56 protein-coding genes (2 of these 56 running past the window's edge) are annotated in these 55,426 nt (G+C 67.2%); 21 read left to right on the forward strand and 35 right to left on the reverse strand.

What is annotated here, in order from left to right:
• The 6 genes from H6717_40670 to H6717_40695 form a co-directional block, all read right to left on the reverse strand.
• Window positions 1-256, reverse strand: the 5' end (the start) of a protein-coding gene (locus H6717_40670) for a hypothetical protein (GenBank protein ID MCB9583417.1). The gene continues 440 nt to the left of window position 1, outside the view; the window shows 256 of its 696 coding nt (coding positions 1-256); its start codon is at window positions 254-256; its stop codon lies off the left edge, out of view.
• 12 nt (window positions 257-268) lie between these two features.
• The gene (locus H6717_40675; GenBank protein MCB9583418.1) at window positions 269-913 is read right to left on the reverse strand and encodes a hypothetical protein; all 645 of its coding nucleotides are present in this window, start codon (window positions 911-913) and stop codon (window positions 269-271) included.
• 99 nt (window positions 914-1,012) lie between these two features.
• The gene (locus tag H6717_40680; protein ID MCB9583419.1) at window positions 1,013-1,543 is read right to left on the reverse strand and encodes a hypothetical protein; all 531 of its coding nucleotides are present in this window, start codon (window positions 1,541-1,543) and stop codon (window positions 1,013-1,015) included.
• Window positions 1,544-1,797: 254 nt separating this feature from the next.
• Window positions 1,798-2,298, reverse strand: coding sequence for a hypothetical protein (locus H6717_40685; protein MCB9583420.1), 501 nt, complete (start codon window positions 2,296-2,298; stop codon window positions 1,798-1,800).
• Window positions 2,276-2,605, reverse strand: a complete 330-nt coding sequence (locus tag H6717_40690) for a hypothetical protein (GenBank protein MCB9583421.1) — start codon at window positions 2,603-2,605, stop codon at window positions 2,276-2,278. The genes H6717_40685 and H6717_40690 overlap by 23 nt, the downstream gene beginning before the upstream one ends.
• On the reverse strand, window positions 2,602-3,159 hold the full coding sequence (locus H6717_40695) for a hypothetical protein (GenBank protein MCB9583422.1): 558 nt from the start codon (window positions 3,157-3,159) through the stop codon (window positions 2,602-2,604). Before H6717_40695 ends, H6717_40690 begins: the two co-directional genes overlap by 4 nt.
• Before the next feature lie 209 nt (window positions 3,160-3,368).
• On the opposite strand from H6717_40695, the gene H6717_40700 reads away from it, so the two are divergent.
• Both H6717_40700 and H6717_40705 read left to right on the forward strand, forming a co-directional pair.
• Window positions 3,369-4,124, forward strand: a complete 756-nt coding sequence (locus H6717_40700; GenBank protein MCB9583423.1) for a sigma-70 family RNA polymerase sigma factor — start codon at window positions 3,369-3,371, stop codon at window positions 4,122-4,124.
• A complete protein-coding gene (locus tag H6717_40705) occupies window positions 4,121-4,552 on the forward strand; it encodes a hypothetical protein (GenBank protein MCB9583424.1) in 432 nt (143 codons plus the stop codon). The genes H6717_40700 and H6717_40705 overlap by 4 nt, the downstream gene beginning before the upstream one ends.
• 47 nt (window positions 4,553-4,599) lie before the next feature.
• Here H6717_40705 and H6717_40710 read toward each other — a convergent pair whose 3' ends face one another.
• The 7 genes from H6717_40710 to H6717_40740 all read right to left on the reverse strand — a co-directional run bounded on the left by H6717_40710 (window position 4,600) and on the right by H6717_40740 (window position 12,107).
• Window positions 4,600-5,373, reverse strand: a complete 774-nt coding sequence (locus H6717_40710; GenBank protein MCB9583425.1) for a Stp1/IreP family PP2C-type Ser/Thr phosphatase — start codon at window positions 5,371-5,373, stop codon at window positions 4,600-4,602.
• Window positions 5,374-5,557: 184 nt separating this feature from the next.
• On the reverse strand, window positions 5,558-6,670 hold the full coding sequence (locus H6717_40715; protein ID MCB9583426.1) for a serine protease: 1,113 nt from the start codon (window positions 6,668-6,670) through the stop codon (window positions 5,558-5,560).
• Window positions 6,671-6,794: 124 nt separating this feature from the next.
• On the reverse strand, window positions 6,795-7,475 hold the full coding sequence (gene rpiA, locus H6717_40720; protein MCB9583427.1) for a ribose-5-phosphate isomerase RpiA: 681 nt from the start codon (window positions 7,473-7,475) through the stop codon (window positions 6,795-6,797).
• Between the two features lie 248 nt (window positions 7,476-7,723).
• The gene (gene mutM / locus H6717_40725) at window positions 7,724-8,599 is read right to left on the reverse strand and encodes a bifunctional DNA-formamidopyrimidine glycosylase/DNA-(apurinic or apyrimidinic site) lyase (protein MCB9583428.1); all 876 of its coding nucleotides are present in this window, start codon (window positions 8,597-8,599) and stop codon (window positions 7,724-7,726) included.
• Between the two features lies 1 nt (window position 8,600).
• Window positions 8,601-9,740: a hypothetical protein gene (locus tag H6717_40730; GenBank protein ID MCB9583429.1), complete on the reverse strand. Its 1,140-nt coding sequence runs from the start codon at window positions 9,738-9,740 to the stop codon at window positions 8,601-8,603.
• Window positions 9,740-10,699, reverse strand: coding sequence for a hypothetical protein (locus tag H6717_40735; GenBank protein MCB9583430.1), 960 nt, complete (start codon window positions 10,697-10,699; stop codon window positions 9,740-9,742). The genes H6717_40730 and H6717_40735 overlap by 1 nt, the downstream gene beginning before the upstream one ends.
• 19 nt (window positions 10,700-10,718) lie before the next feature.
• The gene (locus tag H6717_40740) at window positions 10,719-12,107 is read right to left on the reverse strand and encodes a protein kinase (GenBank protein MCB9583431.1); all 1,389 of its coding nucleotides are present in this window, start codon (window positions 12,105-12,107) and stop codon (window positions 10,719-10,721) included.
• A gap of 151 nt (window positions 12,108-12,258) precedes the next feature.
• Here H6717_40740 and H6717_40745 point away from each other — a divergent pair, with 151 nt between their 5' ends.
• The gene (locus H6717_40745; GenBank protein ID MCB9583432.1) at window positions 12,259-14,874 is read left to right on the forward strand and encodes a PAS domain S-box protein; all 2,616 of its coding nucleotides are present in this window, start codon (window positions 12,259-12,261) and stop codon (window positions 14,872-14,874) included.
• On the opposite strand, the gene H6717_40750 is transcribed toward H6717_40745, so the two are convergent.
• Window positions 14,875-16,008 (reverse strand): hypothetical protein, encoded by a 1,134-nt coding sequence (locus tag H6717_40750; protein MCB9583433.1) that lies wholly within the window; start codon window positions 16,006-16,008, stop codon window positions 14,875-14,877. It lies immediately after the preceding gene.
• A 164-nt stretch (window positions 16,009-16,172) separates the two neighbouring features.
• On the opposite strand from H6717_40750, the gene H6717_40755 reads away from it, so the two are divergent.
• Window positions 16,173-19,439 carry a BamA/TamA family outer membrane protein gene (locus H6717_40755; GenBank protein ID MCB9583434.1) on the forward strand — a complete coding sequence of 1,089 codons (3,267 nt, stop codon included), beginning with the start codon at window positions 16,173-16,175 and terminating at the stop codon, window positions 19,437-19,439.
• A gap of 163 nt (window positions 19,440-19,602) precedes the next feature.
• Here the strand turns inward: H6717_40755 and H6717_40760 are convergent, their stop codons facing one another.
• Window positions 19,603-21,762, reverse strand: a complete 2,160-nt coding sequence (locus tag H6717_40760; GenBank protein ID MCB9583435.1) for a hypothetical protein — start codon at window positions 21,760-21,762, stop codon at window positions 19,603-19,605.
• A 198-nt stretch (window positions 21,763-21,960) separates the two neighbouring features.
• Here H6717_40760 and H6717_40765 point away from each other — a divergent pair, with 198 nt between their 5' ends.
• Window positions 21,961-22,746, forward strand: a complete 786-nt coding sequence (locus H6717_40765; protein ID MCB9583436.1) for a methyltransferase domain-containing protein — start codon at window positions 21,961-21,963, stop codon at window positions 22,744-22,746.
• Here the strand turns inward: H6717_40765 and H6717_40770 are convergent.
• The 3 genes from H6717_40770 to H6717_40780 form a co-directional block, all read right to left on the reverse strand.
• Window positions 22,731-23,513 carry a 2OG-Fe(II) oxygenase gene (locus H6717_40770; GenBank protein ID MCB9583437.1) on the reverse strand — a complete coding sequence of 261 codons (783 nt, stop codon included), beginning with the start codon at window positions 23,511-23,513 and terminating at the stop codon, window positions 22,731-22,733. The two genes, H6717_40765 and H6717_40770, sit on opposite strands and share 16 nt — an antisense overlap.
• Window positions 23,473-24,870: a radical SAM protein gene (locus H6717_40775; protein MCB9583438.1), complete on the reverse strand. Its 1,398-nt coding sequence runs from the start codon at window positions 24,868-24,870 to the stop codon at window positions 23,473-23,475. The genes H6717_40770 and H6717_40775 overlap by 41 nt, the downstream gene beginning before the upstream one ends.
• Before the next feature lie 117 nt (window positions 24,871-24,987).
• Window positions 24,988-26,109, reverse strand: coding sequence for an endonuclease/exonuclease/phosphatase family protein (locus H6717_40780; protein MCB9583439.1), 1,122 nt, complete (start codon window positions 26,107-26,109; stop codon window positions 24,988-24,990).
• A 509-nt stretch (window positions 26,110-26,618) separates the two neighbouring features.
• Here H6717_40780 and H6717_40785 point away from each other — a divergent pair.
• From H6717_40785 to H6717_40795, 3 genes are read left to right on the forward strand one after another with little or no spacing between them, the layout of a single operon-like run.
• Window positions 26,619-26,993 (forward strand): cupin domain-containing protein, encoded by a 375-nt coding sequence (locus H6717_40785; GenBank protein ID MCB9583440.1) that lies wholly within the window; start codon window positions 26,619-26,621, stop codon window positions 26,991-26,993.
• A gap of 22 nt (window positions 26,994-27,015) precedes the next feature.
• Window positions 27,016-27,444, forward strand: a complete 429-nt coding sequence (locus H6717_40790) for a MarR family transcriptional regulator (protein MCB9583441.1) — start codon at window positions 27,016-27,018, stop codon at window positions 27,442-27,444.
• 40 nt (window positions 27,445-27,484) lie between these two features.
• Window positions 27,485-27,961 (forward strand): DUF4339 domain-containing protein, encoded by a 477-nt coding sequence (locus tag H6717_40795; protein MCB9583442.1) that lies wholly within the window; start codon window positions 27,485-27,487, stop codon window positions 27,959-27,961.
• 116 nt (window positions 27,962-28,077) lie between these two features.
• Here the strand turns inward: H6717_40795 and H6717_40800 are convergent, their stop codons facing one another.
• Complete coding sequence (locus tag H6717_40800; GenBank protein MCB9583443.1) at window positions 28,078-28,539, reverse strand: hypothetical protein; 462 nt, start codon at window positions 28,537-28,539, stop codon at window positions 28,078-28,080.
• 86 nt (window positions 28,540-28,625) lie between these two features.
• On the opposite strand from H6717_40800, the gene H6717_40805 reads away from it, so the two are divergent.
• Entirely contained in the window at window positions 28,626-29,021 is a 396-nt protein-coding gene (locus H6717_40805; GenBank protein MCB9583444.1) for a nucleotidyltransferase domain-containing protein, read from the forward strand.
• Entirely contained in the window at window positions 29,021-29,440 is a 420-nt protein-coding gene (locus tag H6717_40810) for a DUF86 domain-containing protein (GenBank protein MCB9583445.1), read from the forward strand. The genes H6717_40805 and H6717_40810 overlap by 1 nt, the downstream gene beginning before the upstream one ends.
• Here H6717_40810 and H6717_40815 read toward each other — a convergent pair whose 3' ends face one another.
• Both H6717_40815 and H6717_40820 read right to left on the reverse strand, forming a co-directional pair.
• Window positions 29,441-29,803 (reverse strand): hypothetical protein, encoded by a 363-nt coding sequence (locus H6717_40815; protein MCB9583446.1) that lies wholly within the window; start codon window positions 29,801-29,803, stop codon window positions 29,441-29,443. It abuts the gene before it with no gap.
• Between the two features lie 17 nt (window positions 29,804-29,820).
• Window positions 29,821-31,311: a CoA-acylating methylmalonate-semialdehyde dehydrogenase gene (locus tag H6717_40820; protein MCB9583447.1), complete on the reverse strand. Its 1,491-nt coding sequence runs from the start codon at window positions 31,309-31,311 to the stop codon at window positions 29,821-29,823.
• Window positions 31,312-31,391: 80 nt separating this feature from the next.
• Here H6717_40820 and H6717_40825 point away from each other — a divergent pair, with 80 nt between their 5' ends.
• Window positions 31,392-32,294: an SUMF1/EgtB/PvdO family nonheme iron enzyme gene (locus H6717_40825; GenBank protein MCB9583448.1), complete on the forward strand. Its 903-nt coding sequence runs from the start codon at window positions 31,392-31,394 to the stop codon at window positions 32,292-32,294.
• Window positions 32,295-32,442: 148 nt separating this feature from the next.
• Here the strand turns inward: H6717_40825 and H6717_40830 are convergent, their stop codons facing one another.
• Genes H6717_40830 through H6717_40850 form a run of 5 tightly spaced genes read right to left on the reverse strand, consistent with a single transcriptional unit; the run spans window position 32,443 to window position 37,506 of the window.
• Entirely contained in the window at window positions 32,443-32,637 is a 195-nt protein-coding gene (locus H6717_40830) for a hypothetical protein (GenBank protein MCB9583449.1), read from the reverse strand.
• Between the two features lie 40 nt (window positions 32,638-32,677).
• Complete coding sequence (locus H6717_40835; GenBank protein MCB9583450.1) at window positions 32,678-33,157, reverse strand: hypothetical protein; 480 nt, start codon at window positions 33,155-33,157, stop codon at window positions 32,678-32,680.
• Between the two features lie 3 nt (window positions 33,158-33,160).
• Window positions 33,161-33,802, reverse strand: coding sequence for a hypothetical protein (locus tag H6717_40840; GenBank protein MCB9583451.1), 642 nt, complete (start codon window positions 33,800-33,802; stop codon window positions 33,161-33,163).
• A 33-nt stretch (window positions 33,803-33,835) separates the two neighbouring features.
• Window positions 33,836-35,659: an ABC transporter ATP-binding protein gene (locus H6717_40845; GenBank protein ID MCB9583452.1), complete on the reverse strand. Its 1,824-nt coding sequence runs from the start codon at window positions 35,657-35,659 to the stop codon at window positions 33,836-33,838.
• A 38-nt stretch (window positions 35,660-35,697) separates the two neighbouring features.
• Entirely contained in the window at window positions 35,698-37,506 is a 1,809-nt protein-coding gene (locus H6717_40850; protein MCB9583453.1) for an ABC transporter ATP-binding protein, read from the reverse strand.
• A gap of 179 nt (window positions 37,507-37,685) precedes the next feature.
• Between H6717_40850 and H6717_40855 the strand changes: the two genes are divergently transcribed.
• Window positions 37,686-38,168: a hypothetical protein gene (locus H6717_40855; GenBank protein MCB9583454.1), complete on the forward strand. Its 483-nt coding sequence runs from the start codon at window positions 37,686-37,688 to the stop codon at window positions 38,166-38,168.
• Between the two features lie 84 nt (window positions 38,169-38,252).
• Here the strand turns inward: H6717_40855 and H6717_40860 are convergent, their stop codons facing one another.
• Together H6717_40860 and H6717_40865 are read right to left on the reverse strand one after the other, a co-directional pair.
• Window positions 38,253-38,813: a hypothetical protein gene (locus H6717_40860; protein MCB9583455.1), complete on the reverse strand. Its 561-nt coding sequence runs from the start codon at window positions 38,811-38,813 to the stop codon at window positions 38,253-38,255.
• Window positions 38,814-38,901: 88 nt separating this feature from the next.
• Complete coding sequence (locus H6717_40865; GenBank protein ID MCB9583456.1) at window positions 38,902-39,381, reverse strand: hypothetical protein; 480 nt, start codon at window positions 39,379-39,381, stop codon at window positions 38,902-38,904.
• Window positions 39,382-39,478: 97 nt separating this feature from the next.
• Between H6717_40865 and H6717_40870 the strand changes: the two genes are divergently transcribed.
• On the forward strand, window positions 39,479-39,976 hold the full coding sequence (locus H6717_40870) for an AgmX/PglI C-terminal domain-containing protein (protein MCB9583457.1): 498 nt from the start codon (window positions 39,479-39,481) through the stop codon (window positions 39,974-39,976).
• Here H6717_40870 and H6717_40875 read toward each other — a convergent pair whose 3' ends face one another.
• Complete coding sequence (locus tag H6717_40875) at window positions 39,977-41,239, reverse strand: dispase autolysis-inducing protein (protein ID MCB9583458.1); 1,263 nt, start codon at window positions 41,237-41,239, stop codon at window positions 39,977-39,979. It lies immediately after the preceding gene.
• 16 nt (window positions 41,240-41,255) lie between these two features.
• Window positions 41,256-42,800 (reverse strand): VWA domain-containing protein, encoded by a 1,545-nt coding sequence (locus H6717_40880; GenBank protein ID MCB9583459.1) that lies wholly within the window; start codon window positions 42,798-42,800, stop codon window positions 41,256-41,258.
• 232 nt (window positions 42,801-43,032) lie between these two features.
• Here H6717_40880 and H6717_40885 point away from each other — a divergent pair, with 232 nt between their 5' ends.
• Both H6717_40885 and H6717_40890 read left to right on the forward strand, forming a co-directional pair.
• Entirely contained in the window at window positions 43,033-44,466 is a 1,434-nt protein-coding gene (locus H6717_40885; GenBank protein MCB9583460.1) for a hypothetical protein, read from the forward strand.
• A 20-nt stretch (window positions 44,467-44,486) separates the two neighbouring features.
• Window positions 44,487-45,866 (forward strand): right-handed parallel beta-helix repeat-containing protein, encoded by a 1,380-nt coding sequence (locus H6717_40890; GenBank protein ID MCB9583461.1) that lies wholly within the window; start codon window positions 44,487-44,489, stop codon window positions 45,864-45,866.
• A 3-nt stretch (window positions 45,867-45,869) separates the two neighbouring features.
• Here the strand turns inward: H6717_40890 and H6717_40895 are convergent, their stop codons facing one another.
• On the reverse strand, window positions 45,870-46,715 hold the full coding sequence (locus H6717_40895; GenBank protein MCB9583462.1) for a hypothetical protein: 846 nt from the start codon (window positions 46,713-46,715) through the stop codon (window positions 45,870-45,872).
• 132 nt (window positions 46,716-46,847) lie between these two features.
• On the opposite strand from H6717_40895, the gene H6717_40900 reads away from it, so the two are divergent.
• Together H6717_40900 and H6717_40905 are read left to right on the forward strand one after the other, a co-directional pair.
• Window positions 46,848-48,020, forward strand: coding sequence for a dienelactone hydrolase family protein (locus H6717_40900; protein MCB9583463.1), 1,173 nt, complete (start codon window positions 46,848-46,850; stop codon window positions 48,018-48,020).
• Window positions 48,021-48,022: 2 nt separating this feature from the next.
• Complete coding sequence (locus H6717_40905) at window positions 48,023-48,454, forward strand: hypothetical protein (GenBank protein ID MCB9583464.1); 432 nt, start codon at window positions 48,023-48,025, stop codon at window positions 48,452-48,454.
• Window positions 48,455-48,458: 4 nt separating this feature from the next.
• Here H6717_40905 and H6717_40910 read toward each other — a convergent pair whose 3' ends face one another.
• Together H6717_40910 and H6717_40915 are read right to left on the reverse strand one after the other, a co-directional pair.
• Complete coding sequence (locus H6717_40910) at window positions 48,459-49,592, reverse strand: hypothetical protein (protein MCB9583465.1); 1,134 nt, start codon at window positions 49,590-49,592, stop codon at window positions 48,459-48,461.
• Between the two features lie 2 nt (window positions 49,593-49,594).
• The gene (locus H6717_40915) at window positions 49,595-49,996 is read right to left on the reverse strand and encodes a hypothetical protein (GenBank protein MCB9583466.1); all 402 of its coding nucleotides are present in this window, start codon (window positions 49,994-49,996) and stop codon (window positions 49,595-49,597) included.
• Window positions 49,997-50,150: 154 nt separating this feature from the next.
• On the opposite strand from H6717_40915, the gene H6717_40920 reads away from it, so the two are divergent.
• Together H6717_40920 and H6717_40925 are read left to right on the forward strand one after the other, a co-directional pair.
• Window positions 50,151-50,750: a macro domain-containing protein gene (locus H6717_40920; GenBank protein ID MCB9583467.1), complete on the forward strand. Its 600-nt coding sequence runs from the start codon at window positions 50,151-50,153 to the stop codon at window positions 50,748-50,750.
• Window positions 50,751-50,786: 36 nt separating this feature from the next.
• Window positions 50,787-51,203: an SMI1/KNR4 family protein gene (locus tag H6717_40925; protein MCB9583468.1), complete on the forward strand. Its 417-nt coding sequence runs from the start codon at window positions 50,787-50,789 to the stop codon at window positions 51,201-51,203.
• A gap of 418 nt (window positions 51,204-51,621) precedes the next feature.
• Here H6717_40925 and H6717_40930 read toward each other — a convergent pair whose 3' ends face one another.
• A complete protein-coding gene (locus H6717_40930; GenBank protein MCB9583469.1) occupies window positions 51,622-53,118 on the reverse strand; it encodes a hypothetical protein in 1,497 nt (498 codons plus the stop codon).
• A 203-nt stretch (window positions 53,119-53,321) separates the two neighbouring features.
• Between H6717_40930 and H6717_40935 the strand changes: the two genes are divergently transcribed.
• The gene (locus H6717_40935; protein MCB9583470.1) at window positions 53,322-53,780 is read left to right on the forward strand and encodes a VOC family protein; all 459 of its coding nucleotides are present in this window, start codon (window positions 53,322-53,324) and stop codon (window positions 53,778-53,780) included.
• Between the two features lie 6 nt (window positions 53,781-53,786).
• On the opposite strand, the gene H6717_40940 is transcribed toward H6717_40935, so the two are convergent.
• Window positions 53,787-54,350, reverse strand: coding sequence for a hypothetical protein (locus H6717_40940; GenBank protein ID MCB9583471.1), 564 nt, complete (start codon window positions 54,348-54,350; stop codon window positions 53,787-53,789).
• A gap of 112 nt (window positions 54,351-54,462) precedes the next feature.
• On the opposite strand from H6717_40940, the gene H6717_40945 reads away from it, so the two are divergent.
• Window positions 54,463-55,426, forward strand: the 5' portion of a protein-coding gene (locus H6717_40945; GenBank protein ID MCB9583472.1) for an alanine racemase. The gene runs 239 nt beyond the window's last position; the window shows 964 of its 1,203 coding nt (coding positions 1-964); the start codon lies at window positions 54,463-54,465; the stop codon falls past the right edge of the window.

A 55,426-nucleotide genomic window follows, 5' to 3' on the forward strand; every position in this document is an offset into this window, starting at 1 on the left:
AGAGCGTGCGCACCGCCGGCAGCTTGGCGATCTCGAGCACGTCTACGAAAACGAGACCCCCTTGGTCCCCCAGCGCCGCGCGATAGCGATCGCGTAGCGCCTCGAGGTCCGTCATCGACGGAATGTCCGGCATCACGTGGAACACGTTGAGCATCAGGCTCTCGCCGCGCTCGTTGTGCCAGGTGACGGCATCGTCCTCGCGAGCTGCTTCGCTCCACCCGTCCAGCGGCAGCTCGATCGAATCGAGATCAATCACGACGAACAGGTATCACGAGCTACGCCCCGGCGGGCCCAGCACTCGAACCGCCTTTGCAACCACGAAGATCGAAGGTCCGTCAGCGCCTTGGCCATGACTCGTCACGATGCAGAAAGCCTTGGACTCGGGCGAAACGGACAGCCCGTGGAGCTCGACTTCCTCCAGAGACGCGAGTCGGAACAGCGGTGAGCTCAGGTCCAGGTCGTCTTCGAGCCCTACCATGGTGGACACACCCTCGAACCGAACGTGGAAGGGGTTTGGCGTGCAGTACTCGCAGCAATCCCCAATCCAGAGCTGAAGCATAGCGGGCGAGTGCTCCTCGACCATGGCGTCACCGAACCCGCCGTTCACCACGTCGAAGTCCGGCCAATGAGTCCCCGCCGGCTGCCGTGAGCGAAACGGGCGGATGACCCGAACCTGGAAGTCCGGTGCATGCCCGTCGAGCTCGACGAACACCGGCTCGCCTTCGACGAAATCCTGCACGCCGTCCACGTTCTCATTCGCGCCGAACACGAACGGACCAAAGTGCGGGGACCGAACCTCGCCCTCGCCCCGCTCCGCCGACCAACTGTGAATCACCCACGCCACGGGTCCACCCTGAGCCAGGATACCCGCAAGGCTCGATGGTTCCAGCACCGCCGTGCACTTCCACTTCATTGTGCGCTGGCTGTTGGTCCGCCGCGGAACCTCGCTGCGGAACCCCACCCCTCCGGGTATCGCGAAGCGCGTTCGAAGGAGGACGACCTCGCGACCCGTTCAGTGCGACGCGGAGCCCTGGGCGTGGAGCTCTTTGCAGCGCTTCGCCTCGGCGACGTATCGCGGGGAGGGCGTACAAGCCCGATTCCCCGCGCTGGTGCAGTCCGCGGCAATCTTTCGGTCGAGGCAGCTCTCCATGGCTCGCGCGAACTTGATGAAGCAGTCGAGCTCGGGGGCCGGCGCCACACCTTGTGCGCCCAGACCGTCCCACACGCAGTCGAACTGCACGCGTCGCGCCCGGCGCTCTGACTCGGGCGCCTGCTGCCCCCACGCTTTGAGGTAGAACTCGTCGCTCCAAGCGACTGCGCGCTTCCACGTTGCCTCCCGGTCGGCGTCGACCGGCGCGGGCTCGACGTTGGCGGTGTCTTTCGCGGTGTGGTTCGGAGTCGTTTCCGCGTCGCTAGCGGCTGCGAGCCCACCCTCGCCCTCGCCTTCCTCCGCGCGTGGGGCCGGAGCATGCTGCGCGACACCGTGGGCCGCCGGAACCTCCGGTTCGCGCGGCCCGCCGCAAGCGCCCGAGACCACGAGCATGCCAAGAATCGTGGGAGCCCACCAAGTGTGTCGGCCCGGAACCGGCGGCTGCCAGTCCGTCTCGAAGTCATCCAACATCGGGGTTCGCAAAGTTTCGTGAGAATTGGCTTCCGCGGCAAGAGGCAGAGTCCGGCTTCATCCGCAGCGCTCCGGAACGTGGAGCTCGAGCTGAACGCGTCTGCCATCGGCCGCTTCGATCTCCGTCGTACGAGCCGCGTGATCCGTCACCTCTGCAACGCAGCGATGCCATGTCCTCAATCTTCGCGTGCCAGGCTTTCCGCATGAGTCGGAGGCAAAACGGCAACCGTGGACGCGAACAGCTCGTCCGCAAACTTCCGCAACGGGCGGGGCGGCAGCGGCTCGTCCGGGTAGAAGAGTGTTGCCACCGAGATCTCGACCAGCGCGCCGGTCGGATGGTTCACGAAATAGCTGACGATGCGTCGGACGCCGTCGGTCCACTCGAATCCGCGTGCGACCATTCCGGCAATCGATCCGACAAACCGGTCTGGATGTCCTTGGCGAACGCGACGAGCCATCAACCTCTCAGCGGCATCTGCGTCGCTTTCGGTCTCGGTCGCCACCACCCACATGTCGACGGATACCGGTACGGAGCAGGAGTCGTCTCCATAGCGTTCAATGTCCCCAGACAACGCGAAGCTGCGTCCAACCGGAACCGTCACCGGGCGCCAGTCCGGTGGCAGGTGAAGGTCAAACAGCGCTTCCGGGTCGATGTCAGCGGTCACGTGACGCTTCATCAGGGTACGCACACGCGTACCAACGATCCAGCAGTTGGCCGTAGCGGCAAGCGAGAGCCGTTGCTTCCCCGGAGGGTGCTACGGCCCCGGCCTCCAAAGCCCCGAAGGCTTCCGCGATTCCTTGGAGCTCTGTTGGGTCGAGGCGGACGATGAAGTAGTCGTGTAGGGCGTCTACGGCGTGGCGGGGAGGCTTCGGAACCGGCGTTCCTTCGAGGACGCGGGCCACTGCCGCAGCGAGCGATTCGTCGACCTGTGCCAGGGCGCGGCGAGCCTCTTCGAGCTCCGCGCGAGAAAATATCGCGCTCATCCCTTGCAGTGTGGCGCGCCGAGATCGACCGTGAGGTCCGAGCAGCTCGTGATCTCGAAGGTCGTGCCGGCTTTGGGCCCGGTCGTGCAGGTGCACACGACGGTGGGCGAGGTCTTGGCGGCGCAGTCCACGCCCCACGCGGCGCAGTCGACGCTACAGCGTTGGTAGTACGGCGGTGCCCCGGGCGGCGCACCGCCAAAGCCCTGGCCGCATTCCTCGGTGCCCTTCGGAATCTCGCACGCGTCCAGGGCGGCAAACTCCTGAGCGCAGACCTGTTGTCGGTTCTGCGCGCAGTCCGTGATCTTGTCGGCGAAGCACACCATGATGCCGTCGAAGGCGGCGCCGCAGCCCTTGGAAGCGGCCTCCGCGCGTGCCTGGTTCATGTCACTGGGACATTTGTCCGCGGGCGCGCTGCTGCACGAGAGCCCGACGAGGTTGTCGCAGGCGGCTTGGATGAGCTTCGCGGGATCCGCTGGCTGTTCGCTGGTGGACGACCCACCGCAGGCCCCGGCAGCCAGGGCCGCTGCCAGCAAGAGTCCTCTCAGGGCTCGCATCGCTCACCTCCCAGCCAAGCTTAGCCCACTATTGAAGGCGTGCGGCCCAGCGCCAGGCACATCCGTCACCGGTGGCGTGGAGGTGCATTGTCCGGACATTTCAGACCGCTCACTCGAGTGAAAGGCGAGCGAGGTCCGTCATATGGACGTCGCTGCGGGCGCCCGGGCGCGACGGTGCGGGCCGTGGCTCGCGGCGGACCAACCCCCAAATGCCCCGGTCCGGGAACCCTCGTGGCACGGCTGCTGTCGCTGGATGGGTGGTCTCGGAGCGCGAAACCGTTCCCAAACTCGCCGATCCCGCATCTAGGGACGACGCCGGCGAGCTTCCGATCTACGGTCGGGACAGTTTCTGGGACCTTTCGGGCTCGATGGACGACGCTGAAGAGCGATTCATACTGCGCCTCAGGCAGCACGACGAGCGGGCGTTCAACGAGCTCGTGGAGCTGTACGAGCAACGCGTGTTCCGCTTGGTGTTCCGCATGCTGGGGCGCCGGGACGAAGCGGAGGACATGGCGCAGGAAGTGTTCGTCCAGGTGTTCAAGGCCATCGGAACGTTCCGTGGCGACTCGAAGCTCTCCACGTGGGTGTATCGCATCGCCGTGAACCTCTGCAAAAACCGCATCAAGTATCTGTCGCGGCGGCACGACGGCCAGCAGCAGGAGCTCGAGCCGGTGGCAGAGCGGGCGCCCTTGAGTGAGGCGAAGGGCGTGACCTACGGCGACGTCGCGCGCCCCGATCACATGGTGGAAGGCTTTCAGGTGGAGCGCATCGTGCAGGTTTGCATCGCCGAGCTGGACGCGGACTTTCGCGACGTGCTCGTGCTGCGGGACGTGGAGGACTTGAGCTACGAGGAGATCGCCCAGATCACGGGGCTTCCCGACGGAACCGTGAAGAGCCGCATCCATCGCGCCCGCGGCATGCTCAAATCGAAGGTCGAGCGCGCGTTGGGGGAGAAGATCCGATGAGCGACGACGAAGAAGTCGAGCGCGAGGAAGCCGACAAGGTCGAGGAAGCCGACGAGGTCGGAGACGCGGAGACCGACGACAAGGTCGAGGACGGCGACGGCGTCGAGATCGACGAAGAGGAAGAAGAGCGGCTGCGGGGGCTATTGCGCGGAGCGTTCAAGAAAGAGGACCCCGCGGAGCCGCCGGACGTGCTGCGCGGGGTGCAGCAGCGGATCCGCGAGCGCAGTGGCGGCAAGTTCTACGAGGACGGCTGGAGCACGGCGAAGCACCCGCCGGTGTACACGTATCTGGTGACCAGCCTGCTGATGCTGGGCATCGTCTTCGCGGTGTACGTGACGCTGGGCTACCTGGACGGCCTGGCCCACGAGGTGGACAACGCCCCGGCCCCCGTGCACGTGATGCCGCCGCGGAACATCAAGCCCCGCTAGGGCCGCGGCGCGATCGTTCGGGTCCGAACGGTTCTGCGCGCGTCAGATCACTCGATCCAGCGGGCCAGAATGCAGGTCACGTTGTCGGGGCCGCCGTTCTCGTTGGCAGCCTCGATGAGCCGGTTGGTGGCGGTGGGCAGATCCGGCGCGGATTGGATGATTTCCAGGATCCGCTCGTCCGTGACGGGGCCGGAGAGGCCGTCCGTGCACAGGAGCATGGTGTCCCCGGCGCGGGGTGCCTCGAAGCGGGTGTCCACCTTGACGGTGTCTTTCATGCCGAGGGCGCGAACGATCACGTTCTTGTGGGGGAAGTTCGCGATCTCTTCCTCGGTGAGCCGCTTCATCTTCTTGTAGTCGTTGAGCAGCGAGTGATCTTCCGTGAGCTGCTCCATCTTCGCGTCCCGCACGCGGTAGATGCGGCTGTCCCCCACGTGGGCGAGGTAGATGCCGTCTTCCACCGCGAACAGCGCCACCAGGGTGGTGCCCATGCCGCGCTGCTTGGCGTTGCGCTGCGCCGCCTCGTAGATGCGGAGGTTGCAGAGCTTGATGCCGGTGACGAGACGGTTTTCCTCGTAGCCCTTGGTGCGGTCCATCTTGTAGGGCCAGGTCCGCTCGGGATCGTCCGCTGTCGCTGCAAAGAACTCTTGCAGCGTATCGACGGCCATCTTGGATGCGACCTCGCCCGAAGCGTGGCCACCCATGCCATCTGCAACGACATACAGACCGTACTCCGCGAGAATCGCGAAGTTGTCCTCATTGTGAGTACGCTTGCGCCCGACATCCGTCTGGCCAGCGACCTCGATGCGGAGGGGCCGTGACACGCTTATTCCCGCGGTAACCACTCGTGAAACCGAACAAATCCTCCTAACACCTAGGAGCTATGTCAACAACGGGATTCGGCGCGAGCAGAACGCTCGTGGATTTTTCTTCCCGCCGTGGCCCCCCAACCCGGGATCGGGGGCCTTGACTTTCGGATTCGCTGGGGCCTCCACCCGACCCGGAAGCCTACGGCCGCGAGCGGCGCTTTACCGCGGGGGCCTTCTTCCGGTTCTGATCCGGGGCCGCCCGCAGGGTGAGGGTCACCTGCCGGAATTTCCCGCCGCCGAACAGGAGCAGCTCCACGCTGTCCCCCACGGCGCGCTGGTTGATGGTCTCCGCCAGCGCCTCCGGCGTGGACACCGGGGCTCCGTTCACGGCCACCACCGTGTCCGCCGTGTTCCTGTCCCGGCTGCCCTTGAGGCCGGCGGCCGCCGCCGGGCTGCGAGGGTGGACGGAGATCACGCGCACGCCGCGGGCCGCTCCCGCGTCGTCGGCCACGCCCTGGATCCCGAGCCAGGGTGCCGGTGGCACCGCGTTGGCGGGCACCGTGCGGAGGAACGCCTTGATGGCGGGGGTGGGCACGCCGAAGGGCACGCGGGTGCAGGGGGCGTTGGGCACCGGCGCGCAGGCGCGGGCGATGATGGCGACGACGTCACCCTTGTCGTCGATCACGGGGCTGCCAACGTCCGTGCTCTTCAGCCGGCTGGCGAGCTCGATGGCGTCGTGCAAGAGCTCGTTGTCCGCACCCATCAGCGTGCGCTGCCCTTTGACGATGGTGCGCGCGGGGGCCAGCTCCTTTTGGCCGACCAAGCTGAACACGCGCAGGTTGCTGCCGGCCTGGGTGGCGGATTCCCGCGCGGCGCGCAGGCCCTTCTTCCAGCGGCCGTTTTGCGGGACCAAGAGCGCGAGGTCCCACGCGCGGTCCGTGTGGCCGACCTTCACGCGGGTGACGCTGCCGTCCGCGAAGCGCGCGTCCAAGTTGTTGCCGTGACCCAGCGGGGACAGCGCCGTGAGGATGCGCCCGTCTCCCGAGAGCACGGTGCCCACGCCCAGCACCTTGCCCCGCCGCTCCAGCGTGACCACGCCCCTGCGCGCGCGATCCATCGTGGTTTCCGGGCTGTCTTCCTTGTCCGTGATGCCGGCCAAGCTGCCGTCCGCCACCTGGTCCGCTGCATCTGCCGCGGCCCGAGCCGTCTGGGCGGCTCCCCGCGCGGTATCCCCGGTGTTGGGCGGAGGCGCTGCCAGTGCCGCGCCCGGCACCAACAGAACGGCCAGCGCCAATAGTCGACGCGCGGTCACAGGTGAGGTGTAGCTGGCAATCCTCGCTGTTCCGACGGTTCCCCGAATTTTCATTGCGATCCCTCGTGCTCGGCTGAAGCGTCCAAGTGGGCTAGCACACCTGGTGCAAAACGCTTGCCGCTCTTCAGCTCCGCGGCTCGAGCGTGCGCACGCCCTCGGGCCCCGCGACGATCACTCGCTGCGCCCGCCCGACGAACAGCCCCGTCTCCACCACCCCGGGGATCACGCCGAGCTCCCGCTCCAGCGCCGCCGGGTCCGCGATGACGCCCATGTGGAGGTCGTAAATCAGGTTTCCAGCGTCGGTTTTCCAGGGCGCGCCTTCCCGCAGCCGGAGCTTCACCTCGCCCAGCCGGGCGAGCACGTCCCGCGTGGCAGCGTGACCGAACTCGAGCACCTCCACCGGAACCGCCCAGCGCTCCCCGAGCTGTTTGCTGAGCTTGGAATCGTCCACGACGATGACGTTCATGCGACTCGCGTGGTTCACGATCTTTTCCCGTGCGTGCGCGCCGCCGCCGCCCTTGATCAAATCCAAGCGCTCGCTCACCTCGTCGGCGCCGTCCACGGTCACGTCGATGTGCCAGGGACCGTCGTCCCCCAACAGCGGAATGCCGAGCCCTTCCGCCTGCGCTCGGCTCGCCTGACTGGTCGGCACGCCGACGAGCTTGCGCCCGGCGCGCACCAGCTCCCCCACGCCGTCGATGAACAGCTTCGCCGTCGATCCGGTGCCGAGGCCGACGACACCTGTTTCCGGAAGCAGCTCCAGTGCCGCCCGCGCCGCCGCTGCCTTGGCTTGCATTTGATCCATGCGCGGAGTCGAGCGCCGTGGCCGCGGTGGGTCAAGGCGAGAGGGGGGTCCCGCGCCGCAGCGACAAAATCAAGCAGCAGCAGGGTGTTGGTGCGCCGCGGAAGCTCAGGGCAAGCAGCAGCAGGGTGTTGGTGCGCCGCGAGCCGCTGCGGAACCCCACCCCTTCGGGTATCGCGAAGCGCGTTCGAAGGAGGGGAAGCTCAGGGCAAGCAGCGGTCGGATTCGCGTCGGACCGAGCTCGAGAGCGCTCAGCGCTGGCAGTCAGGGCAAAAGTGACTGGAGCGCGTGGCGATCACGACGCGGCGGATGGGGGCGCCGCAGCGTTTGCAGGGCTCGCCGGTGCGCGCGTACACGTGGCGCTCGTCCTGGTAGCCGCCGTCCTGTCCGTCGGGGCGCACGTAGTCGCTGATGCTCGATCCCCCCGTCTCGATGCTGCGCGTGAGCACCCGGATCACGGCTGCGGCGATGGCGTCCCACTCGGCGCGCTTCACCCGATGGGCGCCCCGGGTCGGCCGTACGCCCGCGAGGTACAGCGCTTCGTCTGCGTAGATGTTGCCCACTCCGGCCAGCACGGCTTGGTCGAGGAGCAGCGATTTCACCGGCGTTTTCCGGCGCGCCGCTGCGGCTCGCAAATGCTCGCCACTGGCACGCAAGGCGTCGGGTCCCAGTCGATCGAGACGCGCGTCGCTTTGCCCCGGTCGCAGATGCAAGACCTTGCCGAACTTGCGAACGTCCCGAAAAAATACGTCGGGCCCCCGGTCGCCAAACACGATCCGCAAATGCGTGTGCACGTCCGGCGCGAAGCGGCTCTGTAGCTCGGGGCTCAGGGAGGCGCGCGCCGTCGCGCTCAAGAGTCGCGGGCTCGTGGCCACGGAGGAGAAAAGCTGGCCCGTCATTCCCAGGTGCAAGAGCAGTCGCGAGCCATCGTCGAGCTCCGCGAGCAGATACTTCCCATGGCGGCGAAGGGCGCGCACTTCGCGTCCCAGGAGCTTCTTCTTCAGCGCGGGCGGCTTCGTCAAAAAGAAGTAGCTGTCACGCGTCGTGTGCACCTCGCGGATACGCCTGCCCACGAGCCAGGGCTCGATCGTACGCCGCGTGACCTCGACCTCGGGCAGCTCGGGCACGTCAGAGCTGCTCGGCCTTGGTGCAGGTGTCCTTGGCCGGATCGTACTCGGCGGGACACTTGGCGGTGACCTCCGGCAGCGGGACCACGGCGCCGATGGTCACCGGCGTGGTGTCGAAGCGCATGCCGAAGGTGGTGCCATCACACGGCTCGCCGGCAACGTAGCTCTTGGACGCGTAGTCTGCGCCGCGGCAGATGAACTGCTTGGTCGCCGCGTAGGTCGAGCTGTTGGTGCACAGCGGCACGCCGAGCAGATCCGAGGTCATCTGCGGGATGAGCAAGATCAAGGAGTCTGCCGTGGCCCAGCCGCTCATCAGGCCGTTTTCCAGCTTGCGCGTGCCACTGGCGGCGTCGAACACCACGTCCGCCTGCATCTCCACGTCGTAAACGTCCATGTACACGTTGGCGAAGGCGTACAGCACGTGGTCGAAGTGCGCGACGAGCTTGCTCTCGTTCACGTAGGCGCTGGTGCTGGTGTAGGTCGCGGGCGCGGTATCGCTGCCGCTGCCGGTGACGCTGAGCTCGGAAGCGACGGGCCAAGCATCCGTGCCGTCGAGCTTGGGGGGCTTGCCGCCGGGTGCTTTCGTGGTGGCCAGCGCCACCACCCACTTCACCGTGACCTTCAAGTCTTCCGAAAAGCCGTTCCAGTCCGAGACCTCGAACAAGCCTACCGGCGCGAAGGTGCCGGCCCCTATCGCCTTGGTCACGATGGGGCCGCTCACCACGTCGGTGCCAAACACGTCCTTCTGGCGCGAGAGCATGCGACCGACGCCGTTGTCCTCGCCGTGGATGCCGTCCGTCGCGTCGCCTTCGGTCCAGGGCGCGGGCTGACACACTGCGGGATCCGGATGACCGGTGCAGGTGCGGTCGAGATCGAAGCCGACGCTCAGGTAATCCGGAACACCGCCCGTGGTGCCTTCGCCGAAGTCGACCGTCCTGGTCACACCCGTGAACGTGGTGGTGCCCGGATCGTCCGCCACCTCTGGCGGGCCGATGGGCTCGGCGCTCACGCACACCTCGGCGTCCCCGGTGCCGGAATCCTGCGTCGGCCGGGGGGACACGTTGTCGAAGTCCGCGCCGATGATCTTGGCGCAGGCGCTGGCGGCCAAGAGCGCGGCAACGGTGGCGGCGGCTCGTCGCATCAGAAGGCTCCGCGGAAGCCGAGGACGGCGCCATTGGGCCGCTCGGCTTCCGGAGGGGTGGTGACCAGCACGTACGCACCCACCCCCAGTGCGGCAGCGCCCGCGGCGAACGCGATGGTGCTCACCGTGGCGAAGGTCTTGCCGGTGTCCGCTGCGTCGAGTCCGTCCGGGCCGCACACTCGGCGTCCGCCCTGGGTCTCGCAGTCGTCATCCATCGTGTTCTTCTTGGACAGCGCGAGATAGCCCGTAGCAGAGCCCACCAGCAGGCCGGCGCCGCCCACGCCCACCAGCACCCACCCCAAGGTGTTGCTCGAGCCCGCCGGCTTCAGCTGCTTTGCTGGCGCGGGTTTCGGCTTCGGTTTCGATTCGGGCTTGGGCTTGGGTGTGACCGCGGTCGGCTCGGGAAGCTTCTCCCCCGCCTCCACCGTCAGCGTCTCGTGCGCGCCTTCGGCAAGCTTCTTCTTGTACAGCTTGTCGCGGTGCCCGGGGGCAACGACTCGAATTTCGTGATCTCCGGGATCGACCGGCAGCTCCACTCCCAAGGAGGGGCGCCCCAAGCGCACGCCGTCGCGGTTGATCTCGGTTCCCTCGGGAGCGCCAGGTGCCAGCTCGATGGTCAGGCGTGGAATGCGTTTGTCGATGGCCTTGGCGCGTTGCTCCACCCCCGCGCGCCGTTCGTCCCCCGGAGGTAGCGCGCGCAGCGCCTGCTGCCACGTCTCCCACGCCAGCGCGAGGTTATCGAGCTTCTCGTTGCAGGCGGCCAAGTTGATCAGCGTGCCCACTGCCGGATCCAAGCGCTGGCTCTCCGCGAAGCGCGCGCAGGCGATCCGATAGTCCCCGGCGTCGAACGCCTTGCGCCCCTCGGTGAACAGCGCTTCGGCCGCCGCGGGATCGCGTCCCTGCGCCAAGACGGAGGGCGCCGCCAGGAGCAGCGCGACGAGCACCAAGGCACGAGCCATGGGCGGGATTATCACGCGCCTATTTGCGCTTAGTGAAGATGTCGACGGTCGGATCCGGTTTGGGCTCGGCTTTTTTCGTCGGTTTCGCACTGGGGCGAACCGTCTTCACGGGCAGCTTCGCCGTTTCCGCCGGGGGAGCGGCCGCGGCGTCCGTCTCGTCCAGAGCCACGGAAGCGCTGGGGGCCGGCGCCGGCGGGACTTCTGGCTTGGGCTCGAGTTTTGCGGTTTCTTGGGGTTGGCCCGGCGCGGTAACGACCGGCTCGGAGCTCGAGACAGGGGTCCGGCGCACCTCGGCGCGGCCCCCCACCATCACCCAGCCCGCCGCGCCGGCACCCGCGAGCAGCACCGCCGGCAACACCCAGCGAGATCGCTTGGAGGTCCGGGGGATGGCTGCGTCCGACACCGGCCGCGTGGTGGTGCCCCGCAGGTGCTCGCCGCTGGGATCCGCCATGGTGGGCGCCTCGGAGCGGATCTTGGCGGTGCGGCGATCCTGAGCCACGGAGATGCGCGCGCTGGCGATGGGCTCGTGGCACAGCGCTTCGTAAGCTTCTCGCACGGCATCTTGCATGGCGCGGGCGTCGGGCCAGCGCTCGTGTTTGTCGTAGCAGAGCGCGCGATCCACCAGCGCGACGACTTCTTCGGGCGTGCCTTTGGTGCACTCTGCGAGGGAGGGCGCCTGCGCGGACATCGCCAACATGAATTGCTCGTTGCCGGTCTCTGCTTCGTGAACGTGGCGCCCCGCGAGCACCGCGAAGAGCGTGGCTCCGACGGCGAACAGGTCGCTGCGCGCGTCGACCTCGTCCCAGCGCCCGCGCGCTTGCTCCGGCGGCATGAAGCCGGGAGTGCCCAGGGCGGTGTCGTGCCCCGTGTGGCTCTTGTCCAAGGTGCGCTGGCCGAGACGCGCGATACCGAAGTCCAGGATCTTGATGGTCCCGGTCTTCTCCAGGAAGATGTTGCCGGGTTTGAGGTCGCGATGGATGACGCCCTGCGCGTGGGCTGCGGCCAGCACGTCCAGGGTTTGCTCGGCGATGAGCAGGGCTTCACGCCAGGGGATGGTGCCGTCCCGCGCCAGCCGCACGTCCAGGGTTTCCCCGTCCAAGAGCTCCATGACCAGGAACGGAATGCCGTTCTCGTCGACGTCGTCGTCCTGGATGGTGACGGCGCCGTCGTGGCCCACTTTGTTGGCGACGTAGCCTTCGCGCTGGAAGCGAGAGCGGAGGTCCTGGACCTGGGCGGCCTCCGGCTCGAGCATCTTGATCGCCACGCGGTTGCCGTTGCGGTGGGTGGCGGCGAACACGGCCGCCATGCCCCCGAGGCCCAGGAGCTCGTCCAAGGTCCACTTGCCTTTCAGCACGCGGCCCAGCTGCCGATTGGCGCGGGTGACCTTGTCCGACTCTTCCTGACTCATACCCTAGTCTGCGTAGCATTTCGCCGGGCGGGTCCCCCGTCAAGCCAAGCCGGGAAGGCGTAGGGAATTCACCCGGGCGGCACTGCCAGGTGTCACGGATGGGACCAGGACATTTGGCCCGCGACTTGATCCCCGTGGTAATTTTCCGGAAGTGTCCGCCCTACTGGCGAACGTGTGGGTGTTGCACGTCGCGTGTGCCACGGCGTACCTGGGGATGGCGGCATTCATTCTGGGGCGGGGGGCGGAGACGCGTCTGAACCAGGGCGCCGTCGCCATCAACGTCACGTTCCTGCTGTGGAGCACGTGTCTGGCGGTGTCGCACTTTCCCGGCACGTCCAAGGAGACGGCGGAGCTGTTCTACAGCCTGGGCTCCTTCGCCTGGGGCAGCTTCGCGAGCGTGGCGGTCTTCTTCATCGCCACCTTCTTGCGTCCCAGCATCTTGAGACGCCGTTCGGTGCAGGCCGCCCTGGTGATTCCGCCGCTCCTGGTCGTGTTCGCCCAGTGGGCCGGCTTCCTGGCGGAAGACTACGTGAAAAGGCCGTGGGGCTACGCGTTCGTGTGGCGGTCGGGGTTTTGGTCGACGTTCTTCTTCACCTTTTATGGTCTGTACATGACGGCGGGGCTGGGGCTCATGCTGTACGTGTCGTTCCTTCCGGCCCATCCCATCCGCAAGCGGCAGGCTCGGATCATCAGCCTGACGGCCATCGTGCCGCTGATGCTGTCGACCACGACGGACGTGGTGCTGCCGACGTTTCACGACTTCGACATCCCGAACATGGCGCCGGACTTCACCGTCATCTGGGTGATCGGGCTGGTGTACGCCATCGCTCGGCACCGCATGCTGGAGCTCACGCCCGCCGTGGCGGCGGATCGCATCGTGGCCACCATGAGCGAGGCGTTGCTGCTCACGGACCCGAACGGGTACGTGCTGCTGGCGAACCCGGCGGCCAGTCATCTGCTCGGCTACCCCCTGCGCGAGCTGCAGGACTCCCATCTTTCGGATCTGGTCGTGGGCGTCAGCGAAGACGAAGTGCTGGCGGACACCGGAGAGCCGCGGGAGCTCGTGCTTCGGCGACGGGATGGCGAAGAAGTGGACGTGTTGTTCTCCGCCTCTCAGCTCAAGGGCTCCACCGGGGAAACCCTGGGCGTGGTGTGCGCCGCCTCGGACATTGGCACGCTGAAACAGACCCAGGAGGCCTTGCGGCGCGCCCGAGACGATCTGGAACGCCGTGTGGAGGAGCGCACTCAGGAGCTGTCTCGCACCAATGATCAGCTGAGCCGAGAGGTCATCGAGCGCAAGCTCTCGGAGGGGCGCTACCGGCTCTTGATCGAGACCATGCAAGAGGGTCTGTGGGTGCTCGACGCCCAGGACAAGACGGCGCTGGTGAACCGTGGATTGGTGCGGGTCATCGGATTCGGAATCGACGACCTTCGCGGGCGCTCGGTGCTCGAGTTCCTGGACGATCCCGACGTGGCTGCCGGCGCCTTGAAGGACGCTCGCGCCGGGCAGTCGACGCGTGGGGATTGGGTGCTGCGCTGCCGCCACGGGCTGCGCGTGGACGCCATCGTCAACGTCGCGCCGTTGATGCAAGGCGACAGCTATGCGGGCGCCGTGCTCACCGTCGTGGACGTCACCGAGCGCAAGCGGCTGCAGAGCCAGCTGGCGCGCGCGGATCGCCTGGCGAGCCTGGGTCGCCTGGCCGCCGGTGTGGGGCACGAAGTGAACAATCCCCTGACCTGGGTGTTGGACAACCTGGAGCAGGTGCAGACCACGCTGAACGAAGGCATGGCCCTCGCTGACCGCGAGCAGGCGTCCCAGAGCATTGCCGAAGCGCTCGATGGCGCGCGGCGGGTGCGGGACATCGTCAAGGAGCTGAGCGCCTTCTCCCGCGGCGGTGCGCCGGAAGCGGAGCTCGTGAACCTGGAAGACGTGATCGAGGAAGCGATCAAGATCTCGGACAAGGAGATCCGCTTTCGGTCACGTCTGACGCGAGAATTCGGCAGGACGCCGCGAGTGCTGGCCAGCCCTGGGCGCCTGGTGCAGGTGTTCGTGAACCTGCTCGTGAACGCCGCCCACGCCATCGACTCGGGGGGCGTGAAGGACAACGAGATCCGCGTGCGCACCTGGTACGAGCAAGGGCGGGTCCATGCCGAGATCCGAGACACCGGCCACGGCATTGCCGAGAGCGACATCGGTCGCCTCTTCGACCCGTTCTTCACCACCAAGGCGAAGGGCGAAGGCCTCGGGCTCTCCATATCCCACGAGATCGTGAGTCAGTGCGGAGGACGGATCGACGTCGTGAGCGAGGAGGGCAAGGGCACGACCTTCACCGTGGTGCTGCCCGCAAGTGCGGAGACGCCCAGCACGCGACCCTTGCCGCGCGCCCACGCGGCGCTGCTCAGTGGCGCCCGAGTTCTGGTGGTGGACGACGAGCCCGCCCTGCGCCGCACCTTGCGTCGCACTCTGGGCCGCGAGAACGAAGTCGTGCTCGCGGCCTCCGGCGAGGAAGCGCTCACCCTCCTCGAGAAGGAGCCCGCCTTCGACGTCGTGCTGTGCGATCTGATGATGCCGGGATTTTCCGGCATCGACCTGTACGAGCACCTGGTCAAGAACCGCCCCGAGGTTGCCGCGCGCATGGTGTTCATGACCGGCGGCGCCTTCACGGCGCGGGCGGAGGAGTTTCTGCGCGACGGAAATCGCCCGTTGATCGCCAAACCCTTCGAGACGAAAGAGCTGCTGCAGACCCTGGGCGACGTCGTCGGCTGATCAGTTTTTGGCTAGGATCCCGCGGTCCTTGCGCATCAGGTAGAAGAAGTCGCGGTACGAGCGCTTGCGGATGTACTCGTCTTCCGAGAACTCGAAGCCCTGGGCCAGAGGCACGGCCTTGCGTTCCGGGCCGGCGTCCCCGGGCTCGAACAGCACGAACTTCGGGTAGGACCAGTTCACGTCGAGCTGTGCCACGTCGGTGGCGCCGGCGTGGTGCATGCCCATCGCGATGGCGTGGGCGGTGGTGTGGTTGCTGATGCCCACGTAGAGCACGCTGCGGTCCGCGTTCAGCCCTACGGCGGAGCGGCGGATGACCGTTTCGCCGTCCAGGGTGGCGCCCCAGGCCGACGTCTCCGGGTTGGACAGGCCCACGTGCATCTTGTCGTTCTCGTACATGCAGCCCGGCGCCTGGCGGAACCAAGCGATGTGAGCCTCTCGATCCTTGATGTTCGACCAGGTGGCGATGGTCAGGCTGCCGTCGTCGAATTGCGCGAAGGTGCAGGCCTTGTCCCGCGGCTTCACCAACGTCACGCCGTCCACCTTCATGCCGTAGTAGCCGTGTTCCGTCATGAATCCGCCGTTGAAGGCGGCGAGCAGCTCCTCGCGGTGCTTCTCCGGGATGATCGCGGGGCGCTCGTACTTCAGCGCCTCCTTCTCGAAGCTCTTCGGCTCGCGATAGCCGGCTACGGGAAACACCGCGCTGCGGCGCAAGTCCACTGCCACCACGAACAGCTCCGCCCAGGAGCGGTTCTTGTCGGGATGGAGCAACGTCTTGAACATGTACGCGCGCTCTTTCGGGCGACGCGGATCGCTGATTCGCACCCACTTGCCGTCGCCCGGCGCCGACCAGCTTTCGTGCACGGGGCCCACGTCCTTGGGATGAAAGGGCGGCGGGGGCGGCGGCCCGGCGTCCGCGGCTTCCGCGACGGGCTCCTCCGCAGGTTCGTCCGAGGGAACCGCCCAGTAGGCTTTGGGCTTCTCGTCCTTGCGCCAGATCCGATTGAAGCGGTCCTCCACGCCGTAGGCGAAGTCTTCCAGCTTCGCGACCCGCTCCGTGCCCAACACCGCGCGCAGGCTGTTCGCGATCAGCGGCCCCAGCCACTCCACCCGATGCACCAGTATCCACAGGATCAGGACGGCGGCCGGGGTACCGACCCCAAAGCCGATGAGCCAGCGCCTCGAGCGGCGCTTCTTGGGCTTGTTCTTCTTCTTCGCGGGATCACTCACGCCCATGGGGGAGGCGAATGGTAGACCGAGGCGGCGAATTGCGCTCGTTTGTGTTGTAAGAAGGAGGCGCGATGCGCCGAACGTGGAGCCGAATCGGGCCGGCCTTGTGCCTGGCGCTGCTTCTGCTCGGTGCTGCGGCGTCGGCCGAGGAGCGAGGGAACGTCCCTTCCCTCAGCGCGACGGCACCGCTGGGGGATCTCGCGGGCAAGCGCATCGTCCGCGTCGAGGTCGTCACCGCGGGAGGGCGCTGGCAAGAGCCGGTGACGCTGCAGCGCGTGCGCGTGGGCGACTCTTTGAGCGCGGAGCTCGCGCGCCGCGCGATGCGCGAGCTTTCGGACACGGGGCGCTACGCCACGGTCAGCGCGTCGGCGTTCGCCGAAGCCGGGGGCGCCGTGCTGCGCGTCACGGTGCTCCCGCGGCGCATCGTCGCCACCATTCGCCTGTCTGGATCGGAGCTCGATCGCGACGACACGCTACGCACCGCGGAGATCCGCGAAGGCGGCGAAGTGACCGCGCCGATGCTGGCGGACGTCGCGGCTCGCGTGGAACGCCTGTACCGTTTCCGAGGCTATCCGCAGGTGAAGGTCGGCGTGGACGCCACGGACACCGACGACCCTCTGCGCGTCGTGCTGTCCGTGGACATTCGCGCCGGCGAGCCCCGCCGGATACGTCAGCTGCAGTTCGCCGTGTGGCCCAGCACCACCGTGCCCGGCCTCGCGAACGTGCTGTCGCGCTACGGTGTGAGCGCGGGCGACCGATTGGACGAAGATGCCATCGACTCGGCGGACCGCGATCTGGTCGAGGTGTTGCAGAAGCGTGGCTGGCACCGCGCGCAGGTGTCGCACCGTGTGATGGCGGGAGGTGTGCTGCAGGTCATCGCGCACGTGGGGCCCCTCGTGCGGTTGAAGTTCGAGGGCAATCGGCTGTTCGACGCCTCCCAGCTGGAAACCGCCTTGGACCTGGAAGAGTCGGACGATCGCGCTGCGCCCACCCTGGTAGAGCGGCTGCGGGACTTCTACGCCGAGCGCGGGTTCTTGGACGCGGAGGTCAGCGCGAAGCTGCGTGGAGCTCTGTCCGCTCCGGTGGTGGATCTCGTGTTCCGCATTCGCGAGCGGCAGCCGGTGCGCATCGCCGCCCGCGAGTATCCGTGCCTCACGGGCTCTCGCTCTGCGAGCGAGGTAGGCAGCGAGATCGACAGCTTCTTGTCGGAAGAGCTGCCCGGGAGCGACATCTTGAGCTCGGTGGATCCCAAGACCGTGGATCAGACCTTCGGTCCCCACGGCACCACCGGCGCCCGGGTAAAGCCCTATCAGCCCAACCCCTGGAAGACCTACGTGCCCGACGTCTACGAGCGGGCCATGAAGCACGTCCAGGATCTGTACCGCTCCGAGGGTTACCTCTCGGCGTCGGTGGGCCCCGCGGAGCTGCTGCGCCGCCGTTGCGATCCGCGCTCGCCGCCGGGCGTATGTCGCCCCATCGGTCCGCGCCTGCGGCCGCCGACCACTTGTCGCTACGACGAAATTGGCGTGCCCCTGGGCGAGCCGGATTCCGATCCGCACCTTTCGTGTGCTCCCGACGCCTTCGGTGCCGTGCGCTGCGAGCCGGAAGCCGTGCTCAGCATTCCGATCAAGCTCGGCCCGCGCACCATCTTGTACGACCTGGCCTTCGACGGAAACAAGGTGTTCACCGAGACTCAGCTGGCGGAGACCGCCGACCTCGAGCTCGGCACCGGCGCCTCGCAGTTGGCCCTGGACAAAGCGCGCCGGCGTCTGTTGGACGCGTATGCGGAGGAGGGCTTCGCCTTCGCCGAGACGGACGTCAACCTCGAGCTGTCGCCGGACCACACCCGCGGACGCGCGCGCTTCACCATCAGCGAGCGCGAGCAAGTGATCGTCTCCGGTATCGTGGTGCGTGGGGCCAAGCGCACCAACGAGGGCCTGATCCGCAGCCGCGTGGCGCTGGAAGTGGGCGAACCCTATCGCCGCAGCGACGTGCGCAAGACCGAAGAGCGCCTGGCCACGCTCGGAGTGTTCAGCGCCATCACCGTGGGTCTGGAGGATCCCTACGTTCCCGCGCGGCGCAAGGTGGTCGTCATCACGGTGCAGGAGCGAAAGCCCCAGTACCTGGACGTGCGTCCCGGCTTCTCCACCGGCGAGGGTTTCCGCATCACCTTCGAGTACGGTCACCGGAATCTGGGCGGTGGAGCCATTCAGCTCACGCTCCGTTCCCAGCTCGGCTACCTGCCCACCGGGCTCATCATCGAGAAGGACGTCCGCGACAAGTACGACGAGCTCGACGTGGGCCAGCGCCTCGAGCGCCGCAACAGCGCCACCGTGGAGTTCCCGGAGATCGGTCTCGGTCCGCTGTTTCGCTTCAGCGTGGAAGGCATCGACGTGCGCGACAACGCGCGCGACTACGGCATCACCAAGGACGCCGGCATCGTCACCCTCATCTTCCGACCCGAGCGGCAGTTCTCCGCCACTCTGGGCGGCTCCCTGGAGCTCAACACCGCGGAGATCTTCGGCTCCACACAGAAGGGCGCGCTGGAGTCGTACGTCCAGAACAACCCGCAGTTCCGCAACACCTTCCGCGTTCCCGAAGGCACCACCGTCGCCGTCGCCGAGCGCATCGGCTTCGCCTGGGATCGTCGCGACAATCCCCTGGGCGCCACCAAGGGCACGTTGGTTTCCGGTGGCGTGGAGCACGTGCGCGCGACCCCCGTCGGCGGACAAGACGCGCAGACCAGCACCGGCGAGCCCAGCGTGTTCGCCGCCACCACCAGTCAGTTCCTGCGCTTCAACAATCGTCTCGCGGGCTACGTCCGCCTCAGCGACAAGGGCCTGGCCCTGGCTGCCAGCTTCCGTTGGGGGCTCAACACGCAGCTCATCCCGAACTCGCAGACGTACCCGGATCGCCTGTTCTTCATGGGTGGCGTGGACTCCATCCGCGGCTTCTTGCAGGACTCCCTGGTGCCGGAGGACATCGCCCAAAAGCTCCTGGATCCCGCTTCTACCCTCACGCTGAACGAGGTCGTGATCCGCGGCGGCGACGCGTTCATCAATCCGCGCCTGGAGCTCCGCATTCCGCTCTCCGGCAGCGTGCAGACCGCGATGTTCCTGGATTCCGGCAATCTCTGGCGCAAGCCCGATCTCGTAAACCCCAGCAAGCTTCGCTACGCCGTGGGCAGCGGATTGCGCATCGGTACGCCCATCGGCCCGCTGGTGTTCGACTACGGCTTCAACGTGGATCGTGTCCTCGACAAGCTGTTCCCGTACCGAACGCGTCAGCGCTTCTGGGAAGACATCGGCGCTTTCCACTTCAGCATCGGCCTGTTCTGAGAACCCAGGCGCCCTGCCACTGCCGCATCGGCCATTTTCGCTTGATTGTCGGTGCGTCGCGATACCCGTCGCGATCGCCATGGCGCGGAGAGAGCGAACCAGCACTACCGCACCGCGGCGGCCCCGGGTCGTCCACGGGAGTGACCGTGGACGCTCGCTCGCTTTACTGACTGGTGCCCACGGTCACGGCAGGGGGCGTCCAGATCCGAAGCGTGTGGCTCTCCCCCTCGTCCAGCCAGAACTGCGCGGCAGTGTGATTCTCGCCCTGGGGGATCTCGACGCCGATCTTGATGTGCTTGCCGTAGGTTCCCGCCTGCGCGTGCTCGAGCTCGCAGCCCACGGTCACGGTGTTCTCGCCAGGGCTCAAGGCGAGGTCCAGCGTCTGCTGCTTGGGGCTGAAGGACACGTAGTCCTTCTGCGCCACTCCGTTCACCGTCACGCTGAAGGCCGCCGTGTCCGTGGCCAGGGTCACCAGGTCGGAGATCTTGATGCGATACACGCGCTTCGGCTCGGTATCGACCTCGACGTACTGAGTCGCGACGGGATCGCCGTCCAGGTCTTGAGGTGAGTACACGTCCATCAGCACGAAGTCCTCGTCGGTCTTGTCGGCGTTGAGATCGCTCGGATCGACGATGCGGCGCAGTTGCACCGGGTCGTGAGTCAGCTCGAAGGTGTCGTAGCCGGGATAGCGGATGAAGCCGAAGGCCTTCTTGCGGGTCTTGTAGGTGAACAGTGTGGCCTTGGCGCCGACCCACACGTCGTCCGTTCCGCTGGGCCAGGTCACGTCCGTCACGGTCACCTGGTCCGTCTCGTAGTCCAGATCGAGATCTGCGCCTTCGGCCCAGGTTGGCGCATTGGTGGTGTCGAGATCCACGGACTGGGACAGCTCGATGTCCAGCAAGTTCTTCATGCTCCGGAACACCGGTCCCAAGATCGGAAGCTTCTCCAGCACGCTGGAGATCTTGAAGCTGTAGGCCTGCATGTTGAGGACCATCTTCACCGGCGTCGGCGGGTACTTCTCCAGCACGCCGAGGCGCTCGGTGATGGCGACGCCGGTGCGGGCCAGCAGCGTTCCGAGCGCTGCCTTGGCACCCTTGATGACCGCTTGCTTGAGCGCCGCGCTCTTCAGCACCTTCTTCACGCCGTTGCCGCCCGGGATGGCGGCGGAGATGATCTCCGCGGCGATGGTGTCGAGGCTCAGTGGATCTCCGCTGCCGTTCTCGGGCTCGAACGTTCCCCAGTAGATCCAGGTGGAGGGCTCACCCACCAGCAGCGATCGCTGGTCCTGTGCTTCCACGGCGACCAGGTCCGTGGGCATGAAGTTGTCGATCAGCACCTGCACTACGGCGTTGACGAAGTTCGCCACCGATAGGGCGGTGCTCACCGGCGCGCCCACGCCGGTGGCGGCGAAGGCGATTTCCACGATGCCGACTGCTTCGCCCGCTGCTCCCGCGATGGCGCTGGTCAGATCCAGCTCGAAGAAGGACTGGTGGATCGGATGCGCGTTCGCGTCGAAGGGTCCCGTGACCTTGAGCGCCTGGGCGGTAGTGCCCTGCTTTTGGAAGTAGATCTCGTCGAGCTTTGGCTCCGCCCAGTGCAAGAGCCCCGTGTTGTAGAGCATCGCTTGGAGGGCACGTTCCTGCGTGGGCTCGAGCTTCATGTAGTCGGCACTGAACGTCTTCGCGACCTCTTCCGTGCCATCCAAGACGTCCCTCAGTGCTTGGACTCCTTCCGCGCCGAAGCGCGCCTCCATGAACGCCTTCTGCTCGGGGTTCGTGGATTCGAAGGTGTGGCTTCGGATGGACGCCAGCGTTCGTGTCAAGCCGGTTTGGATGACGCTTGCGACGGTCTCGCGAGGCAGTCGCCGTTCGGGAATGACGACGTACAGGAGCGCCTCTCCCGTGTGAGTCGCATCCACCGTTCCCAGCGACAGCCTGTGGCTTCCCGCCTGCACGTAGGGCACGAACTGCTCGAAGGCGTAGGTGTCGTCGGCGTAGCTGTCGTCGTCACCGCCGTCCTTCACCAGGCGCATCGATCGCGGATACAGCGCGATGTCGTTCTCGAGCCAGAGCACGACGTCGCTCGGGGGCACGGTGAGCCCCGTGACGGTCATCTCGAAGCTCATGCCGGGCTCCACCACGTACGGATCCGGTTGCAAGAGCGTCCAATCGCCTTCGATGACACTGGGCGGCTTCGGCGGAATCCCGCCGCTCTCTTCGCCGCCCTCCGAGACGTTGCATCCAACTGCCAACACCAGCAGCAGCAACATCATCGAGTACACCCCCCGCCGCACGCACCCCGTCCCTTGCTCCAATCCCGTCATCGTCCTCCTGGTAGTCGTCCTGCCGCAGCCGTCCCCTCAGCTTCCGTTAGTGTGCATCATCGGCCCGGAGTTCCATCGGGAAGATCTTCGTCGTGCCCACGTAACATGGCTTCCCGCCGCGTCTTCCGAAGCAGATTGTCGGTCCGGCGCGAGCCCCGTCGCGATCCGCGGCACGTAGGTTCATGTCACACTCGCGTCGTGAGCCGTGGGCCCGACTATCTCCGGGACTTGCTCCGTCGATTGCCGGCGGAGCTCTCCGAGGCGGAGCTATTTCTGCACTTGGGCTACTGGGACGACGGCGTGGAGGGCGTGCGTGCCGCCCAAGCACGTTTGAACGACGTACTGCTCGACGCCCTCGACGTGCGCTCCGGCCAACGCGTGCTGGACGTCGCTTGCGGCATCGGCGGAACCCTTGCAGCGCTGGCGCAGCGCGAGCCATCCGCCGAGCTCACCGGCGTGAACATCGACGAGGCGCAGCTCGACGTGGCGCGCCGCTCCGTGGCACACCCGGTGCGCTGGGTGTGTGCCGACGCCTGCGCGTTGCCCTTCGAAGCGGCGAGCTTCGAGCGCGTGGTCTCGGTGGAGGCGGCGTTTCACTTCTCCTCGCGGCGGCGGTTCTTGGCGGAGGTCGCCCGCGTCCTGGTTCCGGGCGGGGTGGTCGTGCTCAGCGATTTGGTGGTGGACCTCGCGGCAGATGGCGAGCGCGTGCGGGAGATCACGGAGGGCCTGGGCCCTTGGCCGGATCCGATGCTGACGAGCGGCTCGCTTGCGGAGCTGTGCGTCGCTGCGGGGCTCTGCGTAGTGGAGGAACGCGACCTGACGCCCTTGGTGGCGCCCACTTTCGAAGCAATGCTCGGACCCCACGCCATCGCGAATCCGTCGAGCGTGGCGGACGCTGGTGACCGCGGCACGGCTGCCCTTGGCGCGCTGTGCCGCACGGGGCATCTCCGCGTGGTGCTCCTGAAGGCTCAACTGAAGGCGTAGACCCGCGCCTTGCCGAAACCCAAGAACCCGCCCAGCGTCCAGCGGCCGCCCGGGTCCTTGACCGGCAGGATCTCGTGGAACGCCTGATCCCCGCTGAACACGACCAGCGCACCGGTGGGTGCGGCGACGCACTCTGCGGCATCCAGGGGCAGCCAGTCGCGCGCGTTCATGCGATCCGCGTAGATGGAACGGCCGGCATCGGAGTCCGCCAATACAGGATGGAGCGCGAGCTCGCCGCCCTCTTCGGGCGCGCGTAGGAGCAAGTACCAGCTGAACAGGCGCTGCTCCGCCAGCAGCGTCGTGAGATGCGCGTGGGTTGGTTGCGACAGCTGTTCCCGCTCACAGTGCGGGGGGATGGTGCCCCTCTCGGGCAAGTAGCGCAGTGTCGAGAGGCCGTAGGCGCCGTCCTCGGGGTGAGTGGGAACCTCGATGGGCAGTGACGTCAGCTCCTGGAGCAGCGCCCGCACGTCGTGCTCCAGCGAGCCCGCGCCGATGCGTGTCAGGAGGTCCAAGTAGCGCGGTCGTTCCGCGAAGTAGTCCCCGAGATCGGGCTGGGCCTGATCGAGGATGCGTCCCAAGGAATAGGCCTCGAAGGCGGGGGAGAAGGAATGCCGCGGCATCGCGTCCGCCGTCAGTCTTTCGACGATGCGCGCTGCTCGAGCTGGCTCGAGCGCGTCCTCGATCACCAGCGCCTTCGGCGCGCCGGGCGCGAGCCAGCCGCGGGCCTCAGCCAGCTGGGCTTTCGGCCGTGACGCGACGCTGAACATGATTGGGGAAGTACCACATGGGCGCTGCGGGGATGCGTCCCAGCTGCGCAGGCTCGCTGAGCTCGTCCCGCGGACGCGGCCACTGGGTGGTCACGAGGCCGCCATGCGATGCCGAGCGTTCGTCCAACAGCCGCCGAGCGCGACTCAGCTCCTCGGCGCTCCAGCCTTTGCAGGACAGCATTTGAAGCGAGATGGGATCGAACCGCAGCTCCCAGTCCGCGGGGGCATGCTTGAGCATGGCGTCGGGTAGCACCAAGCAGAAGAAGACCTGCACGCTCACCGGCAGGGCGAGCACCCGCTCCAAGGTGCGCTCGAAGGTGGCCAGGTCGTCACCGGGCAGGCCGAGGATCAGCTCCACCTTCACGTGAGCGAACTCCGCGAGGTCGCTCACCAGGCGTTCGAAGCGTGGTACTTGGAACTTCCGCCGAGAGAGCTCGGTTACCGCCGGATCGTAGGACTGAAGGCCGAGGCCGATCTCGGCGTAGGCGACGCCTCTGAGGAATTCCAACATCTGCGGCGTGGCCGCGCTTGGATACACCTCGGTGTGGAACGGCACCTTCGACAGGAAGCCGACTCGGGACTCGGCTTCCATCAGATTCTCGAAAGCGCGAGCGCTGAGGTTCAATCCGGCGTCCACGCTCATCACGGAGCTGCAGTTGGCGCGGCGAAAGGCGGCCAGCTCGGCCTCCAGGAACTCCACCGGGCTGACGCTGACGGTGCGCTCTGCATCGCCCCAAGCGCAGAAGGAGCAGTGCATGGGGCAGCCCTCGAAGGTCTGCAGGTGTGCCGTCAGGCCCTCTGGCGCGAGCCCCATCTGGAACGGGCTGTGGGGCGCGAACGCTCGGGGCATCGGTGGCGCGCGGTGGGTTCGGCGGTAGCTCTCGCCGTCCGGCACGCCAATGCCGGCGATGCTGGAGAGCTTTCGTTCCGGCCACAGCCGCACGAGCTCGGGGAACACCGCGTCGTTGAAGTCGAGCACCACTGCATCCACGACCTGGGACAACGCCCGGAAAGGCGGCAGCGCCAGCATCTCCGGCCGGGCCGACGGCCCTCCAAGCACGATCCAAGCGTCTGGTCGTAGCTTTCTGAATTGCTCCAGCACCACCGCGAAGATCGGCAGCGACCACACGTAGCAGGACGCGCCGACTACGTCGGGATCGAAGCTCGCCAGCTCCTCGAGCCATCGCTTTTCGTCGAAGCCGCGGCCGTCGATGACCCGGACGTCGACGCCTGCCGTGCGTTCGTCGCCCAGCACCGCGGCAGCCACCCGATACGCGCCAAAGCTGAACGGGTGGAAGGAGGGTTCCACGCTCTGCCACGGGTTCACCGCGAGGATGGCCACCCGTCGTGCCGTCACTCGCTGCTCCCCCGTTTCAGCTGGGGCTCGTCACCTGCTGGAGCCGCCGTCACCCCGCGGTTGTTCCACGAGTTCGCGGCGCGAGCAACGTGGCTCAGGGTGCGGGCCGCATTTCCCTCACTGGTCCGGGAACAGCATTCGCCCGATGACCGGGAAGTGGTCCGAGGGATAGCGGGCGCCCACGTGGTAGTGGTCGATGTAGGCGTTCTTCACCTGCTGCCCCTTGCTGATGAAGACGTAGTCGATCTTGGCTCCCGTGGTCTTGCCGCTGAAGCCGTGCGCCGTGCCCACGTCGGTGGCATCCGGATTGTCGACCCGGAAGCTGTCCCGCATGGGTCGAGGGTTGTCGAATCCGTCGATCTTGGCTTTGCCCTTCAGGTAGCGGATGACGAGATTGCTCTCCCCCGCGTTGAGGTCCCCCGTTACGACGAAGGGGTGGTTGTCCACCTCCTTGTCGATGCGCTTGGAGAGCAGCACGGCGCTCTGCTCCCGCGCGTTCTGCGAAACGTGGTCGAAGTGGGTGTTGTACACGTAGAAGACGTACCCCGTCTTCTTCTCCACGAAGCGGCCCCAGGTCACCACCCGCGGCAGCTTGGAGCCCCAGCTCGAAGAGCCCACCTTCTCGGGAGTGGTCGACAGCCAGAAAGTGTCGGACTTCTTCAGCGTGAAGCGAGAAGGCTTGTAGTAGAGCGCGCAAATCTCCCCGCCCGCGTGGCTGAGCACGCCGATGTGCTTGTAGCCGGACACCGCCGCGTCGATGTCTTGGAGCTGAAACGGCTTTGCCTCCTGTACTCCGACGAAGTCTGCGTCGCGCTGCTTGAAGACGTCGTACACGAGGTGCTTGCGATCGGGGGACCAGGAGTCCGCGCCGTCGTTCGCGGTGCCGACGCGAATGTTGAAGGTCATCACCTTGATGTCGGGACCGGGTAGGACAGTGGTGCCGCCGCCCGTGCCGCCGCCGCCCGTGCCCGCGCCGGCCGTGCCGCCGCTGCCGCCCACTGCTGGCGTGCCTGCCGCGCCGGCTGCTCCGACGCCCGCCATGCCACCCGCGCCGCCCAAACCCCCTTGGGATCCTCCAGCTACTCCGGACAACCCCGCAGCGCCCCCGCTGGATTGACCGCCGCTGCCACCGACTCCGGAGCCGGCGGCGACTTCGTCGTCTGAGCCGCCGCAGGCCGAGAGCGTTGTGAGGGCGACCACGAACACCACCACCGAGAGAAGAGCTGCGCGAGGGGCCATGCGTTCGGTTTAGCAGAGGATTCCTCGGTGTTTTTTGCGATTTCGAGCTGTCGAGGGCGCCCGACTCGCTGTCGACTGGAGTCGACGTTGGTGCCTGCCCGCGTTGCTGCTCGATCGCTCTCGGGAGCGTGCTGGCTGTCGAGTGGAGTCGACAAGAACCTCATGAAAAAGACGCTCGAGGTCTGGTGGCCGCCGGTGGTTCCGGCTCCACAGAAGACAAGCGCGTCCTGGCGGAGCTGTCGCGAGGCTGCGTGGTGAGCTCCGACTGCAAGAGCCCGCTGGCGGATGGGCGCTGTCGCGACTTCTGCGATTCCCCATCTCGAACCCCGACCCGTGTATGGAGTAGACGGGCAATGGGTGTGGGTGGGGGCATCCACGACGGTGAGCAAGGTCCCGAAGTGACGGGGCGCGACGGGGATCGCGCCGGATCAACAAAGGAAGAAGTCAAATGGGTTGACTATCTGTGACTGCGGCGTATAGTCCACCAAGTTGACTAAATGGAGGTGGCCATGGCCGTGATATTCGCCGGGGACAACCAGGCCTTCGAGATGCATGGAGCGCGCTTCACCGCGTTGGTGTCGCCCAAGCGCGGATCCACGCGGCAGAGCGTGTGGCGCGTGGAGCTCGCTCCGGGGGCACCCGCAACGCTGCACCAGCTCACGGACGAGGAAGTGTTCGTGATTCAGTCGGGCAAGGCTCGCGTGAGCATCGGCGGCAGCGTGACCGAGGCGGGTGCTGGGGACTCCATCGTGGTGCCCAAAGACACGGACTTCTCGATCCAGACCGTGGGCGACGTGCCGCTCGCGGCATTGGTTTGCTTTCCGGTAGGCGGTCGGGCACGCCTTGCTGATGGCAGCGAGTTCACGCCCCCGTGGGCAGAGTAGCGGCGAGCCTCTGGCTCGGCTGATGGCCATGGCGTTCCGTTCGCTGATCGACGGGCTGCACGAGCGGCTCGCGGCGCGGGGCTACGGCGACATCCGCCCGGCCTACGGCTTCGTGTTGCTCTCGTGCCGGCAGGCGCCGATGAGCGTCGGGGACGTGGCCACGTTGCTGGGGTTCACCAAACAAGCGGCGTCCAAGCTGGTGGACAACATGGAGAGCGACGGCTACGTGCGGCGGGTAGCCCACGAGAGCGACGCGCGCGCACGGCGCGTGCAGCTCACGGCCAAGGGGCGGCGCGCCCTCACGGCGGTGGAGAGCATCTATGCCGAGCTCGAATCGGGTTGGGCGGACGTGATCGGTGAGCGCAAGGTGGAGGACCTGCGGCGAGCCCTGGACACCGTGCTTCGCGCGCAGAACGACGGCGAGCTGCCAGCGGTGCGCCCCACATTTTGAGTGAGCTGACGAGGCGCGGCCTGCCTGATAAAGTGCCGCCGTGGAGAAGTCCGGCCACTCCTGGTACTGGGCCGATCACGACGGATCGTTGCACCCGATCAGCGTGCCGGAGCTCGCGGGCGTGCTCGCCGAAGGCCGATTGCCGCCGTTCATCTTGGTGTGGACGGCAGGCTACGCGGAGTGGATGCCGGCGTATCTCGTGGAGGAGCTGCAGCCAGCACTGGGCATGGAGCCGGGAACCGTGGGGCACGTCGCCGTGGACGAAACTGCGACGGAGCCGCCGGAGGCGCCCATCGAGTGGTACGTGGAGTGCCTGGGGGCGCCGCCCAGCAAGACCTTCGACCAACCGGTGCCCAGCACCAAGCGGCGCCAGACGTTGGAGCTCGACTGGAGCGAGGGCTTCAACGTGCACGAGCTCCCGACGATGCGCGGCGGGCAGCGGGTGCTGCCCTTTGCCGCGTTTCGTCAGGTGGACGACTACCTCGCGCACATTCGCGCGCTGCGGGCCCGCCGCTGATCACTGCGTGGGCATGGGCAGGCACAGGCCGCCCGCGCACGACATTCCCGCCGCGCAATCCACCGCGCCGAAGCCGAGGGCCATGCCCAGTCCCGCGGCGATCACGTCGACGAGCTTCACGGTGCCTCGGGTGGGGGTGGCGGCATGTCGTTGGGCAAGCACGCGATGGGCAGCTCGCCGTGGGGACCGCTCACGCACTTGCCGTCGTGGGATTTGCCACCGAACGTCACGGTACAAGCGTCGCCCTCAGCGGAGCCGGTGCAGGCGTCGAACGCTTCTTGTGGGGGTTTGGGTCGGGGCGGCGCGCAAGCGAGGGGCGCGGACGCGTCGGGACCTCTCACACACTTGCCGTCGTGCTGGTGGCCGTCGAACGTCACGGTGCACACGTCACCCTCGCCGGCGCTGGCACACGCGTCGAACGCCTCTTGCGGCGGCTTCGGCGGGGCGCCGGGAGGTGCCTGGGTCTGCTCGGCCGTGACGCCGGTCTGCGCAGTTCCGGTGCTGGGTTCGGCACCGCTACACGCCCCGAGGGCGCCCAGCATCAGTATTCCTGCCGATATCGAAAGGCTGCGTCGCATGAAAACCTCCTGTCGTCCGCTGGACCAGCGAGACGGCAGGAGCGTTAGGGAGCGGCGCGGAAAACGACGTCTGGTAACATCATCAGGTGTCCCGCGATGCCCTTCTCGCCACCCTGCGGCGATCGCTTGCCCAGCGGGGCGACGTGCGTCTGGCCCTTCTGTTTGGCTCCTGGGCGCGAAACGCAGCCAATGGTGCTTCGGACGTGGACGTCGCGGTGCTGGCACCCGGCGCGGATCTGCTAGGCATCGCCGCGGCGCTCGGACGAGAGGTTGGCGTAGACGTGGACGTGGTGGACATTGGTGCTCCCACCATTCCGCTGATGTCGGAGCTGATAGACGACGGGATCGTGCTCTACGAGAAGGAGCCAGGAGACTACGCGAGCTGGCGTGCTCGGACGTTGGTCCAGCTGGAGACGGACCGGCCGTGGTACGCGCGAATGCGCGATGCGTGGCTTACGCGCGTCGCCGACAAGGGACTTTGATGGTCAATCGAGATCTCTTGGCGGCCAAGCTCGCGGAGCTCGCAGAACGCGTCGAGCGTGCTCAGAAGCACTGCCCGGAATCGGTAGAGGAGCTCTCGAAGGATGCGGATGCGTTGGACTTGGTGAGCTTCAACTTGATGCTTGCGGTGCAGACCTGTGCGGACGTTGCGAGTCACATAATCGCTGACGAGGGCTGGCCTGTGGCGCGAACCCTGGCCGAGGGTTTTCATCGGCTGCGTGACCACGGTGTGCTGACGCCCGAAACCGCCGAGGCGCTCTGTCGTGCGGTCGGGCTCCGCAACGTGGTCGTGCATGGCTATGCGGGCGTGAATCCGACGATGGTTCACTCGGCAGCCACGCAGGGTCTGAATGATCTCCGGGCGTTTGCCCGCGAGGTGGCGCGGTTCGCGCAGGCGTAGTCAGCGGCAGCTCGGCTTCGGATGGCGAATGCCGGCCTTGTCCACCGTATACGGCGGATCACACGCCATGGGACTCGTGGCAGGGCTGGGGGACGTGGTCACGGTTCCATCCGCGCCGATCATGACGCGCGCGCCATTGGCGTCGATCTGATAGCTTCCGTCCGGTCGCGCACTGAGGCGACCTTGCGACAGGCCCTGCACCTGCTGCTCCAAGTCGTGCACCCGTCCTTCCAGCAAAGCCACCCGCGCCGAAAGCGGCACCGGTTGGTCTGCGGGGAACCGGGCCTTGGGCTGCGAGACACCGAGGACCGGGGCGAGCAGGGCGAGGGCGCCGAGGGCGAGGGCGATGCGGGAGCGAGCCATGCTCCCAGCATAGCGCTTCAGCTCATCCAGTTGTTGTCGGCGCGGAGCGCCCACTTGGCGGTCACCTTGCGGGCGCGGGTCCAAAAACGGAAGCCGTCCATTCCGGTGATGTTTCCGTGGCCGAACTTGCTCTGGTTCCAACCACCGAAGCCGAAGGGCTCCCGCGGCACGGGCACGCCGATGTTGACGCCCACCATGCCCGCCTCCACGCGACCGGTGACGTACTCCGCAACGGCGCCGCTGGTGGTGTAGATGCTCGCGGCGTTGCCGTAGGGGCTCGCGTTCTCCAGGGCGATGGCTTCGTCGACGCTGCCCACCCGCAGAATGCTGAGCACGGGGCCGAAGATCTCTTCGCAGGCGACGCTCATGTCGGGCGAGACGCGATCGATCACCGTGGGACCGACCCAGTAACCGCCGTCGGGACCCCGCTTACCGCGACCATCCAGACGCAGCGTGGCGCCGGCCTTCTGCGCTGCGGAGATGTACCCGCCAATACGCTCTTCGGCCTTCTTGCTGATCACGGGACCGACGTCCTTGCCGAGCTCGAGCGCCGCGGCACGCTCCACGATACGGTCGATGATGGCGTCTACGTCCCCTACGGCCACCAGCACCGCGGCGGCCATGCAGCGCTGTCCCGTGGCGCCCGTGAAGGACGCCACCACGTTCTCGGCGGTGATGGCGGGATCCGCATCCGGCACCACGATCAGATGATTCTTGGCGCCGCCCAGGCACAGCATGCGGCGCCCCACGGCCGCGCCCCGGGCGTACAGCATCTTGGCGATGGCGGTGGAACCCACGAAGGCCATGGCCTGGATGCCGGGATGATCGACCAGCGCGTTCACTGCGTCGGGGCCACCGTTCACCACGTTGAACACGCCCTTGGGCAAGCCCGCTTCCTCGAACAGCGCCGCGATCTTCATCGGCGTGAGGGGGACCTGCTCGCTCGGCTTCAAGATGAACGCGTTCCCGCCCACGATGGCTTGAGGCAGCATCCACATGGGCACCATGATCGGGAAGTTGAAGGGCGTGACGCCCGCCACCACCCCGAGGGGCGCGTGGCTCTCGGTGCAGGTCACGCCGCGGCTCACCTCAAGGTGCTCTCCGGCCGCGACGGCGGGGAGCGACGCCCCGAACTCCACGCACTCGATGCCCTTCTGCACGCTGGCTCGCGCGTCTTCGATGGTCTTGCCGTTCTCGTGGCTCACCAGCCACGAAAGCTCTTCCAGATCGCGCTCCAGCAAGCTCTTCAGCCGATAGAAGACCTGGGCGCGCTCCTTGATGGGAACCTCTCGCCAGGCTTCGAAACCGCGGCGGGCGGCCTCCACCGCGCGGTTCACGTCCTCGGCACCGCTCAGCGTCACAGAGCTCATCACCTTGCCGTGCCGCGGGTTCTCCACCGGCATGCTCTTGCCCGTGCTCGCCTCCGAGAGCTCTCCAAAGACGTAGTTTCTCGCGGGAGCCCACTCGCAAAACTCGTAGCTACGGGCGCTGAAGGGCGGGACGGTCATGGCGGCAATCCTGGGGTGAGAGAAGAACGGACAGTGTAGGGCAAACGCCGGGGCTTCTCAGCCTGCTATGCTCTGATTCCGTGACTCTGCTTCATGAGAGGGAATTGGCCCTGGTGCTCGCCCTGGCATTGGGCGGCTGTGGTGGCAGCGAGTTCTCCGCCGGCGACAGCGCCGGGGCGGGCGGCGCCGCGGGCAACGCGAGCGGCGGTGCTGCCGGGAGCGTGACGGGTGGCGCCGCAGGAACCGCCAGCGGTGGCAGCGCGGGCAACCCGAGCGGCGGCGCCGCCGGAAGCAGCGGTGGCGCCGCCGGGGCGGCGGGGGGTGGCGGCAACTGCCCCGACGACATGGTCGCCTTTCAAGGCCAGTTCTGCATCGACAAGCACGAAGTCACCATCGGCCAGTACGACGGCTGGCTGAACAACGACCCGTCGTTGCAGGACCAGCCGGCCGAGTGCTCGTGGAACGCCGACTACGACCGTGGGAATTCCCTGGCCTGTCTCGGCACCGCGAACCAGCCCGTGCGTTGCGTGGATTGGTGCGATGCCTACGCCTACTGCAAGGGCCAGGGCAAGAGATTGTGTGGGCGGCGCGGAACCGGCGCTTCGAACGACTACGCCGACTACAAGGATCCTCAGCGCAGCGAGTGGTACGCCGCCTGTTCCAACGAGGCGCAGAACACGTTCCCGTATGGTGACACCTACGGGCCGAACACCTGCAACGGCAAAGACCACCTGTTGCCCCCGGGACCGGTGGGTGTCGGAACCATGAGCGGTTGTGTCGGCGGTGTGATCGGCCTGTTCGACATGAGCGGCAACGTTGCGGAGTGGGAAGACTCCTGCAACGCACAGAATGGCTCGGGCGACGATTGTCGCGTGCGCGGTGGCTCCTACAACGCCGACGAGTCCATCTTGCGCTGTGACAACGGCCTCAGCTCGCCGCGCAACAACAAGCCACCCGTGATCGGCATTCGCTGCTGCAAGTAGTCAGTAGGCGAGGGCGGTGACGGCCATCTCGACGCCGAGGCCACCCGTGATGGGGTGGGGTACGTACTCGGTTGTCGCCGAGCCGTTGGAGGCATGGGAGCACCTGACGGCGAACCGCGAGGGCTACCAAGTGCCAGTCACGAGCCTCTCAGGCGGGGACCGGATCCGGAGTTGCTTCTTGCGCGGGCGCGTCGCTCGCGTCTTCCGCCGGTTCCGAAAGCTCCGCCTCTACCGCCGCCATGGCGCGAGCGCGCTTGGAGTTTGCGCGCCACGTGATCACGCGACCGGAAACCCACATCACCGTGGCCGCGCCCGCCGAGAGTGCACACCCTGCGCAGATCATGACTGGGCTTACGATAGCAGAGCCCGCGCGGTTTCGCCGGTCAGGGCTGACGAACGTAGATGCAGCTTTCGCCGGGCTCCGTGAGCTCGCCCCGCGAGCTCCACCATGAAAGGGTGGGTGGCAGCGGCCGCGCTTGACCGCTGTCAGGTGCGTCGATGGACAGGATCAGTCGCGTGGAACCCTTTCCTGGCTCCGCCGCATAGGTCCCGCTGCGAACGACGATGCCGGACCACACGCACGCGGCGCCGGGCGGGCAAGGGGCCACGCGATCCGCGATCTCGATCTTGTCGTCCGGGCCGAGGGTCACGACGCGCTCGTACGTGCGGCCCAGGCAGGGCGCCCCCACATACACCACGGGCCGGATCTCGGGCGGCTTTGGGAGGCCCTCAGAGCGGGTCGGCGGCTTCGCGGGGCCTTCGGCGCTGGCCGGTGGCGTTGCGGGCGGAACGGTGACGGGCGCTTTCTCCGCCGGGGAGCGGCTGCACGCCGACAGCAGCAACAGCATGGACGGCCAGCGCATGGCTCAGCCGCAGACGTCGTTGTTGCAATTGCCGCTGATGCACTCCTTGTCGAAGTTGCACGCGCCTCCCGCTGGCAGCGGATACGAGCACTGGTCGAGCTTGCTGTTGCACAGGCCGTTCAGGCACTCCTTGTCGAAGTTGCAGGGGCTGCCGTTCGGCGCGGGTACGGAGCACTGGTCGAGCTTGCTGTTGCACAGGCCGCTCAGGCACTCCTTGTCGAAGTTGCAGGGGCTGCCGTTCGGCGCGGGCACGGAGCACTGGTCGAGCTTGCTGTTGCACAGACCGCTCAGGCACTCCTTGTCGAAGTTGCAGGGGCTGCCCTCGCTCAGCGGTGGCTGACACTGATCGAGCTTGGTGTTGCAGATCAACGGGGTGCAGTCCTTGTCGAAGCTGCACGCCTGGCCGACGTTGCCACCGGATCCGCCCACGCCGCCGGTCGCGCCCACGCCGCCGCTGCCGCCGGTTGCGCCAAAGCCGCCAACGGCACCGAAGCCACCGGCGGCACCCGAGCCGCCGGTCGCACCCACGCCGCCGGAGCCACCGCCCGTGTTTCCGCCACCCCCGGCGTTGTACAGGCCGCCCTCGTCACTGCCGCCGCAGCCAGCCAACAAAGCCAAGACCAAGATCCCGCCAGCCAATCTCATGGCGGGGCAACGTAGCACGCAGCTCGGGAAGGGCTACGGCGCAGCGGCGCTCTGAGCTTCGTCGCGGGCGTTCCCGTGCCCGCTCTCGCGTTGCCGCGCAAAAGTGAGGGCGTGGAGTCGCGCGTAGAGGCCTTCGTGGGCGAGCAGCTCCTCGTGGGTACCCTGCTCCACGATACGACCCTTGTGGAACACCACGATGCGGTCCGCCTTGCGGATGGTGCTCAGGCGATGCGCGATGATCAGCGCCGTGCGCCCTCGCCACAGCTCTTCCAACGCGCGCTGCAGACGGGCCTCCGTATCGCTGTCGATGCTGGCCGTCGCTTCGTCCAGGATCAGGATGTCCGCGTCTCGGTACAGCGCTCGTGCAAAGGCAATGAGCTGGCGCTCGCCGGCGGAGAAGTTCGAGCCGTGCTCGGCCACCGGCTGGTCGAGCCCCTGCGGTCGGCGCTGAAACAGGTCCAGCGCGCCCAAGCGTCGCAGCGCCTCTTCGGCGCGGGCGCGATCCGGGGTCTCGCCGGCGGCGATGTTCTGCAGCACGGTGCCGGGAAACAGGTACACGTCCTGGGGCACCACGGCGAAGTGCGAGCGCAGCTCCTCCCGCGACAGCCCGCGCACGTCCTTGCCGCCCACCCGTACCGCACCCTTGGTCAGGGCCACGTCGTACAGGCGCAGGAGGAGCGCCGTGACGGTGGTCTTCCCCGCGCCCGTCGGCCCCACCAGGGCGATCTTCTCTCCGGGCTTGGCGTTGATGCTCACGTCCGAGAGCACTGGTACGCCGGGCTTGTACTCGAAGGTCACGTCGGACATCTCGAAGGCGAGGCCGTCGTCTCCGTCCGGAGCGGGCTCCAGGGCAGGGGCGTCCTCTTCCCCCTTGGCGTTCTCGAGCAGCCCGAACACGCGCTCCGCGCCGGCCATCGCGCTTTGCAGCAGGGTGTAGCGCTGCGCCAGCGCGCTGATGGGCTCGAAGAACTGCACCAGGTAGGCGTTGAACGCCACCACGGTACCGAAGGTCACGTGGTGGTAGCCGAGGGCGACCACGATGGACGCCAGACACACCGCCGAGATCATCTCGATGGCGGCGTCCTGCATGGCCTCGAACTTGATGGAGCGGAGGTTCGCGTCTCGGTAGGCGCTGTTGATCTCGTCGAACTCGGCGTCCGCCGCGTCTTCCCGACCAAAGGCCTGCACCACCGCCATGCCCGAGACCTGCTCGTTCATGTTGGCGTTCATGCGCGCGGTCTTGGCGCGGATCTCCCGGAATGCATCCCGCATTCGGCGGCGCACGAACAGCACCATCAGCGCCACCGGTGGTGTGGCCGCGAAGGCGATGAGACTGAGCTTCCAGTCCAGCACCACCATCAAGATCACGATGCCCACCAGCCGGATCAAATCTCCCACGGCGTTCAGCGCACCGGAGGCGAACAGCTCGAGGATGGCGTCGATGTCGTTCGTCACGCGGGTGACCAGGCGCCCGACGGGCTGATGGTCGAAGAAGCCGAGACGGAGCGAGTGCAGGAACACGAACACGTGGCGCCGGAGATCCGCCATCGCCCGCGCGCCCACCACCTGCAGCGCGTAGATCTGCATGTAGAGCAGGACCTGCTCCACCAACACGATGCCCGCGAGCAACAGGCCGCTCTTGGTGAGCACGGCCATGTCGCCGGCCAGCACGCCCTTGTCGATGGCGTGCAGCATGATCAGCGGCCGCACCAGCGCGCCCGCGGCGGTGAGCACCACGCCGATCAGCGCCAACGTGAGGGCCAGCTTGTGCGGCCGCACGAAGGGCCACAGCTGTGCCACCAGACGCGAGTCGTAGGCCTTGCCCAGCGCGCCCTCTTCGTGGAAGGCCCGGAGCACCTCCTCCGTTCGCGATTTCTTCTGCGGCTGCTCGTCGCTCATGCCGAGGCTGCCTCCTGCGCCGGCAGATCGTCCGTGCCCAGCTTCTCGAGCTCCCGCTCGATGCGCTGTTCTTCCGCGAAGTTCTCGTACAGACCTCCGGCCCCGCACAGCTCGTCGTGGGTGCCGCGCTCCACCACGCGCCCCTCGTCCAGCACGATGATCTGATCGCAGCGCGCCGCCGCGGCCACGCGGTGCGTGATGAGCACCACGCCGCGCTGCTGCTTCTGTCGATCGATGGCCTCCAAGATGGCCTTTTCCGTGCGTGCGTCCACGGCGCTCAAGGGGTCGTCGAGCACGAGAATGCGCGGGTCCGAAACGAACGCGCGGGCGAGCGCCACGCGCTGTTTCTGACCGCCGGAGAGCTGCACGCCGCGCTCGCCCACCACCGTGTCGAGGCCGTCCGGCAGTGCCAACACCTCGTCCAAGATGTGGGCTTCCGAGGCCGCCTCGCGAATGGTGAGCAAGCTGGGCCCGGAGTCCGGCTCGTCGAGCGCGTAGCCGACGTTGCGCCCCACGGTGGTGGAGAACAAGAACGCCGTTTGCTGTGCGTAGCCGATGGCGCCGCGCACGGTGGTGAGCGGGAGATCGCAGATGTCCTTGCCGTCCAAGAACACCGCTCCCTCCGGCGTGGGCTGCAGCCGTGGTAGCAGCACCGCCAAGGTGCTCTTGCCGCTCCCGGTGCGTCCCACCACCGCCAAGGAGCCCCCGGCGGGAACCTCGAAGCTCACGTCCCTGAGCACCTGGGAATCCCCGTAGGAGAACGACAGCCCGCGCACCTCCAGTCGTCCCTGGACGACCTCCGGCTCCGGCAGCGAGCCATCGGTGATGTCGGGCTCGGCCGTGTAGATCTCTTCCAGGCGCGAGTACGAGGCGCGACCGCGTTGCACCAACCCAACAAGGAAACCGAGCGCAATCAGCGGCCAGGTGAGGCGTGCCAGCGCGCGGTAGAAGGCCAAGAACGCGCCGGGGGTCAGCTCCTTCTGGAGCATCAAGTAGCCGCCGTACCAGAACACCACCAGGATGCCGATGGCGGTGATGGCTTGCATGATCGGTCCCATGGAACCGCGCAGCCGCGCCAGGGCCAGGCTCTTTTCCAGATACTGCTGGTTTTGCACCTCGAAGCGCTCGAGCTCGCTCTTCTCCAGCGAGAAGGAGCGCACCACGCGCACGCCGGCGATGCTCGACTGCACGGCGTCGCTCATCTTGCCGATGGCGTCCTGATTCGCGCGCGTGCGGGTGTAGATCAGCCGCGAGAAGCGGCGTGTCACGATCATCAAGATTGGCAAGGTGGCCAGCGAAGCCAACGTGAGCTTCACGCTCATGCTCAAGGTGACCGAGAGCGCGCTGACCAACGCAAACAGCGTGTTGATCACGTTCAGGATGCCGAAGCCCAACAGCAAGCGGACCTGTTGCAGATCGTTCGTGGCGCGGCTCATGATCTCGCCCGTGGGCATGCGCCGGTAGAACGACGGGCCGAGCTTTTGCAGATGGTGCAACAGGGCGCGCCGCAGCTCGTACTCCGCGATGCGCCCGCCATTGAACACCGCCACGCGAGAGAGTACGCGAATGCCGAAGGCGCCCACGGCCACCGTCACCAGCCACGCCCCGATGCTGGCGGCCATGTTGGTCTTGCCGGCCAGCGCCAGGTCGATGGCGTTCTTGAGCCGGGTGTCGAACCAGTACTGGCTGTACTGATAGCCCGCGAGCAGCACCAAACCGACGACGTATCGGGGGGCCTGACGCTTGAAGTGAGCCCACAGCGTGGTGGGGATCTCGGCCGCGGGTGAGCTGTCGCGTTCTGGCATGGAGACGGGAGAATCCGAGGAGGCGCGAGCCGGCGCCCCGCCCTTACCTAGGACGGTATGCGGCCACCAGCCAGCACCGCGCGGACGCCCATTGTGCCCGATCGTCCCGAAGCGCCATCACACCCTGCAAATTTCGCTGATTTCCCAGCCTTCGCCCGACCCGGAGGTAGACTCCCGGCGTGCTGCGTCGGTTCCGCCTCCTGCTTTCGCTGGCTGTTCTCAGTGCCTGTTCCAGCGATCCGCCCAAAGAGAATCCGGTGCCACCGTGCAACTTCGACGAGCCGGCCCCCGGCACCGCGCCGGTGCTCGAGGCGTTGGTGCAAAGCGGGAGCGGCTACGACCCGATCGTGGACGGCATGACCTTGCAGCGCATCTATGGGCCGCAGGGCGGCAGCCACTTTTACGTGTGGTCCCGCCTGTTCTACGACACGCCCGAGCCTGCGGAAGTGCAGGCCACGCTCAGCGCGGACGCAGATGGCACCACCATCGCGCAGGGTTTCGAGACCTTCGCCGGCTGCGATGGCAGCTGGACGCGCACCAAGCGCATCACGGTGTTCTTCCAGGTGGAGCCGGTGAACGGCATGACGCTTCGCGTGGTCGCCACCAAGCCGACGACGAACCCGCCGCAGGTCCAAGCTGCCATCTCCATTGCCGAGCCCTGAGCATCTGGATGTCGGGACGGCGCGGTGCCGTCACACCGCGTGGTCCCCGTCCTTTGATGGGCTCGCGGCGGACCAACAGAAAAATCAGAAGCAGTTGTCTTTGATGCCCTGCAGGAACGGCGCGGTCTTGCATTCCGAGATGGTGAAGGCGGTGTCCTTCTTGGGGCCGTCGGTGCAGGTGCAGCTGCCGGAAGCGCAGCTGGCGTTCACGGTCTGCTGGCTCATCTCGAGGCTGCCCTGGCACGTCGCGCCGCCACCCACGTAAGAGTAGGAGCCTTTGCAGTCGAGGTAGTCCCAGTGCATGTCCTCGCACTGCGTCGGCGTGGTCCAGCTGTAGCCGCCGTTGACCGTCTCGCAGGTCCAGCCGTCTTGCCCCAGGCACGAGAGGTACGACTGGTAGGCGCTGTCGCAGCCGAACACGCTGGCGATGGCTGCGTCGTCCTCGAAACCGGGGACGCAGTGATCGTCTTGAGGGCAACCCGCCGCTTCTTTGTGCTGGCAGGCCGCGGTGGCCATTTGTGTGACGTTGCCGCCGCTGCTGCCCCCACCGGTGCCGTTGCTCGTGCCATTGTCGCTCGAGCTTCCGCAGCCGGATGCAAGTACCAAGGAAGCCGCAAGTGCGATGCCTACAGCAAGTCGCGTCATGTGCTGCGATTCAGCAAGTGGCGTGCCGTCCGGTGGCGGCGAGATATTCGATACTTACGGGCGGCGGAGCGTAACGGTGACGCGTCACTCACAGGGCGAACAGAGCAACTGTCACGACGGCGCTGAGCGAAAGCAACGCGAGGCCCGCGGCGAACAGCAGACGGATCGAGTCGCCCCCGCGCCGGTGGCCGAAGGGCAGCTCCACGGGCTCGTCGAGAGCGAGACCCTGCGGCGCGGCTTCCGGCGGCGGCGCCACCGACGGCATCACCTTGGCGACGTCGTCCTCTTCCGGCTCGTCGCACGGGACGATGGGAGCCAGGCCTTCCGGGGGCGGCGCGCTCCAGCGGTCGGGATGGAAGGCGTCGGAGACGGGAGCAGGCTCCGTGAGCCACTCTGGGGGGAACTGGGGGACGGGGGGCGCGGCGGGCAGCTCGACGCCAGCGGAACGCAGGGTGGTGGCGTTCGCCCGAGCTTCCGCCTCCGCTGCCCGAGGAGCAGCCGGGACGAACGCCGGCATTCCGACGATGGTGCCGGGATGCACGGTGGGCAGGTAGGTGGAAGCGGTCATGGGGGGCTTGTACGACGCGGCGAGCCATGAGCTTCCCAGCGTGGCATTTCGGCGCTGAACGCTTGCGGGGACTCGAAACCAGGGGTCAGCTTCGGGCATGCGCCACACCCTGATGGCCGTCGGTCTTGCGCTGGGCGCTTGCGCGGGGAGCAAGCCCGCCCCGAGCGCATCGCCTCCGGAGTACGAGATCCCGACGGCGTCCGCGTCTTCCCCAGCGGCGCCCACGGCGCCCCCCGTCGATCGCCCGGTCGCGGAGCAGCAGCCCGACGCGGGTACCCGCCGCTGCGAAGGTGCCATCACTGCCGAGCTCATGGCGGCGATCCGTCAGCGCGCCCAGAGCGCGCGGGACTGCTACGAGCGTGCGCTGCAGAAGGATCCGAAGCTCCGCGGGCGGCTCCAGGTCGCGTTTCGCGTGGGTGAGCACGGTGAAGTGCTGAGCGCCAGCTTGCCCCAGGACACCGTCGGCTCGGAAGAGCTCAGGACCTGCGTCCTGGGTCTGGCGCAAATGCCCTATCGCTACTTTCCCGAGCACGGCTGCATCGACGTCGCCCTGCCCATCCAGTTCCAGCCCAAGGACGCCGACGCCGGGCCTTGATCAGTTGATCTGTTCGCTGGTGATGCCGAAGTAGAGCAGCTTGGCGTCCGCCGGCGAGAACGCGATGGCGGAGACGTCGTCGTAGGCGTTGTGCGTCTGGGTCAGGTTCTTGCCGGCGGCGTCGAACTTGAAGATGTCGGTGCCGTACGCTTGGAAGTAGGTACCGAACTCGAAGTAGACGACGTTCGCGTCCGCGGGGCTCGGGGCGAGCAGCACACCATTGGTGAGCGTCACGGTTCCCGGATCGTGGTCCACGACCTTCGTGAAGCTCTGACCGCCGTCCGTCGAGAGGTAGATGTGGCGTCCTTCGCTCTTGGCGTTGGCGAGGTTCTCGACCATGTCGATGCCCTCGGCCCAGACGACGTTGGAATCGATGGGAGAGACGATCACCTCGAAGGCGTTCGCGTTGCCCGTGGACAGCCCCGTGGACTTCTTCCACAGCTTGCCGCCGTCGAAGGTTACCCAAGCGCCGATGGTCGCAGCACCGAACAACACGTGATCGAGGTCCTGCGGGTCGAAGCCGAAGCGATAGGCCAGCAGATTGCCGCCGGTGGAAGGCTTGGAACCCACGGGGGACCAGGTGACCCCGGCGTCGGTGGTCTCCCACAGCGTGCCGTCGGAGCCGCCGAGCCGTGCGCGGTCCGCGTTCTTGGGATCTGCGCCGAAGCCGATGATGTTGGGTACGGGCTCCTTGAGCTGGGTCGCCGTGCCAGCGTCGATGCGCACCAGCGCTGCGTCGTTGTCCTGGAAGCCCCAGGCGCGGTCACCGACGCCACGGTTCAGCGTCATGATGGAGCTCGGCAGGGAGTCGACCACGCTCCAGGTGCAGCCGGCATCTTCGGACCGCAGCAAGTTGCTGCCACTCGCGGCGAGCAGCACGTTCGGTACCTCGAGGGCGACCAGGCCTCGGGTGTACACCGTGCCCGTCAGCACGCCGCTCACCGGCGCCAGGGTGGCGCCGTCGTCGCTGGTGAAGGTGACCGCCGACGTTCCGCTCACGGTGGTGCACTGCGGCAGGTGCCACGCGGCGGCCGCTGCATCCCCGTCGGTGCCGGCGTCCACGGGTGCACCCGCGGCGCCCGCGCTGCCTGCCGTGCCCGCGCTGCCTGCCGAACCGCCGCTCCCCGCAGTGCCACCTGTGCTCGAGTCCACGCCGGAATCCGTAGTAGTGCCGCCGGTGCCGCCACTGCCTCCGCCGTCGCTGTTCGAGCTGCCACAGGCGACGACGACGAGACCTACGGCGAAGAGAGCGGAGCTGCGCATCCGCGACGCTATAGCACTACCGCGGCAGTCCGCTCACCGCGTCCCGCGCGATGGCGCCTTGCGTGGGCGCCTCGCCCTGATGCCCGCTCAATTTAGTGAGCGTTTTGTCGAGCTTTTGGACGAGCGCCAGCTCCTTGCCCAAGCCGCTCACCCGCGTGTCCGAGAGCTTCTTCTTCAGGGCGCGGATCACTTGGTAGGCCTCTTCGGTCTTGTTCTGCTGGCGGTGCAACACCGAAGCCTTCTTCAACGCGGTGATCTCGTCCACCAGCAAGAGCCCGCGCGCGAGCCCCAGGGGCAGCTTGCCTCGCACCTCGCTGAATCCCAGCGCGTCAGACTGCTTCTTCTTCTGCGTGTCGACGTAGGACAGGCGGGCCGTGGCGATGGGGCCGCTCTTGGGCGGCAGCGAGCCGGCACCCGCGGGCTTGAACGCGAAGTAGATGCCGCCCTTGTCGTGGCTCAGGAAGATGGTCTCGATGGTCATCGAGAGCCCGCCGTCCTTGGTGCGCTTCACCATGTCCCCCGGCACGCCGTAAAGGCCCACCAGCTCGTAGCCCGCGTTGGGCCTCACGGTGAGCTTCATGTCGTGCGCCAGCTCCGTCACCATGGTGTCGAAGTCCTTCTTGAAGCGCTCTTCCATCTTGTCGCGATCGGGGAAAAAGAACAGATTGCCGCCCCGCACGCTGCTGACGGCCGTGGCCAGCTCCGCTCCGAACTGCGTGCCCACGCCCACCGTCGTCATGCCGATGCCATGGCGGGACGCACTGCGCGCCATGCCCATGAAGCTGTCCTTGTCCGTTGCTCCCACGTTGGGCCGCTCGTCCGTGAACAGCATCACGCGAGTGTTTCCGACGAAGCGCTGCCGGCTCTGTTCCGCGACGGAAAAACCAACCTTCAGACCCTCCTCCATGGCAGTGCTACCGGCGCTCTGGATGGCGTCGATGGCGCGCAGCACCTTGGCGCGCTGGGAGAGTCTGGTGGGCGCCATGTGCACGTGGCTGCGATCGCCGTACAGCACGATGGAGAGCTGGTCCTGCTTCTGCATCTGCCACGCGATGCGCCGCAGGCTCGCCTTCACGGTGGAAAGTGGACCGCCGCTCATGCTGCCGCTCTTGTCCACCACCGCCACCAGGTTCAACGGCTCGCGCTTCCACTTCTTGGGATCCAGGTTGGAAGCGAAGCCCAGCTGCGCCAGGTAGCGCACCTCCGGCTGCGCGATCAGATCCGCCTTCGCCGCAGCCGACGTCAGACACAGGATCTGCTTGCAGGCGCGCGCGCTGGGGAGCGGCAAGTCGTGTTGGCTCAAGAGCCCCTCCGCCGTGAACGTCTTCTCGTGCGGCACCTCGCCGGCGTTGATGCGATCCCGCGCGTAGTCGATGTCCTGCGCGCCGCCGGGCGTCGCTCCCATGCTCTTCATGCGCATGGCCGGCTTGGGCGCCATGCGAATGGGCGCCATCATCTCGGGCGCCGCGTGGTCGTCGTCATCGTCCTTCGGGCTTCGCGCCTGAGCGGCAGACGCGAGACAAAGCGTTATCAACCCGACAAACCACGGCCTCAGGCTCATGCGAGACACCTCCTGTTGCGCTGGTACGCGCCACCCCGTCGAAGGATCTGACGCCTGAGGCACAAAATTCGGCTCACAGCGTGGCGCGCGTCCGGACGCCCTTCCGGACGAAGCGCGTCGCTGCCAACTCCAAGTGCCAACTCCGGGTTGGCTATTGGGTTGGTTCGCCGCGGAAACACCGCGGTTTGTAGGTGACAGTGGGATGGAGCGGCGGTTGCATTCGCTGACCGCCATGAAAGCTTCGCGCGCCCTATTCGCCGTCGGTTTCCTCGGGCTCTTTGGTTTGATGAGCTGCGGCGCCGAGGACTTCGGAAACGCGGCCGGCGCTGGCTACGACGTCGGGGAGGTGGGGGAGCCCGTCACCAAGGTGTGCGGCGTCGACAAGTACGCCGGACCCCAGGGCGCGGACGTCTCTGCCTGGCAGACGAACTTCAACTGGAGCGCCGCCGGTGTCGTGTACGGGTACGCGCGCATCAGCGACGGCGCGAACTACATCGACAAGTACTTCGACCAGAACTGGAAGCAGATGAAGGATCTCGGGATCCTGCGCGGCGCCTACCAGTATTTCGAGCCCGGCCAGAACGCCACCACCCAGGCGAACTTGATGGTGCAGAAGGTCGGCAAGCTGGGGCCTGGCGACATGCCCGCGATGATCGACGTGGAAGCCACGGGCGGTCAGTCTCCCGCCACCATCGCCTCCAAGGTAAAGACCTGGCTCGACATCGTGGAGAAGGGCACCGGCAAGCGTCCCATCATCTACACGGGCTCCTACTTCTGGCAGGACAACGTGAAGGACACGTCCTTCGGAAAGTATCCGATCTGGATTGCGGCGTACGGACCGAGCTGTCCGTCGCTGCCGCCGGGTTGGACCAACTGGACCTTCTGGCAGTACTGCAACGGTGAAACCAAGTACTGCACTAACGGCAAGGGCTTCGATCGCGACGTGTTCAACGGCACCCTAGCGGAGCTGAAGGCCTTCGCCGGTGGCAGCGTCACCACGGCGTACGCCGCAGAGTACGTGGGGCAGTCGTTCCCGCTGGCGGTGGATGCGTTGCCGATGAAGGCGGGGGAGACCATCCCCGCGTGGATCGAGCTCAAGAACGTGGGGAGCAAGCCGTGGGATTCGTCCACACGCCTCGGCACCACGGAGCCGCGAGATCGCTCCAGCGCCTTCGCCGACTCGAGCTGGCTCGGCCCCAATCGCCCGGCGGCGGTGAAGGGCACCGTGAACCCGGGCGAGACCTACAAGTTCGAGTTCAACCTGCACGCGCCCGCGGACGTGGGCACCTATCACGAGTACTTCGGCGTGGTGCAGGAGGGTGTCACGTGGTTCAGCGACTCGGGTCAGGGCGGGCCGCCGGACAACCAGCTGCAAGCACAGATCTTGGTCGAGGAAGGCCCCGCAGGAACCGGCGGCGCGGCCGGCTCGACTGGGCTCGGAGGCAGCGCGGGGAGCGTGGGCCTCGGCGGCAGCGGCGGTGGTGACGCGGGTGCCGGTGGCAGCGGTGGCAGTGGAGGCAACGGCCTGACACAGAAGACCAAGGTCGCCGGCGACGACGAGGGCGGCTGCGGCTGCCGTGTCGCCGAAAGCCAGCGTGGAAACACCGGTGGTGCCGCTCTCGGGCTGCTTCTCGGCCTCGGCTTGATGCTGCGCCGCCGGCGATAGCGCTGTGGCAAGATGGCCGTATGAGGGCGGCCGTTTTCACTTTCGTAGGCGTGTTGGTCACTGCGTGCTCCGGAGACGGAGGCGGAATCACGCCTCCCGGCTCCGGGGGTGCGGCGGGCAGCGGCGGCAACGCGACCGGTGGCTCAGCGGGGGCCAGCGGCGGAGCAGCGGGAGCGTCTGGAGGAACGGGTGGTGCGGCAGGCAGCGGCGGAGCTGGTGGCGCTGCGGGCAGCAGCGGCGGAACCGGCGGGGCAGGCGGCCTCGCGATCGGCGAATGGACCGACGCGCCCGGCGCATGCCCTAGCGGCACGACAGAGGTCCCGCTCAGCACGGCACAGCAGATCGCCGACGCCAGCCGCGGCGAGGGCGCCTATTCTGGAGATGGGCCCGGCACCTGCTACCTGATCAAGAACGGCAACTACACGTCGAGCGCGAACGTGCTCATGCTCTTTTCCCGCGGCGGCAGCGCGAGTCAGCCCATCTACTTCGTCGGCGAGAGCAGAGATGGCGTCGTGATCCACCATCGTGCCACGTTTTCCGCGGATCACCTGCGGCTCGCCAACATGACTTTCGATCTCACGGGCTACTCCAAGTCGGGGTCCTTCAACACCATCACCATCGGCGCGGCATCGGACCTCGCGCTGTCCCACCTTACGCTGACGGGCGATTGCGCTACTGGTGCTTCCGGCGGGCACATCTCCACGGAGCAGGACGGCGCCAAAAATATCTTGATTGAGGCGTGCCTGATCGAGAAGTTCGGTCACTGCTCCAGTGGCGGGCACTTGGATCACGGCGTGTACCTGTCCGCCGGATCCGACATCACTTTGCGGAACAATGTGATCCGGGAGAATTCGTCGCGCGGCATCCAGCTCTACACCGCGGATGGTTCCTTCGGCAGCCTGAAGAACGTGACCATCGAGCAGAACCGGATCTACGGCAACGGTCACGCGGACTACGAAGACGGCATCGTGATCAACGTGTCCGGCGCTGGTCCGCTCGCCGGCCTGGCCGTTTCTCACAACCTGATCTACGACAACTACTACTCGGGCATTCGCTTCGCCGGGCCTGCCACCAGCGGCGTGACCATCGACAAGAACACGTTCTTCGAGAACGGTAGCGGATCATCGTCGGCGAGCCGCTCGGAGATCAACGTCGATGGCGCCGGTGCGGCCGGACCGGCAACAATTTCGAAGAACATACTCGTGAGCTCGGCGAAGCTCGTCAACGACTGCTACGATGCCGCGTTCTCCATCGACGACAACGTCGTCTTCGGAGCGGGCGCTTCCGGGAGCTGCGTGTCGTCCGTGGTCAGCATCGATCCGAAGCTGGTGGCGCCCCAAAGCGCGGACTTCCACGCGCAGAGTCCAGCGGCGGACGGCTACGGCGCGTACGCGCCCTGAGCTCTACGGCGTGTAGAACCACTTCGGACCGTGGCACAGCGCCGAGTCCGCGTCGCACGCGCTGGACTTTCCGGTGGCCTGGAAGCGCGTGACGAGATCCGCTTGTAGCTCCGCGTCGTTGTTGCACACGTGATAGTCCGAAAGCGTCTCGTTGGCGGCCGCGATGATCTTCTGCAGGGCCGCGTCGAAGCCGCCCGCCCAATCCGAGCCCGCGTCCCAGGTGCAGTTGGGCAGCTCGGCGATCACCCCGGAGATGTCCCCCTGTTGCAGCAGTTGCACGAGGCCTGCCGCGTCCACGCTGCCGCTGCAGGTGAGGTGATCCGTGACGTAGGTCGATACCTCCTGCACCAGCTTCTGGATGGCCGTGTCTTGTAGCGCATCCAGGCTCAAGAACTGCGTGCCACACTCGCAGGCGCCGTAGTCGTTCACCAACGCTTCCAGATCCTGTTGCGAGCCGCTCACCGTCATGGAGCCGACCTCTTGCAGGAACACCTGTCCGTTCTTGTCTTTCTCTCCCGGCTTGGTGCCGTGGTTCTCGCGGAAGGTGCTGCTCACCACGATGCCCTCGCAGGTCACGTCCAGCGTGGTGGTGGTGTGGGGCGGCCACAGCTCGCTGCTTCGCCCTGCCGTATCCTTGTAAGCGTCCTTCTGCAGCCACTTGAAGGTAGCGGTGCACTGTCCACCACCGCCGCTGCCGCTGCTGCCACCGAGTCCGCTGCTGCCGCCGCTGCCACTGCCGCCGCCCGCACCGCTGGTTCCGCCGCTGGCGCTCGTTCCTCCGGAGTCATCGGAGCTGCAGCTGATCAAGGCCAAGGACAGTGCCATCGCCGAAGCAAAGAGACGTCGCATGCCCACCACGATATCAGGCTTCTGGATGTCGCTGCGGCGCGGAACCTCGCGCCCGTGAACGGAATCCGCGTCGAGCCAACGGCAGACAAAACCCACGGGCAGAAGTCGACGGGAGCGGATAGCATCGCGCTCATGAGGCGTTTGGGGCTCGTTGTGCTGGGCTGGCTGGCGCTCGCCTGCGGAGCGGAGGACGCCGCGGTCACGAAGGCCGCGCCGGGAGTCTCGCCGCCGGAGGCACCTGGGCCGTACGGCATCGGCGTCACGAGTCTGGAGGCCGAGAGTGGCGGGCGAACGCTTCCCATCGAGGTGTGGTACCCGGCGAAGGCGGGAGGCGACGTGGCCGAGTACGTGCTCCAAGCGGGCGCGCTGGAGCTCGCGCGGCTCGCATCTCCGATGAGCGCGCTCAGGGATGCGCCGTTGGACGCTCGCGGTGGTCCGTATCCGGTAGTGGTGTTTTCCCACGGCAACGGTGGCGTGCGGATCCAGAGCGTGTACCTCACGGAGTGGCTCGCGAGCCACGGCTTCGTGGTCGCGGCGCCGGATCACGTCGGCAACACCTTTGCCGAGATGCTCAACCCGGGTCTCGCCATCCCGGCCGGGGAGATGGCGCGGCTTCGTCCCGAAGACGTGTCGAAGACGCTGGACGCCCTGCTCGCTGCGAGCGACGACGCGGACTCGTTGCTCCATGGTGTCGCGGACGCCAGCCGCGTGGGCGTGGCCGGCCACAGCTTTGGCGGCTTCACCACGCTGCGCGTGGTCGGCGCCACCATCGACTCCGACGCGGTGTTGGCGGACTGCGCCCAGAACGGCGGACTGATCTGCAATGGCTGGGACGGCGGCACGATGCCCGCGTCGCAGCGCGACCCGCGGTTCACCGTGGCCCTGGCGCAGGCGCCCGGTGGCGCGCAGGCCATGTTCGCGGGCGGGCGCGACGGCTTTGCCGACGTGGCGGCTCGCACGATGATCCAAGGCGGCACTTTGGACGAGCTCACGCCCTACGCCGAGGAGCACGTGAAGCCGTATCAGTCGCTGCCATCTCCGGCGTGGTTCCTGGGCGTCGAGGGAGCCGGCCATTTCACCTTCTCGGACATGTGTCGCCTCATCGATCTGGTCGGGCTCAGCGTGACGGAGTTCGAGGACGGCTGCGGCGCGCAGAACCTCGCCTGGCAAGAAGCGCACGCGGTGATCCAACGCGTCTCGACGGCGTTTCTTCAAGTGGAGCTGGCCGGTCAGGACGACTTCGCGAGCGAGCTCGAGCCCACGGAACCGCTGCCAGAGCACGTCGCCCGGCTGGACGCCAAGTGAACATGCGCTTCCTCCCCCTGACGCTACTGCTCGCCGGCTGTGCGCCGCCGGTGACGTCCGAACCGGCTGCACCCCGGACGGCTGCGTCCGGAACGGCCGCCCCCGAGACGGCCGGCAGCTCCGTACCTCCGGTGACGGAAGTGCCCGTCGAAGCTCCGGAGGGCTGCCCCGCGGATCTCGACGCGCGGGTCGGCACCGTGGTCACTTTGGTCGGCGAGCAGTCGCGCACCAAGATCCCGACCGTGTGCGGCGTCGACGTGGACGGCGACTACGACCTGAGCGACGAGGTCGTCCGCGTCACCGGGCGTCTCCGCCGCTACGTGGTGCCGCCCCCGACGCCCGGTGAGCCCATCGTCGCGGGACGCGGTCCCGGGACGTACTATTCGATCCAAGATCCCACGACGGGACAGCTCGCTCGTCCAGTTCCGCGCTGACGTCTCAAGTAGTCCGCAGCATCGCCTCTCCCGTGAGCATGGACAGCGCGTAGAGGACGTTGCGCTCGCGGACCACGCGGCAGTGGTCGGGCGGCGGATGCGGGCTCGGCGCTCGCGTCGCGATGCGATCGAGCGTCCCGTGAAAGGCCTTGCCGAAGAGCGAGAGGCCCTCCATCGCCAAGGGCTCGCGGCGCCACGGCGTGCCCGCGGCGTAGCGACCCACCAGGCGAGGCGATGCGGAGCGCGCGGTCTCCGGAGCCGGGATCTGGTCGTAGTAGACGGCGCCGAGCTCGAGCACCGGGATCCGCTTGTTGCCGTCTTCCGTGCTGCCCAGGACCCACGCCGTGTGCACGCGTCCGTCCATCGTGATCGCCAGCAGATCTCCCGGCTCCAGGGTCATCGCGGGGCGCACGCCCCGAACGCCGGCCACCCGAACCGGATCGGGATCGATGCTCCGGGGCGGGAGCGGTCGGCGCACGATGGAGAGCTCCAGCTCCGGGAAGAAGCGAGAGTCTGCGTCGATGCCTTCTTCGGTGGTCCACCAGGCAAGGGGGCTGCCCGCGTCGGTCTGGATGTTGGGCATCTCTTGCCGCTCCCAAAACGAAACCCACCGCGTGGCGGGTGTCGGATGGTCGCGAACCGCGAGCACGCCACACACCGCGAGGGTCTCCGCGATGTCTTCGCGGTCGCTGGCGTTCTTGCCGATGACACCCCGAAGCGCCTTCACGAACGCCTTGGCGCGCGAGCCGTCGGGTAGCTCTGCGGCCGTCGTCACGATCTCGCGGAGCTTCTCCCGATCCTGCTCGTTGGGACGTACCGGCGGCAAGGTTTGGAAGTGCTCCAGATCCACCAGCCACGCCTTCGCGTCCGGGGTGCCGTAGCAGGCGCCCTCTTCCTTCATCTCGACGAGCTCCGCCATGTCGTCGTCGACGGTCTGGCTCACGCCACACACGGCGCAGTCGTTCAAATCGAGGTAGCAATGGTCCGGCATCAGCGACGCGCAGGCCCAGCTCCGCAGCGTGGAGCGGTAGCGAAGCGGCGCCGAGCCCAGGCTGGCCACGAAGGCATCCGCTGCCGCCGTGGGATCCACTGCCGCCACCGCAGCGCGCAGTCGTCGGATGAGGTCGTCGTGATGCATGTTCAGGTCGATCCGTCGGAGTGCTCTTTGAGCTCGATGGCCACCGCGCTCAAATCCTCCGCCAGCGTGAGCCTGGCTTCGTAGCTCTCGTAGAACACCGTGTTGTACATCCCGAAGGAGTCGCGCCAAGCGCAGCACAGCACCACGGGGGGGCCCAGCCGGAGCTCCCACTCCGCGCTGCTCCGCATGGCCGGCCCCAACGGCACCCCATCACGGGCGGAGGGCTCCGTCTTGGTCTCGTACCAGTGCCCGGAGCCCGAGACGCTCGTCTTGGCCGTGGCCAGAGTCATCGGAATCGGGCGGCCATCGATCAGCACGCGCCACAGATCGTCACCTCGCATCTCGAAGCCGAGCACGTGCTCTCCGAACCTCAGGGTGTCGCGCGCCAACTCTCGTCCCCACACGATGATTGCACATCCCCGGCACCCTGCGTCGGTCCGTCGTGCCCCCCCGATCCTCCTCGCCCTTTCCGCATGGATGTTGGTCCGCCGCGGAATCCGCGCGCCGCGCACCCTCGCGCGGAAGTAGCCGCCGCGGTACCCTGAGCCACGTCGTGTCATGCCGCTACCGTCACTGATCCTCGCGGACCACTGGGCGCCACTGACGCGCGCCTGGTCCGAAGCTTTCGCGCCGTTCGAGGCGGTGCACGTCCACGACGGCGACTTCTTCGCCCTCGACGCGGACGCCATGGTCAGCCCTGCCAACAGCTTTGGGATCATGGACGGCGGTCTCGATGCGGCGATCCGTGCGGAGCTCGGTGGGCACGTACAGACGGACGTGCAAGCGCGCATCTTGGAGCGACACCATGGAGAGCTTCCCGTCGGTGCGGCCGAGATCGTGCCCACCCATCACGCCCGCTGGCCGTTCCTCGTCGTCGCTCCCACCATGCGCGTTCCCGAAAGCGTGGCACACACGTTGAACGCCTATCTCTCCTTTCGAGCGGCGCTCTTGGCGGTGCTTCGCCACAACGCTGCGAATCCAGCGGCGCAGATCCGCTCCATGGTGGTGCCCGGCCTGGGAACGGGCATCGGAGCCATGGACGCCCGCCGCTGCGCCGCGCAGATGCGCATCGCCTTCGATCACGTTTCCAAGCCGCCGCGGATCCCCAGCTTCAGGATGATCCACGACCTACACCAACGGCTGCGGTCGGCGTTGTGATACGGACGCGCGCCATTCTGCTTACCCGGGAATGCAATGCCGGAACTGGTTGAAGGTGTTTGGCGTCCTTGCCGTGGGGCCGGTCGAGACGACCTCGACGCGCTCCAGCGTGCCGCGCCGTTCACGTTGCCCCGCAGCTACCTGGACCAGCTAGCCATGTCGAATGGCGGCGAAGGTTCGCTCACGGTCCAACCTTGGTGGATCGTGTTTTGGGAGGCGGAGAGCGTGATCGAGTCGAATGCAGACTACGAGCTGTCCAAGCACCTGCCGGGGTTCTTCGGCTTCGCAAGCAGTGGTGGCGGAGAGCTACTCGCGTTCGACGCGCGCGGACGCGAGCCCTTCCCCATCGTCGCGATACCGTTCATCCCCCTCGATGCCACCCTTGCGATTTTGGTAGCGCGCAACTTCGACGAGCTCAAAGGGATGATCGGAAAGCCATACTTGGAGGGCTGACGCCTGGTTCAAGGTTATCGGCTGCGTTCCGAGAACCTCGATCCCGCGAACGCAGTGCCCCCCGATCCTCCTCGCCCTTCCGCAAGGATGTTGGTCCGCCGCGGAATCCGCGCGCCGCGAGGTTCCGCGGCGGCTCGACAACCAAATGTGGCTGCGAGGTCCGAAAAGCGGACATTCGAGGCCGTTCAGTGCTCGAAGTCGGCTCAGATGTCCGGATTTCGGACCTCGCGCCGGCTGGGTGGCGGCGGCGTCAGTGCAGCACGAGCTGTGACATCGCCGGGCCGGTCGACACACACAGGTTGGGCGGCGCCGCGTGGTAACGCCATAGGGCTTGGTGAGCGCCAAGTACTCCACGCCGGCTCCGACGCGACCGTGCTGGGAGCGTGTCGTTCCCTGCGCTGCTCGCGATTGAGCAACATCAACTCCCGGAGTCGACGACGGACCAGCGCAGCAGCGTGGGGTCGCCGTCGTAGGCAGCGGTGCACGCGGCGGCGTCGGTGGGAGCGGGCTTCGCGTCCTTCCAGAGGTGCGCGGCCGACGAGCTCGTGTTCAAGATGCCGGCGCGCGCGAGGGCAGCGAAGGAGACGATGGGGCCGCGTCCGTTCAGCGCAGCCGTGACGTGAGCGTAGCCTTGCGCGAGCACGGCCACGCCTTCGTTCGTGAGGGCCCAGCTGGGGCCGGTCTTGTGCTGCGCGCTCGGGTCGCAGTCCCACATCAAGTAGCCCACCGGGGCGCCGTCGCAGCCTCCGGGGTAGCTGGGCGGGTACGCGCGCACTTCGCCGGTCTTCTGGCTGGCTTCGACGGCGAAGTAGTCCCAGGCACAAGAGCGCGCGACATCACGCAGCTTGTCGCTGTTCGTCACGACGTCCTTGAGCTGCACCTCGCGTCCCGTCGTCAGATCGATGGCGACGCCGCTGCCGGTGGAGTTCATGGGGTGCGCGGCGCGGTAGTAATACTCGGTCAACAGTGGCTGTACCGTGAGCAGCTCCCGATTGGCGGACACCAACCAGGACCACGCGCTGTGCGAGTGCGGGCTCCAGCACTTCTTGATGCCCTTTACCAGATCCGCGTAGGACGAAGCGTTGGCCAGGGCGCGATTCACGAGGGCGGCGTTCTTGATGCCGAACACCCGCACCCCGAGGTCGCTCGCCACGCAGGCCGCGCCCTCTTCCCGCATGGCCTGGCGTCGCGCCTTCGGTTCCGTGGGCGCGCATACGGCATAGTCGTAGTCGTCTCCCGGGATCTCGATCGTGGTGGTGGCGTCGGGCTTCTGCACTTTCGCGCAGCCGGGGTAGTTCGGGGCCACCACCGTTTCTCGCAGCACGCGGTACAGGGGGGGCCACTCCTTGGGGCGCGGCCACAGCTCGAAGCTCTGGGTCTTGCCCTTGAGGGTGTACTTGCCGGAAACGCGTCCCGTGGCGGCGTCACAGGTGCCGTCGAAGTTGCCGCCGCCGCGCTCCGAAAAGCGCACCGCCGTGCCGTTCCGGCTGCCGTGCACCGCGAGCTCGGGGCCCGCGCGGTCGTAGTGCACGGCGCCGGTCAGCGTCGTTTCGCTTGCCGAGCCCGGTGACAGCAGCACCGTGAGCGGCGTCTTGTCGATCGTTCCGCGATAGCTGCGATCGAAATCACACGGATGCGTTCCGTACTGTCCCTTGAAGGGCGAAGCGTCGCGCGACACTTGCGTGACCCGCAACACGCGCTTCTTGTCCGTGGCGCTCTCCGCTGCGGGCGTTTCAGCGTCCGTTCTCGCGTCCGCCCTCGCGTCCGCGCCACCGTCCCCGACTGCCGGCGTCGGGGTGCTCGCCGCTGCAGGCTCCACGACCACGCTCTTGCTCGCCTGTGCCGGGCCCGAGCTCTGCGGACCGCCACACGCGCCGAGCGCCAGCGCGCCACCAACGACTAGGACTCTGGTCACGATTTCGCAGACTACACCAGCCGGACAGCGCGTCCGCGAGCTTCCGCGCCGCACCAACAAACGAACGATCCAGCTTTGCATGGGGATGTCGCTGCGGCGCGGAAACGGCCCGCGGCGGCGTCCGTTGACGGCCCGTGGCGCCTCTGTCATCCGAAGAGCGGAGAGGGCACCGCGCCCTGGAGCGTTCGAAGCGAGGAGGTCACATGTCCGTCAAGCCGATTCCGGAGGGGTACCACACCATCACGCCGCAGCTCGCGGTGCAGGATGCCAGCAAGGCCATCGAGTTCTACAAGAAGGCGTTCGGGGCGGAGGTAAAGGACTTTGCCAAGGACCCGAGCGGCGAGAAGGTGTGGCACGCGTCGCTGCGCATCGGAACTTCGATGATCTACGTGAACGACGTGTTTCCGGAGATGGGCGGGCGCGAGAGCCAGAGCAGCATCTGGCTGTACGTGGCGGACTGCGATGCAGCGTTCGAGCAGGCGACGGAGGCCGGCGCCAAGGCGCTGATGCCGCCGGGGGACATGTTCTGGGGCGACCGCATGGCTCACGTCGCTGACCCGTTCAATCAGACCTGGACCCTCGCGACGCACGTGAAGGATCTGACGCCGGAGCAGCTGAAGGCCGCCGAGGCGGAGTTCGTCGCCAACATGAAGAAGGAGTGACGCGCGCTACTTCGCCACCCAGATGCGGCACTCGGTGACCTTTGGGGGCGGGCCGTCGTGGGGTGCGCTGGGGGGCGAGATGCCGATCAGCGTGGGCGGCGGAAACGTGAGGGTGCCGGTGATGCGTACCTTCGCGCCCGCGGGCTGCGGCGGAATGTCGAACAAGAGGTGGCCCACGCGGCGATCACGATTGGCCCACTCCTCGCTCGTGTAGGCGTAGCCGTTGTCCATGTCGTCGATGCTATGGCTCGCGACCTGACTATCTCCAGACCAGACGCCGAAGGTGCCGTGAGCGATGTCGCCGCCGCAGCCGGTGCAGTCCACCGTCAAGAATGCCCGCTTCTTCTCGCCGTCCGAGGTGAACTCCAGGGAAAACGGCACGTCCGGGCGCACGTCCACGCTGGCGATGGGAGTGCCCGGTGACGGGTAGATCACCACGAACACGACGAACAGCACGCCGCCCAAGACCAGCATGGGGGCGAGCACGAACAGGGTCATGACCCAAAGCAGTCGCTTCGATCCTCCGGGACCGCTGAAGTCCAGCTGGTTGGGACGCGGGTTTCCGTTCATGGGCGGGGCGTCGATTCACTCGTGGGCGGTTCCGGTGAGGCCCCGCAGACGAGCAGGCTACCACGGCCCCTCACTTCCGCGGCGCCGATGGCTGCCGTAGCGTAGCGCCGGAATGAGCAGAGAGTACGAGCGGCTGCGCGCGGCCCTCTCCGGGGAACGGCTGCCGGCGGTGGTCGTAGACGTCGATGCCCTCGACCGCAACGTCGCGCGGCACGTGGAGATGGTCGCAGTGTGGGGCAAGCCGCTCCGCGCGGCGAGCAAGTCCGTGCGCGTCGTCTCGCTGCTGCGGCGCGTGCTCCGCGAAGGAGCTGCGGCGTTTCGCGGCGTGATGTGCTTCGCGGCGCGGGAGGCGGAGTACCTCGCGGCGGAGGGCTTCGACGATTTCCTGCTCGCGTACCCGCCGTGGCAAGCTTCGGACCTCGACGTCGTTGCCCGTCTCGCCGCCGAGGGCAAGACGATCCGCGTCGCGGTGGACTCCCGGGAAGGCATCGAGCGGATCGGCGGCCGCGCGCCGGGGACGGACATCGTACTGTGCGTCGACATGAGTCTGCGCGCGGCGCGGGGCCGCGTGCACGTCGGCGTTCGGCGTTCGCCCTTGCACGACGTGGACGACGTCGTCGAGCTGGCGCGCTTCGCGCGCGGCGTCGCGGGCGTGCGCCTCGTCGGATTGCTCTGTTACGAAGCGCAGGTGGCCGGCTTGGGGGACGCGAGCCCCTTCGCGTCGTGGATGAACCCCGCCAAGGCCGCGATCCGTCGCGTGTCCGCTCGCGAGGTGCGCGCGCGCCGCGGCGCGATCGTCGACGCCCTCGTCGCCGAAGGCTTCGAGCTGTCCGTCGTGAACGGCGGCGGCACGGGATCGCTCTCCACCACCACGGCGGAGCCCGGCATCACGGAAGTGACGGCCGGCTCCGGCTTCTACAAGCCGCACTTGTTCGACTACTACAGCGACGCCTTCGTCCGCTCGCTGGAGCCCGCGTGCTTCTTCGCCCTGGAAACGACGCGCAAGCCCGCCGCGGACATGATCACGTGCCTGGGCGGCGGCTACGTCGCCTCCGGGGAAGCGGGCGCCGATCGCG

Source organism: Polyangiaceae bacterium (genome assembly GCA_020633235.1).
In the GTDB taxonomy this organism is placed as follows: domain Bacteria; phylum Myxococcota_A; class Polyangia; order Polyangiales; family Polyangiaceae; genus JACKEA01.

Excerpts from the sequence above, each read along its gene's own strand:
- H6717_40675 (MCB9583418.1), bottom strand. The coding sequence starts at position 913 with ATGAAGTGGAAGTGCACGGCGGTGCTGGAACCATCGAGCCTTGCGGGT.
- H6717_40680 (MCB9583419.1), bottom strand. The coding sequence starts at position 1,543 with ATGCTCGTGGTCTCGGGCGCTTGCGGCGGGCCGCGCGAACCGGAGGTT.
- H6717_40685 (MCB9583420.1), bottom strand. The coding sequence starts at position 2,298 with ATGAAGCGTCACGTGACCGCTGACATCGACCCGGAAGCGCTGTTTGAC.
- H6717_40690 (MCB9583421.1), bottom strand. The coding sequence starts at position 2,605 with ATGAGCGCGATATTTTCTCGCGCGGAGCTCGAAGAGGCTCGCCGCGCC.
- H6717_40695 (MCB9583422.1), bottom strand. The coding sequence starts at position 3,159 with ATGCGAGCCCTGAGAGGACTCTTGCTGGCAGCGGCCCTGGCTGCCGGG.
- H6717_40700 (MCB9583423.1), top strand. The coding sequence starts at position 3,369 with ATGCCCCGGTCCGGGAACCCTCGTGGCACGGCTGCTGTCGCTGGATGG.
- H6717_40705 (MCB9583424.1), top strand. The coding sequence starts at position 4,121 with ATGAGCGACGACGAAGAAGTCGAGCGCGAGGAAGCCGACAAGGTCGAG.
- rpiA (MCB9583427.1), bottom strand. The coding sequence starts at position 7,475 with ATGGATCAAATGCAAGCCAAGGCAGCGGCGGCGCGGGCGGCACTGGAG.
- H6717_40730 (MCB9583429.1), bottom strand. The coding sequence starts at position 9,740 with ATGCGACGAGCCGCCGCCACCGTTGCCGCGCTCTTGGCCGCCAGCGCC.
- H6717_40735 (MCB9583430.1), bottom strand. The coding sequence starts at position 10,699 with ATGGCTCGTGCCTTGGTGCTCGTCGCGCTGCTCCTGGCGGCGCCCTCC.
- H6717_40740 (MCB9583431.1), bottom strand. The coding sequence starts at position 12,107 with ATGAGTCAGGAAGAGTCGGACAAGGTCACCCGCGCCAATCGGCAGCTG.
- H6717_40755 (MCB9583434.1), top strand. The coding sequence starts at position 16,173 with ATGCGCCGAACGTGGAGCCGAATCGGGCCGGCCTTGTGCCTGGCGCTG.
- H6717_40760 (MCB9583435.1), bottom strand. The coding sequence starts at position 21,762 with ATGACGGGATTGGAGCAAGGGACGGGGTGCGTGCGGCGGGGGGTGTAC.
- H6717_40770 (MCB9583437.1), bottom strand. The coding sequence starts at position 23,513 with ATGTTCAGCGTCGCGTCACGGCCGAAAGCCCAGCTGGCTGAGGCCCGC.
- H6717_40780 (MCB9583439.1), bottom strand. The coding sequence starts at position 26,109 with ATGGCCCCTCGCGCAGCTCTTCTCTCGGTGGTGGTGTTCGTGGTCGCC.
- H6717_40785 (MCB9583440.1), top strand. The coding sequence starts at position 26,619 with ATGGCCGTGATATTCGCCGGGGACAACCAGGCCTTCGAGATGCATGGA.
- H6717_40790 (MCB9583441.1), top strand. The coding sequence starts at position 27,016 with ATGGCCATGGCGTTCCGTTCGCTGATCGACGGGCTGCACGAGCGGCTC.
- H6717_40800 (MCB9583443.1), bottom strand. The coding sequence starts at position 28,539 with ATGCGACGCAGCCTTTCGATATCGGCAGGAATACTGATGCTGGGCGCC.
- H6717_40810 (MCB9583445.1), top strand. The coding sequence starts at position 29,021 with ATGGTCAATCGAGATCTCTTGGCGGCCAAGCTCGCGGAGCTCGCAGAA.
- H6717_40815 (MCB9583446.1), bottom strand. The coding sequence starts at position 29,803 with ATGGCTCGCTCCCGCATCGCCCTCGCCCTCGGCGCCCTCGCCCTGCTC.
- H6717_40820 (MCB9583447.1), bottom strand. The coding sequence starts at position 31,311 with ATGACCGTCCCGCCCTTCAGCGCCCGTAGCTACGAGTTTTGCGAGTGG.
- H6717_40830 (MCB9583449.1), bottom strand. The coding sequence starts at position 32,637 with ATGATCTGCGCAGGGTGTGCACTCTCGGCGGGCGCGGCCACGGTGATG.
- H6717_40835 (MCB9583450.1), bottom strand. The coding sequence starts at position 33,157 with ATGCGCTGGCCGTCCATGCTGTTGCTGCTGTCGGCGTGCAGCCGCTCC.
- H6717_40840 (MCB9583451.1), bottom strand. The coding sequence starts at position 33,802 with ATGAGATTGGCTGGCGGGATCTTGGTCTTGGCTTTGTTGGCTGGCTGC.
- H6717_40850 (MCB9583453.1), bottom strand. The coding sequence starts at position 37,506 with ATGCCAGAACGCGACAGCTCACCCGCGGCCGAGATCCCCACCACGCTG.
- H6717_40860 (MCB9583455.1), bottom strand. The coding sequence starts at position 38,813 with ATGACGCGACTTGCTGTAGGCATCGCACTTGCGGCTTCCTTGGTACTT.
- H6717_40865 (MCB9583456.1), bottom strand. The coding sequence starts at position 39,381 with ATGACCGCTTCCACCTACCTGCCCACCGTGCATCCCGGCACCATCGTC.
- H6717_40870 (MCB9583457.1), top strand. The coding sequence starts at position 39,479 with ATGCGCCACACCCTGATGGCCGTCGGTCTTGCGCTGGGCGCTTGCGCG.
- H6717_40875 (MCB9583458.1), bottom strand. The coding sequence starts at position 41,239 with ATGCGCAGCTCCGCTCTCTTCGCCGTAGGTCTCGTCGTCGTCGCCTGT.
- H6717_40880 (MCB9583459.1), bottom strand. The coding sequence starts at position 42,800 with ATGAGCCTGAGGCCGTGGTTTGTCGGGTTGATAACGCTTTGTCTCGCG.
- H6717_40885 (MCB9583460.1), top strand. The coding sequence starts at position 43,033 with ATGAAAGCTTCGCGCGCCCTATTCGCCGTCGGTTTCCTCGGGCTCTTT.
- H6717_40890 (MCB9583461.1), top strand. The coding sequence starts at position 44,487 with ATGAGGGCGGCCGTTTTCACTTTCGTAGGCGTGTTGGTCACTGCGTGC.
- H6717_40895 (MCB9583462.1), bottom strand. The coding sequence starts at position 46,715 with ATGCGACGTCTCTTTGCTTCGGCGATGGCACTGTCCTTGGCCTTGATC.
- H6717_40900 (MCB9583463.1), top strand. The coding sequence starts at position 46,848 with ATGAGGCGTTTGGGGCTCGTTGTGCTGGGCTGGCTGGCGCTCGCCTGC.
- H6717_40905 (MCB9583464.1), top strand. The coding sequence starts at position 48,023 with ATGCGCTTCCTCCCCCTGACGCTACTGCTCGCCGGCTGTGCGCCGCCG.
- H6717_40910 (MCB9583465.1), bottom strand. The coding sequence starts at position 49,592 with ATGCATCACGACGACCTCATCCGACGACTGCGCGCTGCGGTGGCGGCA.
- H6717_40920 (MCB9583467.1), top strand. The coding sequence starts at position 50,151 with ATGCCGCTACCGTCACTGATCCTCGCGGACCACTGGGCGCCACTGACG.
- H6717_40925 (MCB9583468.1), top strand. The coding sequence starts at position 50,787 with ATGCCGGAACTGGTTGAAGGTGTTTGGCGTCCTTGCCGTGGGGCCGGT.
- H6717_40935 (MCB9583470.1), top strand. The coding sequence starts at position 53,322 with ATGTCCGTCAAGCCGATTCCGGAGGGGTACCACACCATCACGCCGCAG.
- H6717_40940 (MCB9583471.1), bottom strand. The coding sequence starts at position 54,350 with ATGAACGGAAACCCGCGTCCCAACCAGCTGGACTTCAGCGGTCCCGGA.